Genomic DNA, 56,614 nt, shown 5'->3' with positions numbered 1-56,614 from the left:
CTACCGGGGTCAATACACCGGCATCGAGCCCGACAAGACCGTCCCGGCCCCGTGGCGCGACGACCTCGAGGCGTTCCTGACCTCGACCTCGGCGGATACTTGGTTGTAGTGCGCCTTCGGCGCCTGTGCGTGCGTAGTGACAACCTGGACCAACTACGCACGCACGGGTGCGTCAGCGCAATTCGGTCTTGAGAACCTTCCCGCTGGCATTGCGCGGCAACGACTCTCGGAACGTGACGACTCTCGGGACCTTGAAGTTCGCCATCTGTTCCCGGCAGTAGGCGACGACGTCGTCCGCCGTCAGCGTCGATCCCTCTCGCGGCACGACGAACGCGTGACCGACCTCGCCGAGCCGATCGTCGGGGATTCCGACCACAGCGGACTCCGCGACGCCCGGCAGCCTCGCCAAGGACTGCTCGATCTCCGCCGGATACACGTTGAAACCACCAGCGATGTACATGTCCTTGAGGCGATCGGTGATCGTGAGATACCCACGGCCGTCGAGGATTCCGATGTCGCCGGTGTGCAGCCACCCGTCGTCGTCGATCGCTTCCGATGTGGCTGCATGGTCGTCGAGGTAGCCGAGCATGACGTTCGGACCACGGAGAAGAATCTCGCCCGACGACGCGATCTTCACCTCCATGTCGGCCGTCGCGCGACCGGATGTCGTCGCGACGGTCCGCGCGTCGTCGCCTGGGCGGCACATCGTTGCCACGACGGCTTCGGTGAGTCCGTACGCGGTGAGGACGACGTCGAGCTTCAGGTCGTTCTGCATGCGTTCGACGAGCGCGACGGGGACGACGGCGGCTCCGGTCACGGCGACTCGGAGCGTCGACAGGTCGTGGCGAGGCCGCGACGGGTGATCGAGGATGGTCGAGAAGATCGTCGGCGCGCCGGGGAGGACCGTGATGCGTTCGCGTTCGACGATCCCCATCGCTGTCTCGGCGTCGTACACCGAGTGCGGCACGATGCAGGCGCCCGTGAGAAGCGCCGCGACCATCCCGGCCTTGTACCCGAAACTGTGGAAGAACGGGTTGATGACGAGATAACGGTCGTCGGAGTTCAGCGTCGCGCAGTCGGCCCACGCCCGTGCGACGCCGATGAGCTGCCGATGCGCACTGAGAACGCCCTTGCTTCGGCCCGTCGTCCCCGATGTGAACAGGATGTCCGAGACGTCGTCCGCGCCGACACCGTCCGCCCGCGTCTCGACGGCGTCCTCGGTCGCTGCTGCCCCGAGGAACCGCAGATCCGACCACGGAATGGCGGTGTCGTTCTGTGGAACCTGCCCGCCCAGCCGGATGACGGTCAGCAAGCCGACGGGAAGTCCGACGGCTTTCAGTTCGGCGAATCTGTCGACGCCGAGGAATTCCCCCGCCACGAACAATGCGACGGCTCGGCTACGTGTCAGGATGTCGTGTGCCTCGGTGGCCTTGTAACGGGTGTTGATCGGAACGACGATGGCGCCCGCATAGTGAACAGCCAGCGCCGACGCGACCCAGTGGTGTGTGTTGGGCGCCCAGATCGCGACGCGGTCCCCAGCCGCGACGCCACGCGCGACGAGGGCTCGGGCGACGATCGCGACCTGTCGATGGAGATCGCGAAAAGTCCATCGGACGTCGTCGTCCACTACTGCGTCGAGGTCGCCGAACTGCTCGACGGCGCGGCGTAGCGCGGCCGGGCTGGTGTGCATTTCGATACTCACTGTGTCCCCTGCCTCCACTGTGTCTGCCTCCACTGTGTCCCCCCGGTGCGTGCGGCAAGCAAATGCTTGGTGAATGGTACCGGCGAGGTAGGCGCTCGGGGGTGTCTTTGCGGGGCTCGAACTTGTCGGTGGGTCGTGCGAACATATGTTCGTGCCCGACTTCGACGAACTACCGCAGGCCAGCATCATGCATGCCGACCTCGATTCGTTCTACGCGTCGGTCGAGCAGCGGGACGATCCCCGGTTGCGTGGCAAGCCGGTGCTGGTCGGCGGGGGAGTCGTGCTCGCCGCCAGCTACGAGGCCAAGGCGTACGGGGTGCGGACACCGATGAGTGGAGGTCAGGCACGCGCGCTGTGTCCACACGCCATCGTCGTGCCACCTCGCATGGACGCGTACATCGACGCCAGCAGGGCAGTGTTCGACATCTTCAGGGAAACGACGCCGCTGGTGGAAGGCATCTCGGTCGACGAGGCATTTCTCGAGGTCGGTGGGCTCGGCAAGATCGCAGGTACGCCGGTGCAGATCGCCGAGCGGCTGCGCAGAGACGTCCGTGAGCAGGTCGGGCTACCGATCACCGTCGGCATCGCGTGCACCAAGTTCCTCGCGAAGGTCGCCAGTGCCGTCGGCAAGCCCAACGGATTGCTGCTCGTCGAGCCCGGCAAGGAGCTCGAGTTCCTGCATCCGTTGAAGATCGAGCGACTGTGGGGCGTCGGCAAGGTCACCGCGGAGAAGCTGCATGCATTCGACATCACCACCATCGGGGACATCGCCGCGCACAGCGAGGCGTCGATCGTGTCGATTCTCGGCAGGGGCGCCGGTCGTCACCTGCATGCGCTCGCCAACAATCGGGATCCACGTCAGGTCAAGACCTACCGCGGACGCGGTTCCATCGGTGCGCAGCATGCGTTGGGGCGCGGTCCGACGTCCCCGCAGGACGTGGAAGCGTCGCTCATCGCGTTGATCGACCGCGTGACGCAGCGCATGCGGGCGGCGGATCGAACCGGGCGCACCGTGGTGCTGCGGCTGCGGTTCGCCGACTTCACTCGCGTCACCCGCTCGCACACGCTCCCACGAGCGACGGCCGACACCCGCGACATCGAGGACGCGGCGTTGACCTTGCTGCGCGACGCGGTGACCCTCATCGCCGAGCGCGGGATCACTCTCGTCGGCGTCACGGTGTCGAACATCGAGCGCAGTGGGGCCGAGCAGTTGGAGTTGCAGTTCGACAAGGCGCAGGACGCACCCAGCGCCTCGGCGCTGGACGTGGCCCTCGACGGCGTACACAACAAATTCGGAAAGAAGGCCCTGACGAGAGGAGTGCTGCTGGGTCGAAATACAGGGATATCCGTTCCGCTACTGCCGGACTGAGATAGTCAGTTCGAAGTCCTTCGGCATCAGCGTCAGGCGTTCTTCGATCTTCAGGCGATAGTCGGGATCGGCACGAATGTCGAACTGCTGCAAGATCGTTCCCAGAACGAGTACGGCTTCGTGAATGGCGAACTGCCGGCCGATGCACGCGCGCTCACCGGTCCCGAATGGTTTGTAGACATGCCCCGGCCGTGACCGGACACCGGCGGACAGGAAGCGATCCGGATCGAACCGCTCCGGATCGTCGCCCCACACCGGGTCGCGGTGGAGACCGGGAATCAGGACGAGAGCCCAATCGCCTTTCTGCATCGGGTACGTACCGCCGATCACGGTGTCCCGACGCGCTTCTCGTGCGAACGCGGGAGCCGTCGGCCACAGGCGGAGCGTTTCGTCGAGGATGCGCCTGACCAGCCGCAGTTTTGGAACCTGCTCGAACGCCGGCGCGTCGTTGCCTGACACGGTGCGGCCCCACACTTCGTCCACCTCGGCACGAGCTGCGGCGAAGATCTCGGGATGCCGGGACAGGTAGTAGAGCGCGAAAGACAGAGCGCCGGAGGTGGTTTCGTGTCCGGCGATGAGGAACGTGACGATCTGCTGCCGGATGTTGACCTCGTCCAACGCATTGGGATTGTCGGCGTCGCGGGCTGCGTCGAGCATGATGTCGAGCAGATCGGGCCGGTCCGAGGAGATGCCGCTGTCTCTCCGCTTCCGGATGATGTCGTCGAGCAGATCGGCCATGTACTGCTTGTCCTTCTCGTTCTGCCGATCGCGCCGACGAAACCACACGTCGCTGACGATCGGTAGCTGCAGCACTTCGCGTCGCTGATTGTGGGTCAGGGTGCGCACCATCGCATCGACGAAAGGATGTCGCTCGTCGCGGGTGAACGAGTCGAACGTGTAGCTGAAGCCGGTGCGGCCGATGGTGTCGAGCGTCAGCTTCGTCATGTCGGACGAGACGTCGACCCTGGTGTGCTCGCGCCAGCGCCGCGACAGGTCGGAGGCGACGTCGACCATGATGTCGTGGTAGCTGCGCATGGCGCTCTGCGCGAAGGCCGGACGCAGGAGGTCGTGTGCCTTCTGCCAGTTCGGTTCGTGCGAGTACGCGGTGAACAGCGCGTCGCCGCCGATGGAGCGCAGGCCCTCCACCGCGGGTGCGACGTGTTTGACGAATCGGTTCTCGTCGCACAGATCCTCGACCAGGTCGGCGCCGGACACGATGACGAACCGCCGGCCCAGGACCACCCGTTCGAAGATCGGCCCGAGCGACTTGGCGAGAGCCATCGAATCCTGCACGGGAGTGGACACATGCGCACCGAGGACGTCGCCGATGACCGGCACGCGCTTGGGTGGATGGGGGAGTGCCGATGCGCGGAATGCGACGTCGGTGGACATGGGCAGTACCTCTCGCTCGTTACTGAACTCGGATACAACAACGAACGTACTCGCTACTGAACCGGTGTCAAGTAGCATTCGGGGCGCCATGAGGAAACGTCTGTCTCCCGCCGAGCGGAGAACGCAACTGCTCGACATCGGGTCGCGGCTCTTCGCCGACCGGCCGTACGACGACGTGTGGATCGAGGAAGTCGCAGACCTCGCGGGCGTCTCACGTGGCCTGATGTACCACTACTTCCCGTCGAAGCGGGACTTCTTCACCGAGATCATTCGCGTCGAATCCTCGCGCATCCTCGACATCACGGCGCCGGACACAGCCCTGCCGGTCGTCGAACAGGTCGCGGCCGGACTCGACGCCTACATCCGATACGCCGTCGAACACGAACACGGTGTCAGGGCGGTCAATCGTGGATCGATGCTGGGCGACAACGAGATTCAGTCGATCCTGACGGCCGAGTTCGAGGCGCAACAGGAACGCATTCTCGCCGCGCTCCCCGCGGACATGCGGAACGAGGTCACCAAGGCAGCGCTGCGGGGATGGGTGTCGTTCGTCCGCGCCGTGTGTATCGATTGGATCGACCGCAAGACCATCTCCGAGGACGACGTCAAAGCGCTGTGCATGCGTGCGCTCGAAGGGCTGCTGGGGAGCTAGAGCAGGGCTATCGTGGCGGGCATGTGCCGAAACATCACCACACTGCGTGGGCTGGAACCGCATGCGACGGACGACGAGATCGAGGCCGCGGCGCGTCAGTATGTCCGCAAGATCAGCGGCGTGCAAAAGACGTCCGACGCGACGCGCGACGCATTCGAGAAGGCCGTCGCCGAAGTGACCGCGACGACTCATCGGCTGCTCGACGCGCTTCCCGAGCGACGCCAGCCGCCACCCACGCTCCCGCCTCTGCGTCGTCCCGAGGTGCAGGCGCGGATCGCAGCCAAGGCCGCGAGCAGCTAGCGTCGCAGTCAGCGAGTGCTGTCCGGTGGGACTTCGGGCAGACCCTCGCTGACGCGGAGCTTCTCGGCCACCGAGCTCAGTAGGTTCTGAGAGTCCTCGGACAGGTCGAACGCGCGCGACGACAGCCGACGCAGCCCGTACCCCTGTATCTGCGTGATGAGGTCGAGATCGTTGTCGACCTTCATGGCATAGATGTCGTTGAAGAAATAGTCGGATTTGACCTTGAAGAACCGGGCGAGCGCGGCGACGGTGTCGTCCGACGGGTTGGTGCGTTGCCCGGAGCGTAGCTGCGAGATGTACGGCTTGGAGATCTGGTGACCACCGTCGGCCAATGCGTCGGCGACCTCGGCGTTGGTATGTGGTTTACGACCTGGCGGATGCACCGTGTTGAAGAGCGTGTTCAGTCTGGCCGCGAAATCTGCGGACATCGGAATTCTTCTTTCGACCTACCGTCATGGCCGCATGCGTGGTGCATGCGGCACCCTCGATGATAGCCGGTGAATAACCGCTGTGCAGAGACGAAAACTGCTATCGGAACGTACTTTTCGGTCGCTTTTCACACTCGTTCGATGATCGTTCCGGTCGACAACGCGCCGCCGGCGCACATCGTGATCAGTGCCGTCGAGCCGTCGCGCCGCTCCAATTCGTGCAAGGCGGTGGTGAGAAGCCGCGCCCCCGTACTTCCGACAGGATGGCCCAACGCAAGTGCGCCGCCATTGACGTTCACCTTGTCCATGTCCGGGCCATGCACCGACGCCCACGACAGGGGAACCGACGCGAAAGCCTCGTTCACCTCGAACAGATCGAGATCGCCGATCTTCATCCCGCTCTGTTCCAGAACGCGTGCGGTGGCCTGAACCGGCCCGTCGAGATGGAACTCGGTTTCGGCTCCGACCAGGCATTGTGTGACGATCCGAGCGCGCGGCGTCAGGCCCAGCTCCGCCGCTCGCGAGGCGTCCATCAGGATCAGCGCCGCCGCCCCGTCGGAAATCTGCGACGACGTGCCTGCCGTGTGTAGGCCGTCCTGCATCACCGGTTTCAAGCCTGCCAGCGAATCGGCTGTCGTCTCGCGTAGGCCTTGATCTCGCGTGACGGTGTCGTCGCCGACGCGTACCGGCAGCACCTCGCGATCGAATCGACCCTCGTCCCACGCGCGTTTCGCGAACGCTTGCGAACGCACACCGAGCGCGTCGAGATCGGCGCGAGCGAGGCCACGGCGTCGAGCAATGCGTTCGGCGGCCTCGAATTGATTGGGCAGATCGATGTCCCATGACTCGGGCCGTCGTGGACCAGCGTTGTCACCTACGTTGGCGCCCAACGGAACTCGGCTCATCGACTCCACGCCGCACGCCATGCCGGTCTCGATCGCGCCGGTAGCGATCAATCCCGCGACGAGGTGCGTCGCCTGCTGTGCGGAACCGCATTGGGCGTCGACCGTCGTGCATCCGGTCTGCCAGGGGAGGCCTGCGTGCAGCCACGCGGTGCGGGTGACGTTGTTCGACTGCTCGCCTGCCTGCGTGACGCAGCCGCCGACGACTTGCTGGACGGTGTCGATACCCAGCCTGTCAAGTGCGCCGCGCTGCGCGAATCCGAGCAGTTCGGCGGCGTGGAGGCCCGACAGCCACCCGCCTCTCTTGCCGATCGGTGTGCGGACGGCCTCGACGATGACTGGTTCACCCACGGCGTTTCCTCCCTGTTCTTTCTCAAAAGTAGAACACGTTCTCTATCTGAATGGAACGTATTCTTCCGCCGAATCGATCCCTGTGTTTGAATAAACCTAGAACGTGTTGCAGATGTCAGGAGAGCCAGTGACAGTACGACCGGACCTCACGCGTCCCGATCTTCCGGAGGGTTTCGACCCCACCGATCCCGGAATCTACGAAAGCCACATACCGGTGAAGGAATTCGCCGAGCTGCGGAAGACGGCGCCCATCTGGTGGTGCCCACAAGCTCCGACAGTCGGCGGATTTCACGACGACGGCTACTGGGTCGTCACCAAGCATGCTGACGTCAAGGAGATCTCGAAACGCAGCGACATATTCTCGAGTCGAGAGAACACCGCGCTACCCCGTTTCAACGACGACATCACACGCGAGCAGATCGAGCTGCAACGGTTCGTGATGCTGAATCAGGATGCGCCGCAACACACCAAGACGCGCAAACTCGTGTCGAAGGGATTCACGCCGAAGGCGATCAACGGACTGCGTGCCGAACTCGAACGCCGGGCAGACATCATCGTCAAGAACGCGGCGAAGAACCCGAACGGCGACTTCGTCACCGAAATCGCGTCGGAACTGCCGTTGCAGGCGATCGCCGACCTGATCGGAATTCCGCAGGAGGACCGGAAGAAAATCTTCGATTGGTCCAACGAGATGACGTCGTACGACGACCCGGATTTCGACATCGACCCGGTCGAGGCGTCGACCCAGATTTTGAGCTACGCCTATCAGATGGCCGACGAGCGGCGGAAATGTCCGAAGGACGACATCATCACCACGCTCATCAACGCCGACATCGACGGCGATCACATGGCCCCCGAGGAGTTCGGGTTCTTCGTCATCATCCTCGCGGTCGCAGGCAACGAGACGACCCGCAACGCGATCACGCACGGCATGGCCGCGTTCATGGCGAACCCGGACCAATGGGAGCTGTACAAGAAGGAGCGTCCAGCCACCACGGCAGACGAAATCGTCCGCTACGCAAGCCCGATCACCGCATTCCAGCGCACGGCTCTCGAAGATTTCGAGCTCAGCGGGACGACGATCAAAGCAGGCCAACGTGTCGCGATGTTCTACGGATCGGCCAACTTCGACGAGGACGTGTTCGACGATCCGCACCGGTTCGACATCACCCGAAACCCCAACCCGCACGTCGGGTTCGGTGGCCACGGCGCGCACTACTGCATCGGCGCCAACCTGGCGCGCATGGAGATCGGCCTGATGTTCGACGCCATCGCCGACAACATCCCGGACATCACGAAGGTCGCCGACCCGAGGCGTCTGCGGTCCGGATGGCTCAACGGGGTCAAGGAGTTTCGCGTCGATTACACGGGTGGTTGTCCCGTCAGGCACTAGCGCTCATGTGCACGAAAATACATAACCCGCTATGTATTTTCGTGCACATGAGCATCAGCGAACCGTCGCAACGAATCCTGCTTCGCCTCCAGAGGCCCGTCGAACCCGATGCCGTCGAACACCCAGGGCACAGTGATGATGTCGGTGACCCCGGCCTCCTCGAGCTCCGCGAATCCGTCCTTGCCGAAGCGGTCGATGCACACTGTCTGGATCTCGAACGGCTCGTCGGCCTTTCCGTATTCGACGCGCAACGCACGCAGCCGGGCGATGACGGACACCAGGTCGTCGAACTTGATCATCGCCGACGTCCAGCCGTCTCCGACGCGGGCAGCCCGTCGCAGCGCCACGTCGGTATGACCACCGACGTAGAACGGCACCGGTTTCGTCGGCGTCGGGCTCATCTGCAACTTGTCGAAGTCGTAGAACTCACCGTGATGTTCGACCATGCCGCCGCCTAGGATCAGCTTGATGACGTCGATCATCTCGTCGACGCGTTTGCCTCGCCGCTCGTAGGGAACCCCGCACCACTCGAATTCCTCGGGTGCCCAGCCGATTCCGACGCCGAAGCCGAATCGGTTGCCGGTCATCGCGGCTACCGAACCGACCTGGCGTGCCAGAAGAACCGGGTTGCGTGAACCCAGTTTCAGTACCTGCGTGTAGAACTCGATGCGCGACGTCACTGCACCCATCGCGGCCGCACCGATCAGCGGGTCGACCCACGGCGTCTCTGCGGTCCACATGCGCGAACCGTCGGGCGTGTAGGGATAGTCCGCGGCCTGGCTCTCCATGTAGAACAACGAATCCGGTAGTGCGATCGACGAGAAGCCGCATTCCTCGGCGGTTTTGGCCAAGGTGGTCAGTTCGTCCAACGGCGTCATCGCAATTCCGACGGTGTACTTCACGGCTGCTCGCTCCCTACGACCCACATCGAAAAGTATTGTGATCCACCGCCGTACGCGTGGGCAAGCGCTTTCCTTGCGCCGTCGACCTGGTGGTCGCCCGCTCTGTGCATCACTTGCATCGCGGCTTCCGCGAACCGGATCAGCCCCGACGCCCCGATCGGATTCGACGACAGTACGCCGCCGGAACAGTTGACCGGCAACGTTCCTCCCATCGCGGTGTCACCGGCCTCGGTCAGCTTCCAGCCCTCACCTTCGCCCACGAACCCGAGGTTCTCCAGCCACATCGGCTCGAACCACGAGAACGGAACGTAGATCTCAGCAGCGTCGATCTCGGTCAGTGGATCGGTGATTCCGGCTGCTTTCCACAGTGCCGCGGCGGCATCCTTGCCCGCCTGCGGGCTGACCTGGTCACGGCCTGCGAACGTCGTCGGCTCGGTGCGCATCGCCGTCGCGTGAATCCACGCCACATTCTTGCCGTCGGATTCCCGTGCGCGCGCGGAGGTCTCGTCCCCGATGACGACGGCACACGCCCCATCGGACGACGGACAGGTCTCGTCGTACCGTATGGGATCCCACAGCATTTGCGACGCCTGTACCGATTCCAGCGTTATGTTCGGTTGTCGCAGGTGGGCATACGGATTTTTCGCGCCATTCAGACGGTCCTTGACGGCGACCATCGCGCCGATGTGTTCCGGTGCATGCGAGCGTCGAATGTACGACCGCACGTGCGGCGCGAAGTAACCTCCCGCGCCCGCGCCGACAGGCATGTTGAACGGAATCGGAATCGACAACGCCCACATGGCATTGCTCTCCGACTGCTTCTCCCATGCCACCGCCAGCACTCGCCTGTGCACCCCCGACTGCACGAGCGACGACGCCACGACCCCGGTCGAGCCGCCGACGGACCCGGCGGTGTGGACGCGGAGCAGCGGCTTCCCCGTGGCACCGATGGCGTCGGCCATGAACAACTCGGGCATCATGACGCCCTCGAACAGATCGGGAGCTTTCCCGACGACGACGGCATCGATGTCGTCCCACGTCACCTCGGCGTCGGTCATCGCACGGTCGATCGCCTCGCGCAGCAGGCCGGACATCGAGACGTCGTGCCGCTTGGCGACGTAGTGCGTCTGGCCGGTGCCGAGAACAGCGGCGGGTTGCTTGCTCATCTATCTCCCCTCCATGACTGCGACCAGATTCTGTTGCAGCAGTGGACCGCTCGTCGCATGTGCGAGCACGCGGTCGTCGATGCCGTCGAAGATGCGCGTCGCGGCGTGGCCGATGCGTTCGAGGCCGGCGGAGAACATCGCGTTCCCGACGAGTGTTCCGCCGGAGCGATTCACGACGGTGTCACTCGAAAGCCACTGCGACAGAATCAATTCCTGATGTGTGAACGGCGCGTGCAACTCGGCCGACGCAATGCTTGCCAGGTCCCCTCCCGACGCCTTCAGTGCCGCGTTGTGAGCCGATGGCGCCGTCGTCAGATCTCGGGCTCCGATCTCGGGTGAGTCGACGAGATGCTCGATCCCACTGACCCATGCCGGGTTCTCGCGGAGCTCACGCGCCCGATCGCCCGAAGCCAACACGATCGCCGACGCCCCGTCCGTCACCGGTGCGCAGTCGTGGGCGCGTAGGGGATCGGCGATGTAGTCCGTGCGCAGGAGGGTCTCGACGTCCAGAGGCTCGGTCAGCTGGGCCAGCGGATGCGCGTTTGCCCTGTTTCGGACGGCGACCTCCGCCATCGCACGCTCGTCCCACTTACCGGCGTCGATACCCAGGCGGGCCTGAATACCGGCCAGCGACAACGAATCCGGCCACAGGGGCGCGGCGAGATACGGATCCAACTGCATCGCAAGGATCTTGGGGAGCAATCCTGCCGAGGACTTACCGAACCCGTAGACGAGCGCTGTCTCGACCTCGCCCGTCATCAACTTGACCCATGCCTCGTAGAAGGCCCAGGCCGCGTCCATCTCGACATGCGACTCGTTGATCGGCGGGACCGCGCCGATGGCGTCGATCGCCGAGATGAACGAGAAGGCGCGCCCCGCAAGGTAATCGGACGAACCGGAACACCAGAATCCTATGTCGGACTTGGTGATTCCGAGCTCGGCGTACAGCTGCTGGAAGCACGGCACCAACATCTCGACGCCGTTCGTGGTGCCTGCCGTCTCGGCCACGTTCGGTGCCTGAGCGAATCCCACCACTGCGATATCCGTCATTGCCGCCCCTCAGAGGTGGTGCTTGTAGGTGTCGTACTCGGCGTCCGGCTCACCCGTCGGACGGAAGTAGTCGATGTTCTCCAGCGTGTAGCCCCACGCCTCGCGAGGTTTCCACTTCGCCTCGACGCGCATGCCCATCCGCACATCAGCGGGATCACACTCGAGGATCAGATGGAGGAACGCGATGTCGGCGCCGTCGAGCAGCACGTACGCGGCGATGTACGGCGGCGTGATCCGCTGCCCGAGGAACGGAACGTTGACGACGCAGAACGTCGTCACGATGCCGCGATCCGGTAGTTCGACCTGCTCGGTCGTCGGGCGTCCATCGGTCGGGTTCGCGCCGCGCGGTGGCACGTACACCTTGCCCTCCGAGTCGGTCCGCCCGCCGAGAATGCGCCCTTCCTTCAGGCCGCGAAGGTAGTAGCTCTCCTCGGCCGACGCGGAATGCATGTACTCCAGCCGCACCGGCGTCGTGATCATCTCGACGGGGTCGGCCTCCCCCGATTCGACGGGTCGTTCCGCAGGCTGCTCTCCCGGTAAGAAGCACACGATGTCGTGAATATCGCCGACGCGATCCTCTGCCCACCGGGCATGCACGCGCATGCCCGTCGCCATGGCGTCCGACGAACCTGCGTCGACGGCATGAAGCAGCGATGTATCGGCCCCGTCGAGCCGGATCAGCGCGAAGGCGAACGGGCGATCGAGCGGCTGACCGTCGTACGGCGTCTGTGCCCACGCCCACGAGACGACCGTGCCCGTGGATCCGACGTCGACGAAATCGGTGATGGGTTGCTGTGTCGCAGAGTCGTATTCGGGTGGCGGGACGTGGACACGCCCGTCGCTCCCGCGGCCGCCGCGGATCTGCCCCCGACGCAACCCCGTCAGGAATTCTCCGATGGTCGGCCCGACCGATCGCGTGTAGTCGAAAGCATTGTTCAGTGGGGCAGAGAGAGGTGCGCTGAGTGGTGCGTTCACCGAAGTCACATTTTTCAGTAGAACAGGTTCTTATTATGGTGGCAAGACCGGACGATGGGAAGGCGACGCGATGAAGCTCGGATTGCAACTCGGATACTGGGGGGCTCAGCCACCTGCGGGGACGGGAGAGCTCGTCGACGCGGCGGAGGCGGCCGGTTTCGATGCAGTCTTCGCGGCGGAATCGTGGGGGTCCGACGCCTTCACGCCACTCGCCTGGTGGGGCTCCCGCACGTCGCGCGTCGCCCTCGGAACCTCCGTCGCGCAGCTGTCTGCACGTACTCCGACCAGCTGCGCGATGCATGCCCTGACGCTCGACCACCTCAGCGGCGGGCGGGCGATCCTGGGTCTCGGCGTGTCCGGACCTCAGGTGGTCGAGGGCTGGTACGGGCAGCCGTTTCCGAAACCGCTCGCCCGCACGCGCGAGTACGTCGACATCGTGCGGCAGGTTCTCGCTCGCGAAAGCCCAGTGACCAGCGCGGGGCCACACTATCCTCTGCCTGCTGGTGGAACCGGACTCGGGAAGCCGCTCAAGCCGATCACGCACCCTCTCCGCGCTGACCTGCCGATCTGGCTCGGCGCCGAAGGGCCCAAGAACGTCGCGCTGACGGCCGAGATCGCCGACGGGTGGCTCGCGATCTACTACTCGCCGCGGCTCGCGCCGATGTACAACGCGTGGCTCGACGAGGGATTCGGCCGGCCAGGTGCGCGTCGGACGCGAGAAGATTTCGAGATTGCAGCGACGTGCCAGGTGGTGTTGACCGACGACCGTGCGTCGGCGATTGCCCAGCTCAAGCCTACGATCGCGCTGTACGTCGGTGGAATGGGCGCGCCCGAATTGAACTTCCATGCCCAGGTCTACCGCCGGATGGGGTACGACGCCGAGGTCGAGAAGATCTCGGCTCTCTTTCGTGAAGGCCGTAAGGGCGAGGCTGCCGCGGTGGTGCCGGACGAGATGGTCGCGGAGACGATGATCATCGGAAACGCCGACCACGTGCGCGGTGAAGTGAAGCGATGGGAGGACGCGGGCGTCACGATGCTTCTGGTGACAGCGCCGACGCCGGCGCGGGTGCGGGAGCTCGGGGCCTTGCTGAAGCAGTAGAACACGTTCTAGATTGTTTGCCATGACGACAGTGACGCGCAGGGGTGGACTGTGGAACATCGCCGCCGAGGAGCCGGATCGAGTGGCCGTCGTCGATCCCGCAGGGGGCTCGCACACGTACGGCGAGTTGGTGTCCGACGCGAATCGATACGGCCGCGGCTTGCAGGACCTGGGACTGAGGCCGGGCGACAGCGTCGTCATGATGCTCCACAACAGCGCCGATCTCGTCGCGTTCTACTTCGCGGCATTCCAGACCGGGCTCTACATCGTTGCCGTCAACTGGCATCTGACGGGACCCGAGGTGGCGTACATCCTGAAGGACAGTGAGGCGAAAGCCTTTGTGGCGTCGGAGCGTTTCGCCGATGAGGCACGTCGGGCCGCGGAAGAATCGGCCGTGCCTCATACGTTTTCGGTCGGCACGATCGACGGCTTCACGCCACTGAAAGACCTCGGTGATTCCGACGCCCGACCCGAAATCCGCACTGCGGGTGGGCCTATGCTCTACACGTCGGGAACGACGGGAAAGCCCAAAGGTGTGCGACGGCCGCTGACCGGGGCCGATCCGGATCAGGTGCCCCTGGCGTCGAGCGGATTCTTTTCGATCTTCGGAATCGCGCCGTTCGACGACCACGTGCACATCTGCGGTTCGCCGCTGTATCACACTGCGGTCCTGAACTTCGTTGCCATCTCGATTCAGCTGGGACACAAGGTGATTCTGATGGATCGATGGGATCCCGAGGAGATGCTGGCGCTGATCGAACGTCACCGCGTGACGCACAGTCACATGGTTCCGACGCAGTTCCATCGGTTGCTGGCGCTACCGGAGAGCGTCCGGGAAAAGTACGACGTGTCGTCGTTGCGTGTCATGATCCACGGCGCCGCACCGTGTCCGCTCGAAGTGAAGCGAAAGATGTTGCAGTGGTGGGGCCCTGTCGTCACCGAGTACTACGCGGCGACCGAGGGTGGGGGAACGGTCATTTCGGGTGAACAATGGCTGCGCAAGCCCGGATCGGTCGGCCTGCCGTGGCCCAACTCGGTGGTCAAGGTCCTCGGCGACGACGGAAACGAGCTTGCGCCGGGCGAACCCGGCCAGGTGTACATGCGCATGGGCGCTTCGACATTCGAGTATCACCACGACAAGAAGAAGACCGAGGACTCACGCGTCGGCGATCTGTTCACGCTCGGCGACATCGGCTACCTCGACGAGGACGGCTACCTGTTCCTCTGTGATCGCAAGTCCGACATGATCATCTCCGGCGGGGTCAACATCTATCCGGCCGAGATCGAGGGCGAGCTTATTGCCCATCTGAAGGTCGCCGACGTCGCGGTGTTCGGTGTGCCGCACGAGGATTGGGGTGAAGAGATCAAGGCGGTCGTGCAGCCGGAGGAGGGCGTGGACCCGTCCGATGAGCTGACAGCCGCCATTCTCGATTTCGCCCGTAGCAGGCTCGCAAAGTACAAGCTCCCGAAGTCGATCGACTACACCGACGAGCTACCCCGCGATCCCAACGGCAAGCTGTACAAGCGGCGTCTCCGGGATCCGTACTGGGATGGTCGGGGGAAGATCTAAAAGCCCATGTGCACGAAAATGCATAGCGGGCTATGTATTTTCGTGCACATGCAGCGAAGCTGCCTACAGCGGATCGTGCTGCACATGCTCCATCGGCGTACCCACTTTGCGGAGGGCATACAGCGTCGTACGAACCATCGACGGCGAACCGCAGATCTGGATCTGGCGGTCCGCCCACGAACCGAACTGCGTGACGACCTTGCCGATCGGCCCGTGCAGCCGATGATGCATGCCCGACGGCAACTCCGCGGACAGGGTGGAATGCCACCACGGGTCCTCGTACTCCTCGGTGACGGGCACGACGGTGAGCCACGGGTTGGACAGCGAGAGCTGCCAGAGCGTCTGCGCGTCGTACAGGTCGCGTGGGTAGGTGCCGCTCATGAACAAGTGGACGCGCGGATTGCGGCTCATGCGCGCCATGTCCATGATCTGCGCGCGCAGTGGAGCGAGGCCCGTGCCGCCTGCGATCATCAGGACGTCCTCGGCGATGGAGCGGTCCACGTGCAGCCCACCCAGAGGCGGGCTGACGGCCCAACGATCGCCGACGACGGTCTCACCGACGATCGCCGGACTCACCCAGCCGCCGGATACGCGTCGGACATGGAATTCGATCTCGCCCTGCGAGTTGCTCGGAATCGCGGGCGACAGATAACGCCATAGTTTGGGGCGTTGCGGAATCTGCACGCTGACGTATTGGCCCGCGTAGTACGGAATGCTCTCGTCGAGCTGAAGACGGACGACGGCCAGGTCGTCGAGAATGCGTCGGTGGTCGACGACCGTCGCACCCCAATAGGGCGGCATCTCGTCGGAATCCGCGGCGACGGCCATGTTGTCGGTGACCAATGCAAGAGTGTCGTGCCATGCGACCTCGACCTCGTCCGTCCACACCTCGTTTCCGACGAACGTGCGAAACGCTGTGATCAGCGCGGAGCCGCCGGCGCGGAAGTGGGATCCGTCGACCCCGTGCTTGCGATGGTCACGGCCCAGCTGTTCCAGAAAAGGTACGACGCGATCGTCCCGGTCGAGATTGTCGAACACCCACGCGAGAGCCTTGACGAAGTGCTCGCGTTGCTCGTCCATCGACGCGGGGAAGAAGTTTCGGAACTCGGGATGCTCGGCGAAGAGCTGCGCGTAGAACGATCGGGCAAGTTGCTCGGGCCCCTCGTCTGCGGCCAGCACGGCCTTGAAACCGGCGCGAACCAGGGAGATCGTTCGCTCATCGAGCATCGAGCAACCTCCGTCTCAGGTAGACGGTTCCGAAGTAGACCGGTCGAGGGTATCCCGTTCGAGCCACACGGGCCACAAAAGTTTCTTCAGAATGTCGAAGTTGAGCGGAACAGACTCAACCTTTGTATCGTTGTACACACCGACACGAGTTCTCTTTCACAGAAAGCAGGTGACCGGTGGACAGTTTCACCCCCACCACGAAGACGCAGGCCGCGCTCAGCGCCGCCCTGCAGGCCGCATCCGCGGCGGGTAACCCGGACATCCGTCCGGCGCATTTGTTGGTGGCGTTGCTGGATCAGACAGACGGCATCGCCTCGCCATTGTTGAAGGCTGTCGGCGTCGACCCGGTGACCGTACGGGGTGAAGCCCAGAAGTTCGTCGATCGTCTGCCGTCGGCAACCGGTTCCACGACAACACCGCAGCTCGGGCGTGAAGCGCTCGCTGCCATCACCACGGCACAGAACCTCGCGACCGAACTGGACGACGAGTACGTCTCCACCGAGCACCTCATGGTCGGGCTCGCGACGGGCGACAGTGACGTCGCCAAGCTCCTGACCGGCCACGGGGCAGGCCCCAACGAGCTGCGCGACGCGTTCCAGACGGTCCGCGGCAGCGCGCGTGTCACCAACGCCGACCCCGAGAGCACCTACCAGGCGCTCGAAAAGTACAGCACCGATCTGACGGCACGTGCTCGCGAGGGCAAACTCGACCCGGTCATCGGTCGCGACACCGAGATCCGACGCGTCGTGCAGGTCCTGTCCCGTCGTACCAAGAACAACCCGGTGCTCATCGGTGAGCCCGGCGTCGGCAAGACCGCCATCGTCGAGGGGCTCGCGCAGCGCATCATCGACGGCGACGTGCCGGAGAGCCTGCGCGGCAAGACCGTCGTCTCACTCGACCTCGGTTCGATGGTCGCCGGTGCGAAATACCGCGGCGAGTTCGAGGAACGCCTCAAGGCCGTGCTCGACGACATCAAGAACTCCGCAGGCCAGGTCATCACGTTCATCGACGAGCTGCACACCATCGTCGGTGCAGGCGCGACGGGTGAGTCCGCGATGGACGCGGGCAACATGATCAAGCCGATGCTCGCCCGCGGTGAGCTGCGGCTGGTCGGCGCGACGACGCTCGAGGAGTACCGCAAGTACATCGAGAAGGACGCCGCTCTCGAACGGCGCTTCCAACAGGTCTACGTCGGTGAGCCCTCGGTGGAGGACACGGTCGGCATCCTGCGCGGACTCAAGGAGCGGTACGAGGTCCACCACGGTGTCCGAATCACCGACTCTGCGCTGGTCTCCGCCGCCACCTTGAGCGATCGGTACATCACCGCGCGCTTCCTGCCGGACAAGGCAATCGACCTGGTCGACGAGGCCGCATCCCGACTGCGCATGGAGATCGACTCGCGTCCGGTCGAGATCGACGAGGTCGAGCGTGCCGTGCGTCGTCTCGAAATCGAGGAGATGGCACTCGAGAAGGAGACCGACGACGCGTCGAAGGCTCGTCTCGAAAAACTGCGTGCCGAACTCGCCGACGGCCGGGAGAAGCTCGCGCAGCTGAGCACTCGGTGGCAGAACGAGAAGAACGCCATCGACTCGGTTCGTGTGCTGAAGGAAGAGCTGGAGAACCTTCGCGGCGAATCCGAGCGCGCAGAGCGAGACGGTGATCTGGGCAAAGCCGCCGAACTTCGCTACGGACGGATTCCGGCGCTCGAGAAGGAACTCGCCCAGAAGACCGAGGACACTCCTGCGCAGGACGACGTCATGCTGAAGGAGGAGGTCGGGCCGGACGATGTCGCCGACGTCGTCGCAGCGTGGACCGGCATCCCGGCAGGGCGGATGCTCGAGGGTGAGACAGCCAAGCTCCTTCGCATGGAAGACGAGTTGGGCACGCGCGTCGTCGGGCAGAAGGACGCCGTTCAAGCGGTGTCCGACGCCGTCCGCCGCGCTCGCGCCGGCGTCGCCGATCCGAACCGTCCGACAGGGTCGTTCCTGTTCCTCGGACCGACCGGTGTCGGTAAGACCGAACTCGCGAAGGCTCTCGCGGACTTCCTGTTCGACGACGAGCGGGCGATGGTCCGCATCGACATGAGCGAGTACAGCGAGAAGCACGCGGTGGCGAGGCTTGTCGGTGCACCTCCCGGCTACGTCGGCTACGAGGCAGGTGGTCAGCTCACCGAGGCGGTGCGCAGGCGGCCGTACAGCGTGATCTTGTTCGACGAAGTCGAGAAAGCGCACCCGGACGTCTTCGACATCCTGCTCGCGGTGCTCGACGAGGGCAGGTTGACCGATGGCCAGGGCCGCACGGTCGATTTCCGCAACACCATCCTGATCCTGACGTCCAACCTCGGTGCAGGCGGATCGAAGGACCAGGTGATGGATGCGGTGCGTCGAGCGTTCAAGCCGGAGTTCGTCAACCGTCTCGACGACGTCGTGGTGTTCGACGCGTTGTCCGAGGACCAGTTGGAGTCGATCGTCGACATCCAACTCGGGCAGCTCGCGACGCGTCTGGCTGCGCGCAGGCTGACGCTGGACGTCTCGTCGCCGGCGAAGTTGTGGCTCGCGGTGCGTGGCTACGATCCGCTGTACGGTGCTCGGCCGCTGCGCAGGCTGATCCAGCAGGCGATCGGCGACCAGCTCGCGAAGCTCCTTCTGGCAGGCACCGTGCGCGACGGCGACGTCGTTCCGGTGAACGTCTCGCCGGACGGGGACACGCTGGTCCTGGGCTGATCCGAACCCCGCCGAGATCCGAACCCCGCCGAGATCGAAGTTGTGCCGTGTTGTCGACCGAAATGCGTGCATAACCTCGATCTCGGCGGGGTGGGGGATGCACGCGACGTACTCTCGAGTAATGACGAACCCGGATGATCCGCGCGACCGGCCGTGGGAGGACGGTACGGCGAACCCGCCGCCGGACCCTCAGGACCGCGACCAGCCGACCCAGGCCTGGCAGCAGTACCCGGATCAGCCGACGCAGCAATTCCAGAACTACCCACCCCAGGGGTACCAGCAGTACCCGGACTCCCAGCCCTATCCAGACTCGCAGCCCTATCCGGACCAGCCGACTCAGCAGTACGGCTATCCGCAGCAGCAGCCCAATCCCACGCAGGCGCTGCCTCCGTACGACCCGAATCAGCAGTACGGGCCAGGCCATCAGTACACCCAGTCGTACGGCCCGCCCCAGAACTACCAACCCCAGAACTACCAGCAGCAGCCCGAACATCCCGGGGAGCCGCCGCGAGGGGGCGGCTCGTCGAAGAAGTGGCTCTTCGCCCTGCTGGCGCTCGCTGCGCTGGCCGTCGTCGTGCTGGCAGGGATCTTCTTCGTCACCAACCAGCCGACGAGTTCGACCACGGCGGCCGCGCCGACGACCGTTCGGCCGCTGCCCACGACGGTCGCGCCCCTCCCGACGCCCAGTCAGCAACCGTCGCCGACTCCGTCGGTCCCGGGTGGACTGGTTCCCGGCGGCATTCCGGAGATTCTCGGAAACTCCGGGGCGGCGATCGGCGCGATCACGGCCATCGACGGTACGACGATCCAACTGCAGGGCATCGACGGTGCCCCGGTCACCGTGCTGACGACACCGCAGACGCAGGTGCTGTCTCTGTCGGGATTCGACCTGTCGGCGTTGAAGGTCGGGTCGAATGTCGTCGTGAACGGCACACCCGCCGAGGGCGGCGCCATCACGGCCGACATCATCATCGAAACGCCGTAACTCCGCGAATGACGTGTCCGTGAGAGGCGATAGGCTGACGAGCGATGACGGCTATGTGGTTCGGACTTGCAGCGATCGCCCTCGTGGGTGCGGTCGCACTTCTCTATATCGACAGGTCGCGGCGCGACCAACTCGGACGTGTGCGCCAGATGTGGGCCAAGGCTCAGGGCTACACGTACGAGTCGACCAGCGACGACCTGGTTCGCCAGTTCCGTCGAGCCGCACTGGCGAAGCCGGAGCACGACGTTGCCGTCGACGTCGTGCGCGGCGTACGTCGAGGTGAGAACTTCGTACTGTTCGACGTCGAGGAAGAAACCACGATCGTCGCGGTACAGCGGCCCGTCGGATCCGACGTCGACATCGATCTGAGGGCAAAGTCGACGCCACCGCCCAAGGACGGTGACCTCGAACTTCTGGGCTCGATCGGCCCGCGTGTTGTGTTCGCAACCGACGTCGACGTCGCACGGCGCGTCTGTGACCAGCGGATGGCGGCCTTCACCGAATCCGTACCCCCGCATGTGTCGCTGCTGTGGAGCGAGAACGACTGGACGCTCGGATCGATGCCACTGGGAAGCTCCGGCCGCGAATGGGACGCCGCCATCGACGCCGTCGCCAGGCTGTCCGGCATGCTCCACGTGTTGCCGCCGGTGGCTCGCAGGACCGGCCCGAACCCACGCGTCGGGGCACCGTCGCCCAGGCAGCGTCCTGCCCCCGACGTCGAACGGCCCCAGGCGCCGCCGCAGGGACGGCCCGGGCCAGCCCCGCGTGTCCAGGGACCGAGACGCCCGGAAGGCGCACCGAGGCCGACGCCGATCAACCGGGCAGCGAATGCCCGTCGCACGGAGTCTCGAGAAGGACGTCCCACCGACTCGTGAAGACGCTATAGCCTTCTCGCATGACCGCTGATCCGATCGAACCGGAGATCCCTCGGAAGCTTCGTCCCGTCGCCCTCGTCACGGGCCCGACGTCGGGCTTGGGCGCCGGATATGCGAGACATCTCGCGGCGCGCGGCTACGACCTCGTCTTGGTGGCACGCAACGAATTGAAGCTGCGGTCCCTGGCCGACGAACTGCGCATCGGATTCGGTACCGATTCGGAGATCGTCGCGGCCGACCTCGCCACTCAGCAGGGACGAGACCAGGTGATCGCACGTCTCGAACGTGGCGTCGAATTCCTCGTCAACAACGCAGGTTTCGGAACGTCGGGTGAATTCTGGACCGCGCCGCCCGAGTTGCTGCAGGCGCAGTTGGACGTCAACGTCACCGCGGTCATGCAGTTGACGCGCGCCGCGTTGCCGTCGATGGTCACGGCAGCGAAGGGGACGGTCGTCAACGTTGCCAGTGTGGCCGGGTTGCTGTCGGGACGAGGATCGACCTATTCGGCGTCGAAGGCCTACGTCATCTCGTTCTCCGAGGGGTTGTCCGGCGGACTCGCGGGGACCGGCGTGCAGGTGCAGGCGCTGTGCCCCGGCTTCATCAAGACCGAATTCCACGAACGGGCAGGCATCGAGATGTCGACGATCCCTCGATTCATGTGGCTGAACGTGGACCAGGTCGTCCAGGCATCGATCGACGATCTCGACAAAGGCAAGGTCATCAGCGTCCCAGGCGCGCAGTACAAGGTGCTCACCGCGATCGGGACGAAGGTGCCGAAAGGTGCCGTGCGCAAGTTGACGAACGTCGTCGGACGCGGCCGCGGGCGAACATAGCCGTCCTCGTCCGGGCGTGCCTACGGGCGTGTCGCGACGAACCCCGTTAAATTCGTACCTCGTGACTGTTTTCGTGATCGTGGCGATCCTCGTAGTCCTGGTTCTTGCCTACGTGGCGAGCGTCGAACGGAGGATTCGCCGCTATCGGTCGAACACTGCGGCCAGCCGCCAACTGGTCACGGTCGAGCTCGACCGCCGGTACGTGCAGTTGGAACCGCTCATCGCCTCGATCGAGTCGTCGGGGATGGACCAGGATGCGGTTCGCCAGCTCGTCGGAGCGAGGTCGTGGTCCAAGGCCGTCCGTGAGCGTGGGCTCGGCCTGACGTCGCAGGCTGCCGCCGAGAACGCGCTGTCCGTCGCCGTCCACGCGGTTCTCGCGGAATCGGACCGGCATCCGAAACTCAAGTCCAACTGGGCTTTTCAAGGGCCGGCCGGTGATCTCGAGACCACCGAGAAGCGCATCGCGGGAGCTGTTCGCGTGTACAACGACAATGCGTATCGACTGTCGTTGCTGCGCACGTCGTTCCCGTCCAAGTACGTCGCCAAGGCGCTCAAGGTCACCACACCCGAGCCGTTCGTCGAGCACGTCGATCTCGCCGACGACGAGACGCCGGAGAACATCGCCGCGTAGGTCGCCAGTGTCGGCGTCGATCGTTGTCGGTAGATTCTCGGGGCAGGAATCGATCGAAGGGATCTCTCATGGCCAGCAGTGCCGAGCGCGCCGAATTGGCCGAGCTCGTTCGTGAACTCGCCGTCGTACACGGCAAGGTGACGCTGTCGTCGGGTAAGGAAGCCGACTACTACGTCGACCTGCGCCGCGCGACGCTGCACCACCGCGCCGGTGCACTCATCGGATCTCAGATGCGCGAACTGGTCGCGGACTGGGACTTCGACTCCGTCGGTGGACTGACGATGGGTGCCGATCCGGTAGCGCTGTCGATCATGCATGCCGCCGGTCGTCCCATCGACTCGTTCGTCGTCCGCAAGGCCGCGAAGGCGCACGGGATGCAGCGTCAGATCGAAGGGCCCGACGTCGTCGGGAAGCGTGTTCTGGTCGTCGAGGACACCACCACGACCGGTAACTCCCCGCTCACCGCGGTGAAGGCGTTGCGTGACGTCGGGGCCATCGTCGTGGGTGTCGCGACCGTCGTCGACCGGGCAACCGGGGCCGACGGCATCATCGCCGCCGAGGGTCTCGAATACCGTTCGCTGCTGGGCCTCGCGGATCTGGGTCTATAGGCATGTGTCCGGAAATGCATAGAGGGCTATGTATTTCCGGACACATGGCGCAGCGCCCTACGTCAACTGCGCCACGACGATGAAATTGTCGTTCGTCGGTTCCCCGCCCCGGACGTCGCAGTTCGCCAGGATCAACCTGCCCGGCACCTGAGCGCGTAAGTCGTTGTCGCCCAACAGAGACCCCTTCGGAAGTGGTCCGACGGTCTCGACGGTGTAGTCGAGCGTGCCGTTCGATGTGCTCAGTACGACTCGGTCTCCGGGCTGCACGACGCTGAGCGCCCTGAAGGGCGCTTCTCTTTTCGAGTAGTTGTGGCCCGCGACCACTACCGTCTCCTGCGTGTCAGTCCCGGGCAATCCGCTCTCGGCCCACCAGGCAGGAAGCTCGTCGACCGGGTTCAGGACCTGATCACTGTTGCGGTACAACCCTTCTGGATTGATCGGGCTGCTCATGTAGGTCACCGCATCCGCGGAGCGCAACTCGATCCAGTCGGGCTGCGCGGCGGCCACCGGGACCGGTGGAGCCACGGAAATCCGTGACTCCACCGCGGATCTGTCCGGTGACGCGGGCGCGACTTCGCTACTCGCGCAGCCTGTCAGCACCAGGACCAGAGCGACAGCGGCACTACACCGACGCATCGGTGGAGTTGCGACGACGCAGGTAGACGGCGCCTCCCACGGCCGCGATCGCGACGACACCGACGCCCGCCAGAATCGCCGGGGTAGCGGAGGATCCCTCGGAATCCGCACTGGCCTCGGCGGAATCTCCGAGCGCGAGATCCACTGCCGGCAGTTCACCCGCGACAACCGTCACACCGTCCTCGTTGGTCGTGAAGTAGTCGACCACCGTGAACGAACCGTCCTCGTTGGATACGCCGACCAGCGACACGCCGGTGTCGTCCACCGCGACCGTGGTGTCGTCGACCTCGGTCACTGCAACATCCTCACGCGTGACGTCGCCGAGGTTGATCGTCAGGCTCAGCTTGGGTCCGCTCGCAGCCAGCGCCGCGGCGTCGGCCTTCAAGTCGGCCTCCGTCTTGGCTGCGGCATCGGCAGCGGTCTTGGCTGTTTCGGCGGCAGCCTTGGCATCGGCGACGGCCGAATCTGCCGCGTCGGCAGCCTCTTTCGCCGTCGCGGCTGCAGCGGCGAGTTCGTCGGCTTTCGCTGTGGCGGCGGCTGCAGCCGTGGTTGCTGCCTCGGCTGCGGCAGCGGCCTCGTCTGCCTTCGCTTGCAGATCCGCCGACGCTTCACCTGCGGCGGATGCCTCCGCCGCGGCTGCGGCAGCGGCGTCTGCTTTGGCGGTGGCATCGGCGGCAGCCGAATTGGCTTCTGCTCGAGCATCTTCCGCGGCCTTGGTCGCGGCGACAGCTGCCTCGGTCGATGTTGCTGCCTCGGCTTCGAGCTCTCCGGCCCGAGCATCCGCCGCAGCGGCGATGTCAGCGGCAGTTCGTGCGTCCACTGCTGCCGAGAGCGCACGTGCTGCCGTCGAGGCCGCTGCGCGAACGGCTGCATTGATCTTCGCCAGGTTCAGCGTCTCGAACGCCGCGGGAAGTGCGGTGGCCGCATCTCGTGCTGCCAGGGTCGCTGCGTCGAAATCAGCCTGGGCGGTCGCTGCGAGCTCGGCCTTGGCCGTCGCGTCGGCGCGGGCTTCGGTAGCTGCCTGCGTCGCTTCCACCGATCTTGCGGCGACGGCATCGGCCTCGAGCTGGGTGGCGTTCTCGTCGGCTGCGGCTGCTGCAGTCGCGGCGGCGTCGGCAGCCTCCTGCGCGGTGGCGGCTGCAGCGTCGGCGGCAGCGGCGTCTTCCTTTGCTTTGGTGGCGAGCCCGGCTGCGGTGATGGCATCGAGCTTCGCTGCCTCGGCGGCCTGTGCTGCCTTGGTCGCGTCGAGTGCTGCGGCCGCGGATTCCACTTCTGCCTCGGCCGCCGCGTCGCGCGATTCTGCGGCCGTGGCGACGGCAGCGTCATAGCGAGCTTGGGCAGCGGTTGCCGCGTCGGTGGCCACCTTCGTCGCTTGTTCGGCTGCAGCCAACGCGGCCTTCTCGGCGTCCGACAGCTGCGGTACGACGTCGACGTTGAACGTCACCGTTCCGTCCGCGTTGACGACGATTCCGCCGGTGATCTGCGGGAACGGCCGTTCGGCGGACGGAGTCTCGACGACGGGTCCGGTCGGGGGAACCGTCGCGCTCGGCGCGACGATGTCCGTGGCCGGGGGAGTCTCGGCCGGCGCGGAGGTGTCCGGCGCGGGCGTCGGTTCGGTAGCCGGGGTCGTCTCCTCGACGACGCTTTCCTCCGGTGTCTGCTCCTGAGCAGCCGCCAGCGTTGGGCTTGCCACGGCGAACGACAGAGCGAGTACGGCTCCGGCGGCGGCGAGGCGGGTGCGTCGGGATCGAGCAATCGACTTCTGCGACATGGATCTACTGGCCCTTCGGTCGGTGGCGGCCATGGGAAGACCACCCACATCCCCGCCCCCGACGCAGGGAAATGTTGTTAGTGAGGCACACGTACTAGTGCCCCGACGAACCATAACGGACCGAAAGGTTTGTGAACCTTTACCGAGAGATTGGTTACCGAAGTGTTACCAATGGGACTGAAGTGAACAATGTGGTGCAGCCGCTGTCAGTCACCCACTGTCACTGCCTGTGCCTCGTCGACGCTGTGGGGAGCGGGGTCGTGCTCGTCGACGTGAGCCAGAACCTTTCGGCCCGTGGACAACACGACGATGGCGAGCACTGTGCACACGGCGCCGACCCAGAACGGCACGTGCGCGTTGCTCTCGCCGAGCTTGCCTGCGAGGTACGGAGCTGCTGCGCCGCCGACGAAACGAACGAAGCTGTATGCAGCCGACGCAGTGGAACGCTCGACGGGTGCCGAGATCATCACGGTCTCGGTGATGAGGGTGTTGTTGACGCCGAGGAACAGTCCGGCAACGACGGTGCCGACGATCAGCACGGTCTTGTTCTCGGTGAACAGTGCCATGACACCGAGGTCGATCGCGAACAGCAACAACGATGCCATCATCATGTTGAGCGTTCCGTACGCACGCTGAAGTCGAGGCGCGAGAAACACCGACGCGATCGCGAGGCACAGTCCCCAGCCGAAGAAGATGAATCCGATGCTGTACGTACCCATGTCGAGCGGGAACGGTGTGTAGGCCAGCAACGTGAAGAAGCCGTAGTTGTACAGCAGTGCAGTGATGCCGACGGTCAGCAGTCCGCGGTGGCGCAGTGCGCGGAACGGATCGAGGATCGACGTGGTGTGCGCGGGCTTCGGTGTGTCGGGGAGCATGACGACGAGCAGGATGAACGCAACGGCCATCAGTGCCGCGACGCCGAAGAACGGTCCGCGCCAGGAGATTCCACCGAGGACGCCGCCGACCAACGGACCCGTCGCGATGCCGATGCCGAGTGCGGCCTCGTACAGGATGATCGCGCGTGCGACGCCACCCGATGCTGCGCCGACGATCGTCGAGAGCGCGGTCGCGATGAACAGAGCGTTACCGAGTCCCCAGCCTGCGCGGAATCCGATGATCTGGCCGACGGTTCCGGAAAGGCCTGCGAGAGCGGCGAATACGACGATGACGGCCAATCCCGCCAGGAGTGTCTTCTTCGGGCCGAACCTGCTCGAGACCACTCCCGTGATGAGCATCGCCACGCCGGTGACGAGCATGTAGCTCGTGAACAGCAACGACACCTGCGACGGCGACGCGTGGAGCTGCTCACCGATCGGTTTCAGGATCGGATCGACGAGTCCGATTCCCATGAATGCGATGACACTCGCGAAGGCAACGGCCCACACGGCTTTCGGCTGTTTCAGCAAGCTTTCCGAGGATGTGTTCACTGGTGTTCTCCTTGCGAAATAACGCTTCTATTCGGAGATCGACGTCTTGAGCATCGTGCGTAGTTCACTCAAGCCGGCGGTCAGCTTCTTCAATTGATCCGGCTCGAAGTCGGAAAGGTAGGGGAGTAACCCGTCGCCTATGTAGGTGCGCCCCGCTCGAAGCCACTCGACACCGTCGTCGGTCATCTCGACGAGAACCGCACGTGAGTCCGACGGGTCGGTCGTGCGTTCGACGAGTCCGCGCTCGGCGAGTTTTCCGAGCAATGCCGTCGCCGACGGTTGTGAGCATCGATCGAGTCGAGCGAATTCGCTGATGCGCAGCGGTTGGTACTCCTCGAGCAGGGACAGGGCGCGCATCCAGGCTCGTGGGTGGTCGTCGCTTCCGAGTCGGGCCGCCAAGCGGGCGAACCGAGACGAGGTGGTCACCAGTTCGACGAGTAGGTCACGAGACAAGGCGTCGGGTTCCAGCACTCGAATAATGTTACATAAGCTAATTATGTATGTCGAATCGTGCAGCTGCGGCCGGTTCAACTCAGGGCCCCTCCACGCAAACTCATATGCGTGAAGGGGGGAGCGCCTAGCTCAGGCTGTTCTCGTCCATGAAGTTCCTGATCGCCTGATCCCACTGCGCGTCCCGCTGCTGGTCGAGGCGGTAACGAACGGCGGAATAGATCCCGGACAGGATCATGGCGACGAAGAAGAGGCTGCCGAATCCGGCGAACAGGGCGGCAGCGACGGCGTCGGCACCGGAGATCGGCTGAGAGCTGCGGTCACCGTTGTCGTCGACCCAGATCTGCAATTCCGTCCCGGCGGGGGAGCTCAACGTGACCGACACGGGTCCGCTGTGCGCGGTGCCTTGGTAGGTCCAGCTGGCGTCCACGGACGCGGTAGTCGTTGTGCCACCGTCACCGGAGGCGAGCGGCATGGCTTCCGCTTCTGCAGAGGTGGTCGCGGTGACCTGGTGAAGCGACGTGCGCTGCTCGACGACCATGGCCTGCTGCGTGGCAAGAGTGGACGTTCCGAGCAAGGCTGCGACGGGAACCATCAGAATCATGAGGGTGACGACGACGCTCTTGATGCGAGACTGAATGCGATCGGACCGTCTGAACAGGGGATTGTGCGACGGGAGGTAGCCGACACCGGAGGTGCGGGCGTGTTCTGTATGTTTCCGGCGCATCGTAGTCCCAACGTGTCATTCCTCGTGTTTACCTTTCAACGATGACAAGCTGAGCGGTTCCGATCAAGCGATAGGGGCCAGCATCACACAACTAATTAGTTTTGCGAAGCACGAGGGGTGTCGATGAATCGAACGACGGTAGCCAGGATGTTCTTCGCCGGAACGGCGGCCGCGACGGTGATCGGAGCGGCCACCGGACGCGACCGACTGCACCGAGTCGCCAAGCCGCTGATGATGCCTGCTCTCGCCGCCGGGCTGTCGACACCGTCGCCGACGCTCGTCGCCGCGCTGGCCGCCGCGACGGCCGGGGACGTTCTGATGCTCGATCCCGACGACGACTCGCGGATCTTGCGCGGTGCGAGCGCGTTCGCCGTCATGCAGGCCTGTTATTCGGCGTTGCTCGCGGGGCGAGGGGCAAGGATCACGGCGACGGCCGCGCTTCCACGTGCGGCGGGATGGGCCGTCGCCGCGGGGTCGATGGCGAGACGATCGCCCGACGTCGCACCCGGCCTCGCCGGCTACGGCGTTCTGCTCGCGACGATGTCGACGCTGGCAGCGGACCCGCGCCTGGCACCCGACGCGACGGTCCGCGCAGGCGTCGTGGTTCCCGGTCGCGACAGCAGAACGTGGCTCGCCGCGGGTGGGATTCTGTTCACGGTGTCCGACGCGCTCATCGTGTTCCGACGCCTCACGCCCATGAGCGAGAGGGCAAGGCGGCTCGCAGAAGGCGCGGTCCTGTCGACGTACGCACTCGCTCAGTACCTATTGGTCGGGAGTCTGTCCCGGAAGTAGCAGCACCCGGTGGTGATCGGAGGGATCGACCATGATCGGCAACGTGCTTCCCGGTTCGAAGCGCGACGCCTCGTCGGGCGGGATGGAGTAGACGATGCGCCCGGCGAACGGCTTCGACCCGGGAACCGTGAACGCCAGGTGCAGTTCGGTGGAGTCGTCGTCGATCCGGCGTGAGGACTCCACCGTCGCCCAGCCCTCGACGCCTCGCTTGGCGAGCTTGCGTTGCTCGGCCGTCCGACGATTCGCCACCATCATCGCGACCCCGAGCGCGACCGCGAATCCTGCGATCAGGAACATCAGCTGGTAGGGAAGGGTGCCCGGTTCCGCTCGTGGCCTGAGCCATCCGGCCCAGATCACGAGCACGATCACATAGACCACCGCCACTGCAGCGACGGCCCGCAGTACCCGTTCGTGATTCACCCACATCTCCTCGGCGAGATCTTCAGACTAGTCCCGAAAAGTACGCGAGGGACTTACCGATAACCGGCGTAACGCTTATTCTGTCCAGATGCCTACGCAATCCGTGTTCATCACCGGCGCTGCCGCCGGTATCGGACGCTCCACCGCCGTCAAGTTCGCACGTTCGGGCTACCTCGTCGGTGCCTACGACATCGACGAGACCGGGTTGGCGTCGTTGAGCAAGGAAGTGACGTCCGCCGGAGGTCGCATCGTCGCCGGCGTACTCGACGTGACGGATCCACAGCAGTGGGAGAAGCGGCTGAAGGAGTTCGACGCCGAATCCGACGGTCGTTTGGACGTTCTGATCAACAACGCGGGCATTCTGGTCGCGGGGCCTTTCGAGGACATGCCGCTCGAGGTGCACAAGCGTCAGATCGACATCAACTTCAACGGAGTCGTCTACGGCACTCTCGCGGCGTTCCCGTACCTGAAGTCAACCCGCGGTGCTCAGGTTGTCAACCTGTGTTCGGCGTCGGCGATCTACGGGCAGCCGGAGCTTGTCACCTACGGTGCCACCAAGTTCGCGGTGCGCGGAGTCACCGAGGCGCTCGACCTCGAGTGGCGCAAGTACGACATCTCGGTCAAGGCCATGTGGCCGCTGTTCGTGCAGACGGCGATGACCAAGGACGTCTCCACCGGGACCACCGACACGCTCGGCATCAAACTCACCGCCGACGACGTCTCGCAGGCGATCTTCGACGCGACGCGGCCGGCCACGGGCTTGCGTCGGAAGCAGTTGCTGCAGAAGGTGCACTTCCCGGTCGGTCTGCAGTCGAAGGCTCTGTCGCTCGGATCGCGGTTCTCGCCCGCATGGTTGACGCGGGAAGTGAACCGCCGACTGAGTCACACGTGACCGACCTCGGGTAACTCGCACCCCGGCGGCGGTCGTCCTCGATCGCCGGTATGGTCGCTGAGCGACATGGGTCAAGCGAGAACGGGGTCGGGTTCGAACATGGTGAACAAACGTCTGGCAGTGGCCGGAATTTTCGCGGCAGGCGTTCTGCTTGCGGGATGCGGAAGCGAATCCGGTGCCGACGTCGCCGCCACCTCGGCACCTGTGCCGACGACGACCGCCTCGTCGGCAGCACCGACCACGACGACCGAAGCACCCGTCACGACGACCGAGGCGCCTGTCCCCACGACCACCGAGCCCGCTCCCGTGCCGACGCCGCAGACCACGTACGCGGCGCTCGACGGGGCGTACTACTTCAGTTCGCCGGACGGGCAGTTCCAGTGCGGCATCGTCACGCTGGCCTCGCGCACCGAAGCGGGATGCCAAGGCGTCACGGACCCGGTGCCGCCGCGTCCCGAGGACTGCATGATCAGCTGGGGCAACGGAATTCGCGTCACCAACGAGGGTGAGGCGTCGTTCATGTGCGCCGGTGGTGCGGTCTACACGTCGGGGGGTGAGGTCATCGATCCGCCGCTCGGAATCGGTCAGACCATCGCGGCCGACGGCTACACGTGCACATCGGCGGCCGACGGCATCTCCTGTGGCAACGACGAGACCGGACACGGCTTCCGTATCGCTCCCGACAGCAACGAAGTCTATTGAGCGACAACGGCTTCGGCGATGACCCCGTCGGCCCGACGGAGTGGGGTGACAATCCCAACGGCGTCGGCCCCTGGGAGGTCGAGCGTGACGGTCCACGTCCGACGGATTCTCGCTACGACCCCGATCTGCTCGACGCAGGGGACCGTCGCAATGTCGTCGACGCCTATCGGTACTGGACGCGCGAGGCGATCGTCGCCGACATCGACGGTCGTCGTCACCCGTTGCATGTCGCGATCGAGAACTTCGCCAACGACGCCAACATCGGAACCGTCGTCCGAACCGCCAATGCCTTTGCGGCACAAGCGGTTCACATCGTCGGTCGTCGTCGATGGAATCGTCGGGGCGCCATGGTGACCGATCGATATCAGCACATTCACCACCACGAGACGGTCGCCGATCTTCTCTCGTTCGCGCAGGAGCACGGCCTGACCGTCGTCGCCGTCGACAACACCCCGGGTTCCGTGCCGATCGAAACCGCGGAACTGCCTCGGGACTGCCTGCTGTTGTTCGGGCAGGAAGGGCCAGGTGTCACCGACGAGGCGCGCGGTGGCGCGTCGATGACCGTGTCGATCGCGCAGTTCGGGTCGACGCGCAGCATCAACGCGGGCGTCGCCGCGGGAATCGCGATGCACGCGTGGATCAGACGTCACGCGGACCTGTCGAATGCGTGGACGTGACACCTTCGTGACCCGCCCGCCGAGGTAATGGCAGGATCTAGACATGCAGGAGCAGTGGTCGCAGCGAGCAGATGCTGCGGAGGGGGCCGTCGTCGCACGGCATGTGCGTCGGTTGTGGGGCCTGCCGGGTACTGCGCTGGCCGTCGTCGCATGGCCGCCGGTCCGACGTGAGCGACTGTACTTTCGTTGGCATTACTGGTGGCAGGCACACCTGCTGGACTGCGCCGTCGACGCCGCCGATCGTGAACCGACGGCGAAGCGCCGACGACGGCTCGCCAAAATCGCTCGTGCACATCGTGTTCGGAACATCAGCGGGTGGACCAACAATTACTACGACGACATGGCGTGGCTCGGGCTCGCGCTCGAACGGGCGCAGCGGATGCATGCCGTCGACAATCGCGGGGGCATCCAGGCACTCGAGATGGAACTGTTCGACGCGTGGATGCCCGACTCGGGCGGCGGTATCCCGTGGCGCAAGGGCGATAGTTTCTTCAACACGCCCGCGAACGGGCCCGCGTCGATTCTTCTCGCGCGAAGCGGCAGGCTGTGGCGAGCACAGGCCATGGCGGACTGGATCGACGCGACGCTCCGCGACCCCGACACCGGGCTGATCTTCGACGGCATCCGCGCGAGTGGAGCCCGCGGAACGACCCAGATGGGCGGCGGTGACGTCGACCGAGCCGTGTACAGCTATTGCCAGGGTGTCGTGCTCGGTATCGAGACCGAACTCGCGGTGCGCCTCGGTGCTCCGCGGCACCGGGAACGCGTTCACGCGTTGGTCGCTGCCGTCGACACGCATCTGTGCCGCGACGGCGTCGTCGTCGGAAGCGGTGGGGGTGACGGCGGATTGTTCGACGGAATCCTGGCTCGATACCTGGCGCTGGTCGCGACGATGCTTCCGGGTGACACGGACGAGGACGACGGTGCTCGGGCGCTGGCGGCGAACATCGTGCTTCGGTCCGCCGAGGCCGCGTGGGAGAACCGACTCGAAGTCGAGGACCACCCACTGTTCGGTGCGTCGTGGGAGACTCAGGCTCGGCTGCCGGGGCCCGGCCACACGGTCGCCACGTTCACCGGGGGAACGGTCCGATCGTCGGTCGTTCCCGAGCGTGACCTGTCGGTGCAGCTCAGTGGATGGATGTTGATGGAAGCGGCGTACACGGTGTCGAGCGCCGGATACAGATAAGCCGGATACAGAGAAGGGGTGCATTCGCGTATGACGGCTTCCCAGCGGCCCACGTCCTGGAACCCGACGGTGTATCAGCGGTACGCCGACGAACGGTCGCGCCCCTATTTCGACCTGGTACAGCGCGTGCGGCACGACGCGCCGGCGGAGGTCGTCGACTTGGGCTGTGGCACAGGTGTTCTGACTGCATCACTGGCTCAGCGGTGGCCCACTGCTCGCATCACCGGTCTCGACTCGTCGTCGGACATGGTCGCGAAGCAGCCCTCCGACCTGCCGTCGAACGTGTCGGTGTCGCTGGGCGACATCTCGGACTTCGATGCCACGGGCGTCGACGTCGTCGTGTCGAATGCGGCGCTGCAGTGGGTGCCCGAGCACCGCGGCCTCGTCGCCGCGTGGGTGTCGCAACTGAACGCCGGTGGGACGCTGGCCTTCCAGGTTCCCGGCAACTTCGATGCGCCGTCGCACGTGCTGATGCGTGAGCTGGCAGCCACGCCGGAATGGTCGCCGATCGTCGGCGGTGTCCTGCGGGGGACCGACAGCGTGGACTCGGCCGTGCAGTACGCGTCGGCGCTGCAGGTGGCAGGCGCGCGCGTCGACGCGTGGGAGACGTCGTACGTGCACGTGCTCACCGGGGAAGATCCGGTACTGAACTGGGTGCGGGGGACAGGGCTGCGGCCGGTCCTCGACGTACTCGACGCCGACCAGCGCTCTCGCTTCGAAGAGCGCTATGCCGCGATGCTGAGGGAGGCATATCCGTCGACACCGGCGGGCACGCTCTTTCCGTTCCGACGGATATTCGTCGTCGCGCAGAAGAACTGAATTACTCGAGAACTTCCTCGACCTCGACGAATTCCTCCGGCCGTGCCATTTCTTTTCGGTACTGCCAGATGCCGAGGCCTGTCCCGACGACGAGAAGCACGATCATTCCGATCAGAACCGCAGGCAACAGCCACGGAATCTTCTCGAGGAAACTGCCGAAATAGAAGCCGACGAGCAGCAGAACCGGGGCCCAGATGATGGCCCCCAGAGTGCTCGCGATGGTGTAGCGGCGGTGATTCATCTTCGCTGCGCCCGCGACCATGGGGCACAGTGTGCGCACCCACGGGATCCATCGCGCGACCAGAACGGCCCAGAAACCGTGCTTCTCGAGCAGCAGGTTGACCTTGTGCAGGTTCTTCGTGTTGAGGTATTTGCCGTTCTTGCGGGCGACGAGTTTCGATCCCGTTCGGTGGCCGATCACGTAGCCCACCTGATTGCCGACGATGGCGGCGATCATCGCACCCACGGACAGCGCCCAGATGTGGCCCGTGCCCGACGCGTGGGTCGCCATGACGATGCCCGCGGTGACGAGCATCGAGTCGCCGGGCAGAAACAATCCGATGATGACCGCGCACTCGAGGAAGACGAACGTCACCACTACGAGCCAGACCACGAGCGGCCCTGCGGTTTCAAGGGGACCGAACTGGCCCATCGACTGAATCACTGTTGTCGCACGCGATCTAGGAGTTGGGGTTGTCCTGGGCGTCGATGGCGTCAGTGGCCTCCGACAGCGGCGTCTTGCGTGCCTTCAGCATGCGCTTGCCCACCTCGATGACGATGGGCAGGACCGACACCAGCACGATGATGATGAAGATGATGTCGACGTTGTCGCGGATGAAGGCGATCTGGCCGAGGAAGTAACCGAGCAACGTGACTCCGGCACCCCAGATGATGCCGCCGACGACGTTGTAGGTGACGAAGATCGAGTACTTCATCTTCGACGCGCCTGCGACGACCGGCGCGAACGTCCGGACGATCGGGACGAAGCGAGCCAGGATGATCGTGATCGGGCCGTGCTTCTCGAAGAATGCGTGCGATTCGTCGATGTACTTCTTCTTGAAGAACTTCGCGTCGTTGGTCTTGAACAGCCCGGCTCCGCCCTTGCGGCCGATGAAGTAGCCGACCTGATCGCCCGCGATCGCCGCGATCGGGATCAGGATGATCAGCGTCCAGATCGAGGCGAAGGGTTGGACCTCCGTGGACTTCGACGCCGCGATGAGACCTGCCGTGAACAGCAGCGAGTCACCGGGAAGGAGAGGGAACAGCAGACCCGACTCGATGAAGACCACGAGTAGTAGTCCCACGAGCACCCAGGTGCCGAACGAGTTGAGCAGGTTGACTGGATCGAGAAAGCCGGGCAACAAAGCCAGGTTCGTCGTCACGGATTCCGAGGCAGCAAGAAGACTCACCGCGCCTACCTTACCGGCCGAACCTGGGAGAACCTGAACAACAGGTGTCCATTCCCTCCGAAGCCGCTGTCCGATTCGTCCAGATCGTCGCTGGTGGCGTCGAGGTGGGTACCGCGACAGTCGCGGCCGCGGCTTGCCATACTGCAGGAGACAATCAATCTGGTTCACATTGGAGGAATGACGCCGTGCCGATCGCAACTCCCGAGGTCTACGCAGAGATGCTTGGCCGGGCGAAGGAACACCAGTTCGCATTTCCGGCGATCAACTGCGTGGGTTCCGAGTCCATCAACGCCGCAATCAAAGGTTTCGCCGACGCGGGAAGTGACGGCATCATCCAGTTCTCGACCGGTGGCGCCGAGTTCGGCTCCGGTCTCGGAGTCAAGGACATGGTCACCGGTGCGGTAGCACTGGCCGAGTTCGCGCACGTGATCGCCGCGAAGTACGACGTCACCATCGCGCTCCACACCGACCACTGCCCCAAGGACAAGCTGGACACGTACGTTCGTCCGCTGATCGCGATCTCGCAGGAACGCGTCGACGCCGGTCGTAACCCGCTGTTCCAGTCGCACATGTGGGACGGCTCCGCGGTCCCGATCGACGAGAACCTCGAGATCGCCAAGGATCTGCTCGCCAAGGCAGCCGCGGCCCGCATCATCCTCGAAATCGAGATCGGTGTCGTCGGCGGCGAAGAAGACGGCGTCGAGGCCGAGATCAACGACAAGCTGTACACCTCCAACGAGGACTTCCTGAAGACCGTCGAGGCTCTCGGTGCCGGCGACGCGGGATCGCGTTACCTGCTGGCGGCAACGTTCGGCAACGTGCACGGCGTCTACAAGCCCGGCAACGTCAAGCTCAAGCCGTCCGTGCTGGCCGACGGTCAGCGTGTGGCGTCGGAGAAGCTCGGCCTGGCAGCAGGCTCGAAGCCGTTCGACTTCGTCTTCCACGGCGGATCGGGATCGGCGAAGAGCGAGATCGAAGAGGCGCTCGAGTACGGCACGGTGAAGATGAACGTCGACACCGACACCCAGTACGCGTTCAGCCGTCCCATCGCCGGACACTTCTTCAGCAACTACGACGGTGTGCTGAAGGTCGACGGCGAGGTCGGCAACAAGAAGGCCTACGACCCGCGTAGCTACCTCAAGAAGGCCGAGGCCGGCATGACGGCTCGCGTCGTCGAGGCATGCAACGACCTGAAGTCCGCTGGTCGCAGCGTCAGCGCAGGCTAGCCCGCATGTGCACGGAAATACATAGCCCGCTATGTATTTTCGTGCACATGTGCGTCAGCACACCTTCCAGGTCTCCCCGTCGAGGCGCAGGTCGAAGGTCCGCGGTGACCGGTCCCCGGGATTGGCGGCCGTGTACGCGATGACCTGCGCTATCGCGGTGTCGTCGGTGATCTGCACGGCATCGATGGCATCGACCACCGGGACGTTGCCCTGCTCGACCGCGACGCGGTGCACATCGGCGAATTCCGCGTCGGGAATGTCCTGGTAGAACGTGGCGAGTTCGCCGCACGACGAGCTGCGCAACGTCGCGAGGTCACCCGTCGCCATGGCCTGGGTGAACGAATCGATCGAAGACCGGATCTGTGCCTCGTCCGACGCTCCCTGATCTCGGGACAGGTACGCGAATCCGACGACGCCCGCAGCGACGATCAGGACGACTGCGCCCGTGAACGCCACCGCCCACCGAAGGCCGGGTACCCGCCGCTTCGTCGGCTTCTGCTGAGTCGGTTCGATGCGCTTCGGCTTCGCCTGCGGAGGCAACGTGTCCAGTCGCGGAGGAATCTTGCGTGGCGGCACTTTCGGCGACGGCTTGGTCTGCCTGGGAATCGCTTCGGTCGCCGGCTCGTCGGCCTGCGGATCGACTTCGTCTCTATCCTTCGACACGCCTGCTCCCCATCGACCGCGACATCTGCATGTGAGAAAGACTAGCGAGCATGTCGGTGGTGGCACGGAAGCCGCGCGGGTCGATAGGGGCACAATGGACCCCATGACTTCATTCGGTGACTTGCTCGGACCGCAGCCGACGCTGCTGCCCGGGGACGACGACGCAGAATCCGCACTCCTGAATCACGAGGATCCGGCGGCCGTCGCGGCTGCCCATCCGACGGCGTCCATCGCCTGGGCGTATCTGGCGGAGGCTGCTTTCGACGGCGGTCAGACCATCGCCGCGTACGCGTACGCGCGCACCGGTTATCACCGTGGCCTCGATCAGCTGCGCCGCAACGGATGGAAGGGATTCGGGCCGGTCCCGTACAGCCATGAGCCCAACCGAGGATTCCTCCGCTGCGTCGCGACCCTCGCGAAAGCCGCTCGTGACATCGGGGAGAACGACGAGTACGCGCGATGCCTCGACCTCCTCGAAGACAGCGACCCCAAGGCGGCCGAAGCTCTCGGCCTCGGCTGACAGGCTGCGCCCGAACGCCAGGCGTGGCCGGGCGCGCATTCGGGCCGGGCGCACGCGGTTGCAGCTGTCGCTGCTTCCGGTCGTTCAGTGTGCGCTGGCCGCGGGCGTCGCCTGGTTCGTCGCGACGGAGATCGTCGGGCATGCTCATCCGTTCTTCGCGCCGATCGCGGCCGTCGTCTCGCTCGGAATCTCACTCGGCGCACGGATGCGGCGCTCGGCCGAGTTGGTCGTCGGCGTCACCGTCGGAATCGGTGTCGGTGATCTGATCATCTCGGCCATCGGCAGCGGCCCGTGGCAGATCGCTCTCGTCGTCGGGCTCGCGATGACGACGGCGGTGTTTCTCGACGGCGGCCCGATCATCGCCATGCAGGCGGGGTCGTCGGCGGTACTCGTCGCGACGCTCATCCCGCCCGGGGATTCCGGCGGCATCGACCGCATGGTCGACGCGTTGACCGGTGGTCTCGTCGGCATCGCGATCGTTGCGCTCATCCCGACCCACCCGGTCTGGCGAGCTCGTAAGGACGCGGCGAAGGTCCTGGGCATCGCAGGCGACGTGCTGCAGAAGGTCGCCGACGGTCTCGTGGCGAATGATCCGAAGCCGATCGAGGAAGCGCTCAGGAAAGCTAGAGCGACGCAGTCCGACATCGACGCATTGCGGACCAACATCAAGGGCGGCCGCGAGATCGCACGCATCTCACCGCTGTACTGGGGTCATCGCAACCGGCTGGGTGAGCTGGCGAGAACGGCCGATCCGATCGACAACGCGATTCGCAACATCAGGGTGCTCGCGCGTCGATCGTTGACGCTGGTGCGCGACGACGAGATCCTCGATCCACGGCTCGTCGACGAGGTCGAGAAGCTTGCTCACGCGGTCGACGTTCTGCGCAAGATGATTCTCGCCGATCCTGGTCAGCAGCCCGACGCGGCCGAGGCGGCGCGGGTGCTCAGAACCGTCGCCGCGGGGGCGAAGCCGGAGCTCATTCGCGACGCGGGACTGTCGGCGACCGTCGTGCTGGCTCAGTTGCGGTCCATCATCGTCGACCTGTTGCAGGTGGCCGGACTGAAACGGATTTCGGCGTTGGCGACGCTTCCGCCGACCGTCGACAAGCCCGAGGTCGAGCCGGATCCGTTCTGATCCGAAGCTATTGCACATATGCGCATGCACGCATATGGTGAGCCCGGCAGCATTTTCGAGCAAGGGGAGACATGGGCGCCGGACACGGGCACAGTCATGGCATTCCGGGGGCGGGCGAATCGGCAGCGCCGTCGTCGAAGCGCATTCGGAACATGGTGATCGCGCTTGCGATCCTCGTGGTGTTCCTCGTGCTCGAAGCGACTGTCGCACTGCTGATCAATTCCCTAGGCCTCCTGGCCGACGCCGGGCACATGTTGACCGACGTGCTGGGAATGTCGATGGGTCTCGTCGCGCTTCTGCTCGCCCGAAAGGGCAGTGCCGTCGCGGCTCGCACGTTCGGCTGGCATCGCGCCGAGGTTCTGACGGCCATCGCCAATGCCGTTCTGCTGCTGGGCGTCGCCGCGTTCATCATGTACGAGGCCATCGACCGCATCGGCGACGCGCCGGACATCCCCGGCCTCGCGATGATCCTCACCGCTGCCGCGGGGCTGCTGGCGAACCTCGTCGTCATGCTGCTGATCCGGGGCGACGCGAAGGACAGCATCGCGGTGCGCGGTGCCTACATGGAAGTTCTCGCCGACGCGGTCGGCAGTGTCGGCGTGCTCGTCGCCGGCTTCCTGCTTCTGGTGTTCGGGTGGACGTGGGCGGACATCGTCGTCGGTGTACTGATCTCGTTGTGGGTCATTCCTCGCGCACTGAAGCTTGCCGGCTCGGCGCTGCGCATCCTGACGCAGACGAGCCCCGGCCATGTCGACGTCGAAGCCGTCGAGGCCGATCTCGCGGCTCTGCCTGGCGTCGTCGGTGTGCACGACCTGCATGTCTGGACACTCACGACCGGGATGGACGTCGCCACCGTGCACCTCGAATGCGACGGGTCCGGCTCGGTGCTGCTGCAGCGTGCGAAGACCGTGCTCGCGACGTACGGCCTCGACCACGCGACCGTTCAGGTCGAACCCACCGCGCACGGTTCGTCGTGCAAGGACGAACTCACTTGGTGAACGTCTTCACCCCGGCGCCGGGTCGCCACAGATCGATCTGCATGTGATCGTCCACGAGCGAGGTCAGCACCACTTCGGTGATGTCCAGATCGAACACGTTGTACGGCACCAACTCCGGCGGCGCGGCGTCGAAGATCTTCTGCAATTCGTCGGCGTCGGTCAGTTCGACGGCCGTGCCGGAAATCTTCGCGTCGCCACCGTCCATCGAGTGGTGGCCGGGATTGCTGTGGATCGCGTAGCGCGAATCACGGCGCAGGTCTTGCACTTTCAGCGCGTTCGGCATCGATCCGAGGCGCAGCGAGCCGCGTTCGACGAATTCCACCTCGGTCCCGCTGACGCGCGGTGATCCGTCCTTTCTGAGCGTCGCGAGCACGTGATGCTTGTGGGCGGTCAGGCGCGCGGCCACCGCCTTCGCCAGGTCGGGTGCGTCGGTCTCGAACTCTGTCCAGGTAGCCATGACAGCAGTATGAGCGCATATCACTGACATCCTGTGTCAGGGAATTCTCCTAGAATGTTCGTGTGCGCTCGTCACGTCTCCTTCGGTTGATGTTGGCGCTCCAACACGGCAGGTCGACGACGGCTCAGGCACTCGCCGACGACGCGGGCGTGTCCGTCCGGACGATCTACCGCGACATCGCGGCGCTGGGTGCGGCAGGTGTGCCGTTGTGGACGGAATCGGGACCGAAGGGCGGCATCCGCCTGCTCGACGGCTGGCAGTCCAAGCTCACGGGGATGACGGGTGTCGAGACGTCGGCGCTGATGCTGTTGGGGGTGCCGTCGATCGCGGCGGATCTCGGGCTCGCCGACGCCACCGCGGCGGCCGAGAACAAGCTCCTCGGCGCGTTGCCGATGCCGCTGCGGACGGGCGCCCAGGTGTGGCGCGAGCGTCTGCACGTCGACGCCCCCGGTTGGTTCACCGAGCCCGCGTCGAACGAACACCTGCCGACGATCAGCACCGCAGTGCTCGCGGGACGCCGGATCGAACTCGGCTATCGCGGGTCGACGCGCGTGCTCGACCCGCTGGGACTCGTCGCGAAGGCCGGTGTCTGGTACCTCGTGGCGGCCAGGACGTCGACCGTTCTGTCCTACCGGGTCGATCGCGTCGAGGGTGTCGAGCTGCTCGACGCGCCGGTGGTGAGGCCGGAGAACTTCGAGCTCGCGACGTGGTGGGCGGAGTCGACGGCGACGTTCGACCGCGCCCTGCTGCGATTCGACTGTCGCGTCCGGCTTTCACCGGCGGCCACGCGAATGCTGCGCGGGGTGATCGGCCGCGAAGCGACACCAGATCCGATGCCGACTCCAGAAGACGACGGCTGGACGACGACCGATCTGCGCCTCGAGACGTTCGACGTCGCGCTGGGGCAGCTGACGTCCATGGGTGCGGGCGTCGAAGTGCTCGCTCCTCCCGAATTACGACGGGCTCTCCATGCCGTCGCACAGGAGATGGCCCGTCGCAACGCGTGATCTACAGCCAGAACCTCATCAGGAAGTTGCCGTACTGCGCGTAGATCTCGGGAACGCCGGACAAGCCGAACAGCCAGTAGATCGCGCCGAAGAATGCCGAGTTGACCTGCGGCACGAACAGGAATGCCACGAGGATCAGGATTCCGTAACCCTTGAAGTTCGCCAACGCACGCCTGGTGTCGCACGACAGCGACGGTTCGAGCGCGGCGTACCCGTCGAGGCCGGGGACCGGCAGCAGGTTCAACACTGTTGCCATGACCTGCAGAAACGCGAGGAAGCTCAGCCCCCACCAGAAGACGAGGTGGTCACCGTCCATCCCGAACAGACGGATGACTACGAGCAGGACGATCGCCACGATCAGGTTGGCGGCAGGACCGGCCAGCGAGATTCGACGCTGCACTTTCGGTGCGAACATGCCCTGCCTCAGATATACAGCGCCGCCCGGCAGGCCGATTCCGCCGAGCGCGATGAACACGACCGGCAGCACGACCGACAGCAGAGGGTGGCTGTACTTCAGCGGGTTCAGCGTCAGATATCCGCGTAGCTCGACTTCACGATCACCGGCCCGGTACGCGGTGTAGGCGTGGCCGAACTCGTGCAGACAGACGGTCACGATCCAGCCCGCGAGAACGAGCACGAACACACCGATTCTCGCGGAGACATCCGTCGGCGACCCGGCAGTCCATGCGACGACGCCGCCCGCGACGGCTGCCGCGACGACGCCCAGGAAGACCGGGCTCGGGCGGACCGGACGTCGGATCGGCGAAATACTCACCGGACCAGCAACCACTCCTGGTCGTGCCGATAGAACGTCGACCTCTTGACCTCGCGGTCGCCCGGGACACCGTCGCGAATCAGGTTCGCCGCCATCGCGCCCAGTTGCATCGCGCGTCCTGCCACCCAGCGATGCCCGAAGAGCCGACGGCGTCCCGTCACGCGAGCTTTGAGCCCCGGCATCTCGGGTGTCGGCACCACTTCGACGCCGGGAGCGCTGCCGGAGAACAACTGTGTGTCGTCGACGTACGCCTCGCCTTCGAGACGATCACCCGAACCGAGTACGACGGCCCGGCCCACGACGGCCTTGCCCGCGTCGTCGCGGATGAGAGGCGTCGGCGTCGCCGTTCCGGTCATCGCGACCTTGGCTGCGCGCGAGCCAGTACCGAGTCGGTAGATGTGGCATGCCGCCGTTGCGGAATCGGGAACGTAGGCAAGCTCGACGTGCAGGCGCTCGGTGCGCATCAGGCGAGTGAGAACCGCGGCGAGCGAGGCGTCGTCGCCGAGAACGATGACTCGGGCGTCGGTCGCGGTGCCGACGGCGGAGAACAACGCGTCGCATTCCTCGACGGTCGGAACGCGCGAGGCGGGGGTGAGTGGAACGTCGGTCAGAGAGATCGGTAGCGGCGGATTCCCGCACTGAAGGACGAACGGCGTCACCGTGCCTGCCCTACCGACGGTGCCCGCCCGCTCGGACGAGAACCTGCGCGCATGTATCTCACTGTGCTCCCCATATAGGCCGTTGTTCGAAGTCCACCGTAGCGGCAACTCGGTTCGGTGCCGGTGCCGAGCCGAAACGTCACACCGGCTCGGCTAGACTGACGCCCCGGCCTGCCTTGCGTACCTGGCAGCAACCAGCGTTACTACCTTGCACGCGAGAATCACAGGAGAGCACATGCCGGCGATCGTCCTGATCGGCGCCCAGTGGGGCGACGAGGGCAAAGGCAAAGCCACCGACCTGTTCGGAGAGCGACTGCAATGGGTCGTTCGTTACCAGGGTGGCAACAATGCAGGCCACACCGTGGTGCTCCCGAACGGTGACAAGTTCGCCCTGCACCTCATCCCGTCGGGAATTCTGACGCCGGGAGTCAAGAACATCATCGGCAACGGCGTCGTCGTCGATCCGGGTGTGCTGCTCGAAGAGCTGGCCGGTCTAGAGGCCCGTGACGTCGACACCTCCGGGCTACTGCTCAGCGCCGATGCGCACCTGATCATGCCGTACCACGTCGCCATCGACAAAGTGACCGAGCGATTCCTCGGCGCGAAGAAGATCGGCACGACGGGCCGCGGCATCGGCCCCTGCTACCAGGACAAACTCGCGCGCGTCGGTGTTCGAGCCGCAGACGTTCTCGACGAGAAGATCCTCACGCAGAAGGTCGAGGCTGCCCTCGAGTTCAAGAACCAGGTGCTGTCGAAGATCTACAACCGTAAGGCTCTCGACCCGCAGCAGGTCGTCGAGGAAGTGCTCGAGCAGGCGGAGAGTTTCAAGCATCGCATCTCGGACACTCGCCTCGAGCTCAACCTGGCGCTCGAGCGCGGCGAGACGGTCCTGCTCGAGGGATCGCAGGGCACGTTGCTCGACGTCGACCACGGCACCTACCCGTACGTCACGTCGTCCAACCCGACGTCGGGTGGCGCGGCCGTCGGCTCCGGCATCGGCCCGAACAAGATCTCGACCGTGCTGGGCATCCTCAAGGCCTACACGACGCGTGTCGGCTCCGGTCCGTTCCCGACCGAACTGTTCGACAACCACGGCGAGTACCTGGCGAAGCAGGGCGGCGAGGTCGGCGTGACGACCGGGCGTGCGCGTCGTACAGGGTGGTTCGACGCGGTCATCGCTCGCTACGCGACCCGCGTCAACGGAATCACCGACTATTTCTTGACGAAACTGGATGTTCTGTCCAGCCTCGATACCATTCCGATTTGTGTCGCGTACGACGTCGACGGAGTGCGTCACGACGAGATGCCGATGACACAAACCGGTTTCCATCACGCCAAGCCGATCTACGAAGAGATGCCCGGTTGGTGGGAGGACATCTCCGGCGCGCGTACGTTCGAGGACCTTCCGAAGAACGCGCAGAACTACGTGCTGCGTCTGGAAGAGCTTTCGCACGCGCACATTTCGTGCATCGGAGTGGGTCCAGGGCGCGATCAAACTATCGTGCGTCGGGATATTCTCGGCTGAAAGAGACCTGCAGTACGAATAAACTGGCTTTAACGAAACGGCACTCTACTTCTGAAAGTAGAGTGCCGTTTTAGTGTGACCGAATGGTGAATCAGGCGGATAATAGGTGTCGGAATCACAAGGGGAGGTCATTCGATGTCTGCGTCGTACAACGGTTTGGATGTATTCGGGTATCAATTCGATCGCTTTGCTTACGAACACCCGTGGATCGGTGAGCAGGTAGGTGAATTCATGCTCGGGCCCGCAGGAGGGGGCGTGCTCGAGTATCGGAACGCGACGGTGTTCGCGCTGCCGGCCGGGGGAGCTCACGAGGTTCACGGCGAGATCCTCGAGTGGTACACAGCGCACGGCGGACCGTACGGCCCCCTGGGATATCCGATCAGCGACGAGAAACCCACTCCGACCGGATACGGCCGCTACAACCTCTTCGAGAACGGGGCGGTGGGCTGGCTGCCGGAGAGCGGCGCATTTCCGATCGGTGGGACGCCGTCGTCGTCTTCCGACGGACCTACCGACACCGCAGAGGTCGTTTCCGTGATCGTGGAGCCCGAGCCTCGGCTGTCCGCTTGAAAACTGGACGGTTGGTTTTCCGTCGATTTACGTGATGTCACCCTTTTTCGGGGTCCTTTCCGGAATGGGGCGCTGTCGAAACGTGCTCTGTATTCGCATTCTGCTGGAAATGACGAAATTTCCGTTCCGACGAGATTGATTGCTTTATAACATTCTGGATTCCCCGCGAACCATTAGTAATGCTTTCGAATTAGGCTTCGATGGTCGGTGCAGTCGAATCGAAATGATGCCGACTTCCTTCCATCGAAAAGAGCCGGGGATGACAGATCAGCAGGTGTCCACGAGAAAACGAAAGATACGGGCGCTACTTGCCGGAGGATTGGTCCTCGGTGTCGGGGCGGCGATCACATTGGCGGCGTGGACCGACAACGTGTTCGGGAACTCCGACTTCGCGACGGGCGACGACACCTGGAACATCCAGGCCAGTTTCAGCGGGACGGCCACACCGACGTGGGTCGAATCCGATGTCAGTCCCGGGCAGACATTCGGATTCCCAGCACCCCGACTGAATCTCACGCCGAGCGACACCGTCTACGCGCCGATCGCACTGCGCCTGGAGCCGGGCCAGACGCTCGGCGCCGCGGTGACACTGAACGGAGCAACCGGAGGATCGCCGGCAGGAGCAGCGCTCACGAGCGCACTGCGGTACTCGGTCACGTCGGGAGGAACGGCCGCGGGATGCGCTGCAGGTACGCCGGGCGGCACTACCGTCGTGGCAGCTGCATCGACGTTGACGACGGGTAGTGCCGCCGATGCGATCACGTTGGCAGCGGACGGTACTCCGGTCCAACTGTGCTTCGCCGTGACGCTCCCCGCCGGTACCCCGAACACCATTTCCGGCCTCAACACGGGTCAGCTGATCTGGCAGTTCGTGGGCACGTCCATCGCGTAGCCACGTGGCATCGGTACGTCAGCGACAGCGACGGGTACTGGCCGCAGCGGGAATCGTCCTCGGAATCGGGGCGGTCCTCGTTGCGGCCAGCTGGACGGACAAGGTTCTCGGGAGCACGGATTTCGCGTCGGGCACGCGCTTCGGTATCGAGTCGAGTGTCGACGGCGGCACGACGTGGGCGTCGCATCCGGTAGGCGGTCCGAACCCGTTGTCGTTCAGTGCTTCTGCCACCGGACTGGTTCCAGGTTCGGTGGTGTACGCGCCGGTTCGTCTGCGGACCGAGGTCGGTTCGGGCGCTGCTTCGGTGACGCTCGGCGCAGCGGGGTTCTCGGGGACGGGCAACGGGACGCTGTCGACGGCGTTGCACTATCGCGTCGTGCGGGGTGCTGCTGTCTGCGACGCGTCGGTGTTCGGCTCGGGCGCCGTGTTCGTCGCCGGGAGCAGTACGGCGTCGATACCCGTCGGTTCACCCGGTTCCAGCGCATTCCCCCTTGCCGCCGGGGCAACTCCGACCGCACCCGGATCCGCAGTCCTGCTGTGCTTCGAGGTCGGTCTGCCTGCGACGACCGCCAATTGGACCAACGCTGCGCTGCAGAACAAGACGCTCGTCCTCAACTGGCCCTTCGTCGGAACCAGTCCATAGAAATGAGCACCATGACAGAAGTATCCTCTCGGTCGAAGCGCTCGCCGTGGACCATCGTCGGAGACGTCGTGCTGAACGTGCTGGCGCTCGGCGGGATCGTCTGTATCGCGCTCGTGGCGTGCGCGTTCTTCTTCAACATCACGCTGATCATGTTCAAGACCGGCTCGATGTCACCGCAGATTCCGGCTGGTTCGCTCGCCGTCGTGCGGCAGGTGCCTGCCGATTCGGTCGGGGTGGGAGACGTCGTCACGGTCGATCGTGAAGGCAAGCTGCCCGTCACTCACAGAATCGTTGCGGCGGAGACGAATTCGCAGTCGGGCATCACCGTTCTCGAGCTCAAGGGCGACGCGAACGCCGACGCCGACCCCGGTCTGTACCAGGTCACCGAGGTGCGCAAGGTGCTCTCGTCGGTACCCGGGCTCGCGCACGTCGTCGTGTACTTCTCCAATCCCTATGTGCTGGGCCTGATCACGTTGTCGATGGCGACGCTGGTCGTGGTGGTGTTCTGGCCGCGGGAGAGGAAGAGCGAGCAGACCGGATGACTCCACGTTGGCCGAAACTGGTGCTGGCGCTGACTGTCGTCGGGGCGCTGGTGGTCGGCAGGCCGCTGGTGACGGACACGGAAGCAGCGTGGACCGATTCCGAATACGTCTCGGCGACCGTCGGTTCCGGGTCATGGACGACGAGTGGATTCGGGCTCGGTGTCGCTGCGCGCGTGAACAGTGCAGGCGGAGTGTCCGTGCTCCCGGTGAATCCGACGCCACTGCCATGGAACGGAGCGCGGTCGGGTCACGACGCGACGACCCCTGGAACGTCGACGGTGTCGGGGTCGGGACCGTTCGCGTCGTCGGCCGCGGCAGGGGTGAACAGACTCGCGATGTCGAGTGCGGCGTCGAACACCGCGGCCGTCGGGGCGAGTGCGTGCGGTTCGTACACGGTCGGGGTGACCGGCGTGCCCACGTACTGCACGACGGGAACGCCCATCGCCAGTGCAACGGCGTCGGTCACGTCCATGCGGCTGCTGGGCAGCGTGCTGAGTCTTCTCGAAGCGATCGGACTCGTCAACACGAACATCGTCGCGATCAGCAACGCCGGACAAGCGATCAGCACGTCCGTCAGCTGCAATTTGACCACCGGAACCAACACGGTCGTTCAGCCCAAGGCGGGCACGGGGACCGGGAACGGCACGGTGCTCGTCGGGAACCGGGCACTCGCGATTCCCGACGCGAACGCCACGCCCACGTCCGTCGCGAGCTTCGCCGACGGGCTCGTCGGCTACACGAACGTCCGTCTCGCCAGCACTGCGTCGGCGTCCACGGCGGCGAACGGGTTCACTCGGCTGAACCTGACCGGCACGGTGAGCTTGCTCAGCCTCGGACTGCTGCCCCTGACGTTCGACGTCGACCTCGTCGCCGCCCAATGCGGGCCGGGGGCGACGCCGGCCTCGGCGACCCTGGACCAGCCGATGGCGCGGGTGGCGACCGAAGAACCTACGGCGGAACCGACGACTGAACCCACGCCGGAACCCACGACTGAACCAACCCCTGCTCCGTCGACCACTGTGGCTCCGACGACCACTGCCGGCCCGACGACCACTGCCGGCCCGACGACCACTGCCGGCCCGACCACTACCAGCCCGTCGACCACTGCGGGCACGTCGACCACCGTCAGCCCGACCACTACCGGCCCGTCGACCACAGTCAGCCCGTCGACCACCGCCGGCCCGTCGACCCTGTTCACCGGCCCTGCCGACGGGAACGTACGCGCCTTGACGTTCGGTGACGGCGTCACGTGCAGCGCAGTCGAGGGTGCCGATTACGCGGAGAACGTCGAATTGTCCTGCGAGGATGGGACATTCGTCGAACTGGAGGGCTCGACTCTGACTCCGGACGGCGTGGCGTCGGCGATGGTCGGTGGTGTGTGGACGTTGACGTCGGCTGAATCGGATCGGGTGGTCGTGTCCGCGGTGCGAAGCTAGGCCGGTTCGCACACGCCAGGCTGCCGGTCAGAAAAGGGTGGGCTCCCCGAAGCCGGCCACGCCCTCGATGGCCAGGATCTTCTCCTTCGTCGACGCCCCACCCGGCGCCGAGAATCCGCCGACCTCACGCCCGGCGCCCAACACTCGGTGGCACGGGATGATGATCGGGACCGGATTGCGCCCGAGCGCACCGCCGACGGCCTGCGCTGCCCCCGGTTGTCCGAGTTGCCTGGCCACCGCGCCGTAGGTGAGGGTGGCTCCGCGCGGAATTGCGCGGGTGGCGTCGTACACCGCTTTGTCGAACGGAGAGACGTCGAGCACGACGGGAATCGACGACATGTCGGGGTCCGAACCACCCAGCAGCGCTCCGATTAGGGCGACTGCATCCGCCGCCAGGGCGTCGAGCTCTCCCACACCAGGTGCGAAGCCGCGCAGGTAGCGGACGAGATCGTCCTCCGGTTCCGGAAGCGCGACGGCCGTGATGCCGACATCCGACCATGCGAGGCCGCAGCGGCCGATGGAGGTGTCGAACAGTACGTAAGGCACCCGCCCAGTATGAACCCGAAGTCCGACATACGGTCCACTGCGAAGAAAGTGGAGTTGATTCGTCATACCGGTTGGGCGAATACTGGCAGCTATGGCCACCCGAGTACTGAATGCAACGTCACTGGCCCGCGATCTGGGGCGATGGCGGACGGACAACGACGGTGCGCCGGGGCGTCGTCGCACATCCCGGCCCACCTATCGCGCGCTGGCCGACGGCATCCGGTTGCTCGTGCACGACGGACGCATTCCTCTTGGCGTCGGCTTGCCGAGTGAGCGGGACCTGTCCGCGGCGCTGGATCTCAGCCGGACGACCATCACGTCGTCCTACGCAGTTCTGCGCGAAGAGGGCTACCTGGTCAGCAAGCAGGGTGCGCGCAGCACGGTGACGCTGCCGGACATGGCTCGGCCGAACGGATTGCTGGTCCAGTCGCGGGATGCGGTGGGGCCCGTCGTCGACATGAGTCACGCGGCGATGGCCGCACCCACCGAGGCGATGACCGCAGCGTACAGTTCTGCGCTGCAAGCACTTCCGACCTACCTGACGACGCACGGCATGGAGCCGATCGGGCTCGCGGTGCTGCGTGAGTCGATTGCGCGACGGTTCGTCGAGCGCGGGTTGCCCACGACACCCGATCAGATCATGGTGACTTCCGGTGCGCAGCAAGCGGTTCGGCTGCTTCTGGGAACGTTGACCTCGCCGGGGGATCGGGTGTTGATCGACCACCCGACGTATCCCAATGCGTTGGAGGCGATTCGACGTATCGGTGCGCGGGCGGTTCCGGTACCGATCGGGCCCGACGGTGACGGCTGGGATCTGGACGGAATACGCAGCGCTGCACGGCAAACGGCGTCGAAAGTCGCGTACATGATCCCGGACTTCCACAATCCGACGGGGCGGTCCATGAGTTCGGACAGTCGCGCCGAGCTGGCCCGTATCGCGCGGGAAGTGTCGATGACGTTGATCGTGGACGAGACGATGGTCGACCTGTGGCTCGACGCGCCGCCCCCGCCTCCGGTTGCGTCGTTCGGACGGGTGTCGGGGACGGATATCGTGACGATCGGGTCGGCGTCGAAGTCGTACTGGGGCGGTCTGCGCATCGGCTGGATCAGGGCGCACCCGTCGTTGATCAGTCGCCTCGCCGGGTCGCGCGCCGCGCACGATCTCGGCACGTCCGTCATGGACCAGCTCGCCGCCGGCTTCCTGCTCGACGATGCCGACAGCATCCTCGCGACCCGTCGAGACCAACTGCGTGAGCGGCGGGAGACGCTCGAAACGGCTCTTGCAGAACATCTTCCGGATTGGCGCTATCGGCGTTCGACCGGTGGGATGTCGCTGTGGCTGGAGTTGCCGACGCCTGTGTCCAGTGCGTTGGCAGCTACGGCACCGTCGTTCGGTGCGGTGCTTGCCGCGGGGCCGCGTTTCGGCGTCGAGGGTGCGTTCGAGCGGTTCATCCGCTTGCCCTACACGCGTGAGCCGGCGGAGCTGGCGGCCGCGGTGACCGCGACCGCCGCTGCGTACCGGGCGCTCGCGCCGAGTACCGAGGCGCGGGAGCCGGCTTTGGTCTTCTGACCATGTGCACGAAAATACATAGCCCGCTATGTATTTTCGTGCACATGCACGCTAGCGCCACACGGTATCCGCATCCGTCGCAACCGCCGGTGGAGCCGTCGGAATCCCGTTGGGAGTGCGGGAGAACCGCGGCGCCGGACGGTGCTGGGTGACACCGTCGACCTCGATGAGTGTCTCGCGAGCCTTCAGGTGAGGCTGTTCCGACGCTTCGCCGAACGTCAGGATCGGTGACACGCATGCGTCGGTGCCGTCGAAGATCGCCGCCCACTCGTCACGCGTCTTGGATTTGAATGTGGCCGTGAAGATTTCACGCATCTCGGGCCAGCGTTCGCGGTCGCCCTGCCCGGGCGTCGTCGCCGGATCGAGTTCGAGCAACCGCAACAGTTCCGCGAAGAACTGCGGCTCCAGAGCGCCGACGGCCATGTGCTTGCCGTCGGAGGTCTCGTAGGTGTCGTAGTAGGGCCAGCCGGTGTCGAGCATGTTCACGCCGCGCTCGTCCGACCATGCACCGACGCCACGCATGCCCCAGATCATGTGGGACAGGGCTGCGGTTCCGTCGACCATCGCCGCATCGACGACCTGGCCCTCGCCGGATGTCTGACGTTCGAAGAGGGCGGCAAGGATTCCGAAGATCAGGAACATCGATCCGCCACCGAAGTCGCCGACCATGTTGAGCGGCGGAACCGGTCGCTCACCCTGTCTGCCGATCGCGTGCAGTACACCGGTGACGGAGATGTAGTTGATGTCGTGGCCTGCCGCCGACGCCCATGGCCCATCCTGACCCCAGCCCGTCATACGTCCGTAGACGAGGCGCGGATTACGCGCCAACGCAACGTCCGGGCCGAGGCCCAACCTTTCCGTCACCCCGGGCCGGAAACCTTCGATGAGCACGTCGGCGCGTTCGATCAGGCCGAGCACCTTCTCGATGTCGGCGGGGTCCTTGAGGTTCGCCTCGACGAGCGTGCGACTGCGGAGCTGTTGATCGTGTTCGGCGATCTGGCCGCCTCGCTGCACGCGTACGACGTCGGCGCCCAGATCTGCCAGCAGAAGCGCTGCGTGGGGGCCCGGGCCGATCCCGGCGAGCTCGACTACACGGAGTCCGGAGAGCGGACCTTTCCTGGGTGAATCCTGTTGCGACACACGTCCTCGTTCCAGTGAAGGGGAGCAGGGTGAATCGAGGTTAACTTATGATTGGACGTCAAAGCGATAGCGGTATGGATAATGGGCGGGTGAGCGAACGAGACGCAGCTGCCCGAATCGGTACCCCTCTTACCCCCGGCGCCACCCGGGTGATGCTGCTGGGCTCGGGTGAACTCGGCAAGGAAGTGATCATCGCGTTCCAGCGGTTGGGCGTCGAGGTCATCGCCGTCGACCGCTACGACAACGCTCCCGGGCATCAGGTCGCGCACCATGCGTTCACGATCGACATGAGCGACCCGGCAGAATTGGTGAAGCTCATCGACGCCCAGCAGCCCGACTTCGTCGTCCCCGAGATCGAGGCCATCGCGACCGACGCGCTCGCCGACGTGGAACAGCGAGGCCGGACCGTCGTCATCCCCACCGCTCGCGCGACCCAGTTGACGATGAACCGCGAAGGCATCCGACGGCTCGCTGCCGAGGAACTGGGACTGCCGACGTCGCCGTACGCCTTCGCGGAGTCGTTGGCCGAGGTGCAGAGCGCGCTCGAGAACATCGGCTTCCCTGCCGTCGTCAAGCCGGTGATGTCGTCGTCGGGCAAGGGGCAGTCCGTCGTTCGCGGACCGGACGACGTGGCGGCGGCGTGGGACTACGCGTTGGCAGGCAGTCGCGTCGACCTCGGGCGAGTGATCGTCGAAGGATTCGTCGATTTCGATTACGAGATAACGCTTCTCACGGTTCGTTCGGCGTCGGGCACCGACTTCTGCGAGCCGATCGGTCACTTGCAGGAGTCGGGTGACTACATCGAGTCGTGGCAACCGCAGCCGATGAGCGACGACGCGATCGCCGCAGCCAAGGATGTCGCAGAGAAGATCACGACGGCGCTCGGCGGTCGTGGATTGTTCGGTGTCGAGTTGTTCGTCAAGGGCGACGACGTGTATTTCTCGGAGGTCAGCCCCCGCCCTCACGACACCGGTCTGGTGACCCTTTGGACACAACGATTCTCGGAGTTCGAGCTGCATGCCCGCGCGATTCTCGGTCTGCCGGTGGACGTTTCGTTGGTCTCGCCGGGTGCGTCCGCAGTGATCTACGGAGGTGTCGACGCCGAAGGCATCGCCTTCGAAGGCGTCGCCGACGCGTTGGCCGTGCCCGAGACCGATCTTCGCCTGTTCGGCAAGCCGGAAAGCTTCGTGCGTCGACGCATGGGCGTCGCGGTGTCGACGGCAGGTGACATCATCACTGCGCGAGCACGCGCCACCGAGGCAGCGGGCAAGGTCCGACCCGTCACGTGAGCGCTCTCGGTGAAGTCCTTGTCGGCCTGGCGATTCTGGTCGGTCTCATCGGGATCGTCGTACCGATTCTGCCCGGCACGATCCTGATCTTCGCCGCAATTGCGGTGTGGGCCTTCGTGACCGGTGGTTCGGTGGCGTGGACGACGTTCGCCGTCGCGACGCTGTTGCTCGTGGCAAGCGGCGTCGTCAAGTACACGTGGCCCGGCCGCCGCATGAAGGACGCCGGTATCCCGACGCGATCGTTGATCGTCGGCGGGCTCGTCGGCATCGTCGGGTTCTTCGTGATTCCGGTGGTCGGCCTGTTCATCGGTTTCGTCCTGGGAACCTATCTCTCGGAACTGGCCCGAATTCGCAGTGGCGCATGGCAATCGACGATTCACGCGACGAAAGCCGCGGGTCTGTCGATACTCGTCGAACTGTTCGGTGCCCTCGTCGCGAGCGGAGTCTGGCTGGCTGCCGTCCTCGTTACCTGACCCGGTACCAGGCTCGGGCGTTGCCGCCGAGAACCGCGGGCAGGTCCCCGCCGACCGCCTCGGCGATCAGATCGAGATCGCTTTCGCAGAACCGTCGTGGTGCACGGGCTCCCGGGAGGTCGGTGCCGAACATCAACGCCGACGGGTTGACGGCGTGAATCTGCTTCATCGTGTCGACGATGTCCATGTCGACGCGGCCGAATCCCGATGCCTTGACGCGCACTCCGCGGTCGACGAGATCGAGCAGGTACGACAGTCCCTGCGTCGACATGCCGAGGTGGTCGATGCTGACGGCAGGTAGCTTCGACAGAATCGGTTCGAGGGACAGCAACATCGTTGCCTCGACGTACAACTCCGCATGCCACCCGACGAGATCGTGAGCCCGACGCGCCTGCGAGGTCAATGTCTGCACATCCGTCGCGCCGCGCTTGAGGTTCAGTCGGATGGCCCGGACGCCTGCCTCGTCCAGCGCCAAAATGTCCTCGTCGGTGGCGTCGGGGCGCAGTGTCGTGACGCCGACCCAGCCGTATCCGAGGGTCTTCAGCGATTCGACGAGGAATCTCTGGTCGGTGCCGTGGAACGAGGCGCTGATGACCGCGCCGCCGGTGATACCGAGGCCGTCGGTGTCCCGTTCGTAATCGGCGATGGTGTACGGGTCCGCGTGTGCACCCTGATTCTCGACCAGCGGAAACCGGGGATCGAGGATGTAGCGGTGGGCGTCGAACACCCCATCAGCATGCCAGCTCGGTCATTTCCACTTTCGAGGGCCTGTTCCGGTGTTTGAATGCGAATCATGAAACCCGACTTCACCGTAGTTCTCGAGGGATACACCTATTTCGAGTGCCCGCGTTGGCACGAGGGCCGCGTCTGGGTCTCCGATTTCTACAGCTATCGGGTTCTCTCGGCCGAGGCCGACGGGTCCGATGTGCGCGTGGAAGCGGAGGTGCCGCAGCAGCCTTCCGGCCTCGGTTGGCTTCCGGATGGGCGTCTGCTCGTCGTGTCGATGAAGGATCACACGATCCTGCGACGCGAGGACGACGGCTCGCTCGTCGTCCATGCCGATCTGTCGTCGCACGTCGCTGCGAATCTCAACGACATGCTCGTCGACGACCGAGGTCGTGCGTACGTCGGCAATTTCGGGTTCGATCTGATGAATCTGGCGACGCCCGACACGGCCGATCTGCTCCGGGTCGATCCCGACGGGTCGGCGACCGTCGTCGCGAAGGATCTGTATTTCCCCAACGGGATGGCGCTGACTCCCGACGGCGAACTTCTCGTCGACGAAACCGTCGGCAATCGGGTCAGTGTGTTCTCGGTGCATCCGGACGGCTCGTTGGGGGAGCGTCGTGACTGGGCCAAGTTCGCGGAACTACCCGACATGAACGACATGACGACGGCTCTCGGCCAGCTGGTCGTCGCGGCGGACGGGTGCGCGATCGACACCGACGGGTCGCTGTGGGCGGCGGACGCTCTCGGGCAGCGGATCGTGCACATCGAGCCGGGTAAGGGCATCGTCGATCAGCTCGAATTCGACACGGGCGTGTTTGCGTGCGGTCTCGGCGGCGACGACGGGCGCACGCTGTTCGTCTGTGCGGCACCGGATTTCAACGAGCACCAGCGCAAGGTGGAGACGGAAGGAAAACTCCTGGCCGTGCGCGTGTAGGCGCTGGCGCGCATGTGCATAGAAATACATAGCGGGCTATGTATTTCTATGCACATGCGGTTACGCCTTATCGGGCTCGGACGCCTTCAGCATGTCGTGACGCTCGACGACCTTGACGCGTTCGCGGCCTTCGGGTTCGCCGAGGGAGCGTTCGTGGGCGTCGAGGCGGTACCAGCCGTCCCAGGTGGTGAAGGGGACTTGCTTGCCTTCGAGGAAGTCGACGACGGCTTGTTCGGCGGGCTCGGTCGCGCCGTCGAAGGTGGGTGCGTCTTCGAGCAGGCAGGCGACGGTTTCGTTGGCGTCGCCCTTGGTGTGGCCGATGAGGCCGACGGGTCCGCGTTTGATCCAGCCGGTGACGTAGGTTCCGGGCACGTGGGCGCCGTTCTCCTGGACGCGTCCGGCTTCGTTGGGGATGGTGCCTGCCTGCTCGTCGAACGGCAGGGATTTGATGTTCTGGCTGAGGTAGCCGACGGCGCGGTAGACGGCTTGGACGTCCCAGTCGTTGTAGGTGCCGGTGCCGCGGACGTTGCCGGTGCCGTCGAGTTCGGTGCGTTCGGTGCGCAGGCCGACGACCTTGCCGTCGTCGCCGAGGATCTCGGTGGGGGATTCGAAGAAGTGCAGGAACAGCTTGTGGGGGCGGTTGCCGACGTCGCGGATGGCCCAGTCCTGAAGGGTGTTGGCGACCATGTCGACCTGCTTGGAGCCGCGGCGGGCGGCTTCGGAGCCTTCGTCGTAGTCGATGTCCTCGGGGGCGACGATGACTTCGATGGTCGGGGAGTGGTCGAGCTCGCGCAGTTCCAGTGGCGTGAACTTGGCTTGTGCGGGTCCGCGGCGGCCGAAGACGTGGACTTCGACGGCTTTGTTGGCTTTGAGTCCTTCGTAGACGTTGGCGGGGATCTCGGTGGGGAGCAGTTCGTCGCCGGTCTTGGCGAGGACGCGTGCGACGTCGAGGGCGACGTTGCCGACGCCGAGGACGGCAACCTTCTCGGCGTCGAGGGGCCAGGTGCGGGGGACGTCGGGGTGGCCGTCGTACCAGGAGACGAAGTCGGCGGCGCCGTAGCTGCCGTCGAGGTCGATGCCGGGGATCTTCAGGTCGCGGTCGGCGTTGGCGCCGGTGGAGAAGATGACGGCGTCGTAGAAACGGCGGAGGTCTTCGAGGGTGATGTCGGTGCCGTAGTCGATGTTGCCGAGGAGGCGGACCTGGGGCTTGTCGAGGACTTTGTGCAGGGCGGTGATGATGCCCTTGATGCGGGGGTGGTCGGGTGCGACGCCGTATCGGATGAGGCCGAAGGGTGCGGGCATGCGTTCGAACAGGTCGATACTGACATCTGTGTCGGACTTCATGAGTGCGTCGGCGGCGTAGATGCCGGCTGGTCCTGCGCCGACGATAGCGACGCGGAGTGGACGAGTCTGATCAGTCATGTGCAGCGAACTACCTTCGTCGACGAAAAGTACGGACACCCCAGCATAAATTAAGCATTACCTGATCTGGGCTGGTGGTCTTGGTTCCAGGCTACGTCGGACCTTCCGCAGTCTCCACAGCCTCCGGGACTTGAGCTATTCCCCTTAATCAGGTAGGAATTGCATCGTGCATACGACATTCCTGGTCCGGCGACTCGCCGTCGACTTCTGCCGTACCTGCACCACCACGTGTTGTCGGTGACCACACCCGAGGCACTTCCGGCCTGATTCAAGGCCCGTTCTCCTTCTCCACAGTCCCGCCGCGCCGTGCGCCGGGCTGCATCCATCGCCCGCGAGAGTGACGCCATGTCCACTGCCGTCGAGATCGTTCCCGACGATCCCGTTCGTTCCAAGCCTCCTCGAGCATCTGCTCGCCGAGGCAA

Annotated in this window: 60 protein-coding genes (2 of these 60 running past the window's edge); 35 read left to right on the top strand and 25 right to left on the bottom strand. The window is 65.0% G+C overall.

The genetic code is table 11. From position 1 onward, the window contains the following. Positions 1–109, top strand: the 3' portion of a protein-coding gene (gene hsaB, locus CHB96_RS09085; protein ID WP_371828996.1) for a 3-hydroxy-9,10-secoandrosta-1,3,5(10)-triene-9,17-dione monooxygenase reductase subunit. It extends 476 nt beyond the left edge of the window; 109 of the gene's 585 nt are visible here — the last part of the coding sequence; its start codon lies beyond the left edge, outside the window; its stop codon occupies positions 107–109. 63 nt (positions 110–172) lie between these two features. Here the strand turns inward: hsaB and CHB96_RS09080 are convergent, their stop codons facing one another. Then, entirely contained in the window at positions 173–1,702 is a 1,530-nt protein-coding gene (locus CHB96_RS09080) for a FadD3 family acyl-CoA ligase (protein WP_176444218.1), read from the bottom strand. Between the two features lie 145 nt (positions 1,703–1,847). Between CHB96_RS09080 and dinB the strand changes: the two genes are divergently transcribed. Beyond that, a complete protein-coding gene (dinB, locus tag CHB96_RS09075) occupies positions 1,848–3,071 on the top strand; it encodes a DNA polymerase IV (protein ID WP_089245235.1) in 1,224 nt (407 codons plus the stop codon). Here dinB and CHB96_RS09070 read toward each other — a convergent pair. Next, on the bottom strand, positions 3,057–4,463 hold the full coding sequence (locus tag CHB96_RS09070; protein WP_217899936.1) for a cytochrome P450: 1,407 nt from the start codon (positions 4,461–4,463) through the stop codon (positions 3,057–3,059). The genes dinB and CHB96_RS09070 overlap by 15 nt on opposite strands. An 88-nt stretch (positions 4,464–4,551) precedes the next feature. On the opposite strand from CHB96_RS09070, the gene CHB96_RS09065 reads away from it, so the two are divergent. Together CHB96_RS09065 and CHB96_RS09060 are read left to right on the top strand one after the other, a co-directional pair. Further along, a complete protein-coding gene (locus tag CHB96_RS09065; protein ID WP_089245231.1) occupies positions 4,552–5,115 on the top strand; it encodes a TetR/AcrR family transcriptional regulator in 564 nt (187 codons plus the stop codon). Between the two features lie 21 nt (positions 5,116–5,136). Next, positions 5,137–5,415, top strand: a complete 279-nt coding sequence (locus CHB96_RS09060; RefSeq protein WP_089245491.1) for a DUF2277 domain-containing protein — start codon at positions 5,137–5,139, stop codon at positions 5,413–5,415. 8 nt (positions 5,416–5,423) lie between these two features. Here CHB96_RS09060 and CHB96_RS09055 read toward each other — a convergent pair whose 3' ends face one another. Continuing rightward, entirely contained in the window at positions 5,424–5,843 is a 420-nt protein-coding gene (locus tag CHB96_RS09055) for a helix-turn-helix domain-containing protein (protein ID WP_089245229.1), read from the bottom strand. Positions 5,844–5,971: 128 nt separating this feature from the next. Then, positions 5,972–7,096, bottom strand: coding sequence for a steroid 3-ketoacyl-CoA thiolase (locus tag CHB96_RS09050; protein ID WP_089245227.1), 1,125 nt, complete (start codon positions 7,094–7,096; stop codon positions 5,972–5,974). A 127-nt stretch (positions 7,097–7,223) separates the two neighbouring features. Between CHB96_RS09050 and CHB96_RS09045 the strand changes: the two genes are divergently transcribed. Beyond that, positions 7,224–8,489: a cytochrome P450 gene (locus tag CHB96_RS09045; protein ID WP_245865377.1), complete on the top strand. Its 1,266-nt coding sequence runs from the start codon at positions 7,224–7,226 to the stop codon at positions 8,487–8,489. Positions 8,490–8,518: 29 nt separating this feature from the next. Here CHB96_RS09045 and CHB96_RS09040 read toward each other — a convergent pair whose 3' ends face one another. From CHB96_RS09040 to CHB96_RS09025, 4 genes are read right to left on the bottom strand one after another with little or no spacing between them, the layout of a single operon-like run. Beyond that, positions 8,519–9,391 carry a TIGR03619 family F420-dependent LLM class oxidoreductase gene (locus CHB96_RS09040; protein ID WP_089245225.1) on the bottom strand — a complete coding sequence of 291 codons (873 nt, stop codon included), beginning with the start codon at positions 9,389–9,391 and terminating at the stop codon, positions 8,519–8,521. Then, complete coding sequence (locus tag CHB96_RS09035) at positions 9,388–10,557, bottom strand: thiolase family protein (protein ID WP_089245223.1); 1,170 nt, start codon at positions 10,555–10,557, stop codon at positions 9,388–9,390. Before CHB96_RS09035 ends, CHB96_RS09040 begins: the two co-directional genes overlap by 4 nt. After that, on the bottom strand, positions 10,558–11,607 hold the full coding sequence (locus CHB96_RS09030; RefSeq protein ID WP_089245221.1) for a thiolase family protein: 1,050 nt from the start codon (positions 11,605–11,607) through the stop codon (positions 10,558–10,560). Between the two features lie 9 nt (positions 11,608–11,616). Then, positions 11,617–12,582 carry a Zn-ribbon domain-containing OB-fold protein gene (locus CHB96_RS09025; protein WP_245865375.1) on the bottom strand — a complete coding sequence of 322 codons (966 nt, stop codon included), beginning with the start codon at positions 12,580–12,582 and terminating at the stop codon, positions 11,617–11,619. Between the two features lie 70 nt (positions 12,583–12,652). Here CHB96_RS09025 and CHB96_RS09020 point away from each other — a divergent pair, with 70 nt between their 5' ends. Together CHB96_RS09020 and CHB96_RS09015 are read left to right on the top strand one after the other, a co-directional pair. Then, positions 12,653–13,681 (top strand): LLM class F420-dependent oxidoreductase, encoded by a 1,029-nt coding sequence (locus CHB96_RS09020; protein WP_089245217.1) that lies wholly within the window; start codon positions 12,653–12,655, stop codon positions 13,679–13,681. 22 nt (positions 13,682–13,703) lie between these two features. Continuing rightward, the gene (locus tag CHB96_RS09015; RefSeq protein WP_089245215.1) at positions 13,704–15,251 is read left to right on the top strand and encodes an acyl-CoA synthetase; all 1,548 of its coding nucleotides are present in this window, start codon (positions 13,704–13,706) and stop codon (positions 15,249–15,251) included. 63 nt (positions 15,252–15,314) lie between these two features. Here CHB96_RS09015 and CHB96_RS09010 read toward each other — a convergent pair whose 3' ends face one another. After that, a complete protein-coding gene (locus CHB96_RS09010) occupies positions 15,315–16,478 on the bottom strand; it encodes an FAD-binding oxidoreductase (protein ID WP_089245213.1) in 1,164 nt (387 codons plus the stop codon). 176 nt (positions 16,479–16,654) lie between these two features. Here CHB96_RS09010 and clpB point away from each other — a divergent pair, with 176 nt between their 5' ends. The 6 genes from clpB (at position 16,655) to pyrE (ending at position 23,133) form a co-directional block, all read left to right on the top strand. Then, entirely contained in the window at positions 16,655–19,201 is a 2,547-nt protein-coding gene (clpB, locus tag CHB96_RS09005; protein WP_089245211.1) for an ATP-dependent chaperone ClpB, read from the top strand. Positions 19,202–19,322: 121 nt separating this feature from the next. Then, positions 19,323–20,186, top strand: a complete 864-nt coding sequence (locus CHB96_RS09000) for a DUF5666 domain-containing protein (protein ID WP_176444217.1) — start codon at positions 19,323–19,325, stop codon at positions 20,184–20,186. A gap of 53 nt (positions 20,187–20,239) precedes the next feature. Further along, positions 20,240–21,061 carry a TtfA family protein gene (locus CHB96_RS08995; protein ID WP_089245209.1) on the top strand — a complete coding sequence of 274 codons (822 nt, stop codon included), beginning with the start codon at positions 20,240–20,242 and terminating at the stop codon, positions 21,059–21,061. Between the two features lie 20 nt (positions 21,062–21,081). Further along, positions 21,082–21,894 (top strand): SDR family NAD(P)-dependent oxidoreductase, encoded by an 813-nt coding sequence (locus CHB96_RS08990; RefSeq protein WP_089245207.1) that lies wholly within the window; start codon positions 21,082–21,084, stop codon positions 21,892–21,894. 61 nt (positions 21,895–21,955) lie between these two features. Next, positions 21,956–22,525 carry a LemA family protein gene (locus CHB96_RS08985; protein WP_089245205.1) on the top strand — a complete coding sequence of 190 codons (570 nt, stop codon included), beginning with the start codon at positions 21,956–21,958 and terminating at the stop codon, positions 22,523–22,525. Positions 22,526–22,593: 68 nt separating this feature from the next. Further along, the gene (gene pyrE, locus CHB96_RS08980) at positions 22,594–23,133 is read left to right on the top strand and encodes an orotate phosphoribosyltransferase (RefSeq protein WP_089245203.1); all 540 of its coding nucleotides are present in this window, start codon (positions 22,594–22,596) and stop codon (positions 23,131–23,133) included. A gap of 57 nt (positions 23,134–23,190) precedes the next feature. Here pyrE and CHB96_RS08975 read toward each other — a convergent pair whose 3' ends face one another. The 5 genes from CHB96_RS08975 to CHB96_RS08955 all read right to left on the bottom strand — a co-directional run bounded on the left by CHB96_RS08975 (position 23,191) and on the right by CHB96_RS08955 (position 28,144). Beyond that, positions 23,191–23,658, bottom strand: a complete 468-nt coding sequence (locus tag CHB96_RS08975; protein ID WP_245865373.1) for a class F sortase — start codon at positions 23,656–23,658, stop codon at positions 23,191–23,193. 97 nt (positions 23,659–23,755) lie between these two features. Further along, positions 23,756–25,540 carry a superantigen-like protein SSL4 gene (locus tag CHB96_RS08970; protein ID WP_089245199.1) on the bottom strand — a complete coding sequence of 595 codons (1,785 nt, stop codon included), beginning with the start codon at positions 25,538–25,540 and terminating at the stop codon, positions 23,756–23,758. A 206-nt stretch (positions 25,541–25,746) separates the two neighbouring features. Next, the gene (locus tag CHB96_RS08965) at positions 25,747–26,967 is read right to left on the bottom strand and encodes an MFS transporter (RefSeq protein ID WP_089245197.1); all 1,221 of its coding nucleotides are present in this window, start codon (positions 26,965–26,967) and stop codon (positions 25,747–25,749) included. Positions 26,968–26,994: 27 nt separating this feature from the next. Beyond that, complete coding sequence (locus tag CHB96_RS08960) at positions 26,995–27,435, bottom strand: MarR family winged helix-turn-helix transcriptional regulator (protein ID WP_371829000.1); 441 nt, start codon at positions 27,433–27,435, stop codon at positions 26,995–26,997. Positions 27,436–27,544: 109 nt separating this feature from the next. Beyond that, positions 27,545–28,144, bottom strand: a complete 600-nt coding sequence (locus CHB96_RS08955) for an Rv1733c family protein (RefSeq protein WP_089245195.1) — start codon at positions 28,142–28,144, stop codon at positions 27,545–27,547. 123 nt (positions 28,145–28,267) lie between these two features. Between CHB96_RS08955 and CHB96_RS08950 the strand changes: the two genes are divergently transcribed. Then, complete coding sequence (locus tag CHB96_RS08950) at positions 28,268–28,936, top strand: lysoplasmalogenase family protein (protein WP_089245193.1); 669 nt, start codon at positions 28,268–28,270, stop codon at positions 28,934–28,936. Here CHB96_RS08950 and CHB96_RS08945 read toward each other — a convergent pair. Then, positions 28,907–29,356 carry a DUF3592 domain-containing protein gene (locus tag CHB96_RS08945; RefSeq protein WP_245865370.1) on the bottom strand — a complete coding sequence of 150 codons (450 nt, stop codon included), beginning with the start codon at positions 29,354–29,356 and terminating at the stop codon, positions 28,907–28,909. The two genes, CHB96_RS08950 and CHB96_RS08945, sit on opposite strands and share 30 nt — an antisense overlap. 88 nt (positions 29,357–29,444) lie before the next feature. On the opposite strand from CHB96_RS08945, the gene CHB96_RS08940 reads away from it, so the two are divergent. The 5 genes from CHB96_RS08940 (at position 29,445) to CHB96_RS08920 (ending at position 33,632) form a co-directional block, all read left to right on the top strand. Beyond that, positions 29,445–30,248 (top strand): SDR family oxidoreductase, encoded by an 804-nt coding sequence (locus CHB96_RS08940; RefSeq protein WP_176444216.1) that lies wholly within the window; start codon positions 29,445–29,447, stop codon positions 30,246–30,248. A 99-nt stretch (positions 30,249–30,347) separates the two neighbouring features. Continuing rightward, positions 30,348–30,950, top strand: coding sequence for a DUF6636 domain-containing protein (locus CHB96_RS08935; protein WP_176444215.1), 603 nt, complete (start codon positions 30,348–30,350; stop codon positions 30,948–30,950). Continuing rightward, positions 30,947–31,627, top strand: a complete 681-nt coding sequence (locus CHB96_RS08930; RefSeq protein ID WP_089245191.1) for a TrmH family RNA methyltransferase — start codon at positions 30,947–30,949, stop codon at positions 31,625–31,627. Before CHB96_RS08935 ends, CHB96_RS08930 begins: the two co-directional genes overlap by 4 nt. A 43-nt stretch (positions 31,628–31,670) precedes the next feature. Next, positions 31,671–32,813 carry a glycoside hydrolase family 76 protein gene (locus CHB96_RS08925; protein ID WP_089245189.1) on the top strand — a complete coding sequence of 381 codons (1,143 nt, stop codon included), beginning with the start codon at positions 31,671–31,673 and terminating at the stop codon, positions 32,811–32,813. A 30-nt stretch (positions 32,814–32,843) separates the two neighbouring features. Further along, positions 32,844–33,632, top strand: coding sequence for a trans-aconitate 2-methyltransferase (locus tag CHB96_RS08920; protein WP_089245479.1), 789 nt, complete (start codon positions 32,844–32,846; stop codon positions 33,630–33,632). A 1-nt stretch (position 33,633) separates the two neighbouring features. On the opposite strand, the gene CHB96_RS08915 is transcribed toward CHB96_RS08920, so the two are convergent. Next, positions 33,634–34,284 carry a DedA family protein gene (locus CHB96_RS08915; protein WP_089245477.1) on the bottom strand — a complete coding sequence of 217 codons (651 nt, stop codon included), beginning with the start codon at positions 34,282–34,284 and terminating at the stop codon, positions 33,634–33,636. A gap of 28 nt (positions 34,285–34,312) precedes the next feature. After that, a complete protein-coding gene (locus CHB96_RS08910; RefSeq protein WP_176444214.1) occupies positions 34,313–35,041 on the bottom strand; it encodes a VTT domain-containing protein in 729 nt (242 codons plus the stop codon). Positions 35,042–35,226: 185 nt separating this feature from the next. Here CHB96_RS08910 and fbaA point away from each other — a divergent pair, with 185 nt between their 5' ends. Beyond that, positions 35,227–36,267: a class II fructose-bisphosphate aldolase gene (gene fbaA / locus CHB96_RS08905; protein WP_089245473.1), complete on the top strand. Its 1,041-nt coding sequence runs from the start codon at positions 35,227–35,229 to the stop codon at positions 36,265–36,267. Between the two features lie 54 nt (positions 36,268–36,321). Here the strand turns inward: fbaA and CHB96_RS30065 are convergent, their stop codons facing one another. Then, complete coding sequence (locus CHB96_RS30065; RefSeq protein ID WP_245865368.1) at positions 36,322–36,930, bottom strand: Rv0361 family membrane protein; 609 nt, start codon at positions 36,928–36,930, stop codon at positions 36,322–36,324. Positions 36,931–37,033: 103 nt separating this feature from the next. Between CHB96_RS30065 and CHB96_RS08895 the strand changes: the two genes are divergently transcribed. The 3 genes from CHB96_RS08895 to CHB96_RS08885 all read left to right on the top strand — a co-directional run bounded on the left by CHB96_RS08895 (position 37,034) and on the right by CHB96_RS08885 (position 39,583). Beyond that, the gene (locus tag CHB96_RS08895; RefSeq protein ID WP_089245469.1) at positions 37,034–37,450 is read left to right on the top strand and encodes a DUF3151 domain-containing protein; all 417 of its coding nucleotides are present in this window, start codon (positions 37,034–37,036) and stop codon (positions 37,448–37,450) included. A gap of 64 nt (positions 37,451–37,514) precedes the next feature. After that, entirely contained in the window at positions 37,515–38,585 is a 1,071-nt protein-coding gene (locus CHB96_RS08890) for an FUSC family protein (protein ID WP_176444223.1), read from the top strand. A gap of 71 nt (positions 38,586–38,656) precedes the next feature. Beyond that, entirely contained in the window at positions 38,657–39,583 is a 927-nt protein-coding gene (locus CHB96_RS08885) for a cation diffusion facilitator family transporter (protein ID WP_089245187.1), read from the top strand. Here CHB96_RS08885 and CHB96_RS08880 read toward each other — a convergent pair. Further along, complete coding sequence (locus CHB96_RS08880; RefSeq protein ID WP_176444213.1) at positions 39,573–40,040, bottom strand: pyridoxamine 5'-phosphate oxidase family protein; 468 nt, start codon at positions 40,038–40,040, stop codon at positions 39,573–39,575. The genes CHB96_RS08885 and CHB96_RS08880 overlap by 11 nt on opposite strands. Before the next feature lie 62 nt (positions 40,041–40,102). Here CHB96_RS08880 and CHB96_RS08875 point away from each other — a divergent pair, with 62 nt between their 5' ends. After that, the gene (locus CHB96_RS08875) at positions 40,103–41,047 is read left to right on the top strand and encodes a helix-turn-helix transcriptional regulator (protein ID WP_089245185.1); all 945 of its coding nucleotides are present in this window, start codon (positions 40,103–40,105) and stop codon (positions 41,045–41,047) included. A gap of 1 nt (position 41,048) precedes the next feature. Here CHB96_RS08875 and CHB96_RS08870 read toward each other — a convergent pair whose 3' ends face one another. Together CHB96_RS08870 and CHB96_RS08865 are read right to left on the bottom strand one after the other, a co-directional pair. Further along, positions 41,049–41,822 carry a site-2 protease family protein gene (locus CHB96_RS08870; RefSeq protein WP_245865366.1) on the bottom strand — a complete coding sequence of 258 codons (774 nt, stop codon included), beginning with the start codon at positions 41,820–41,822 and terminating at the stop codon, positions 41,049–41,051. Then, complete coding sequence (locus CHB96_RS08865) at positions 41,819–42,481, bottom strand: hypothetical protein (protein ID WP_176444212.1); 663 nt, start codon at positions 42,479–42,481, stop codon at positions 41,819–41,821. The genes CHB96_RS08870 and CHB96_RS08865 overlap by 4 nt, the downstream gene beginning before the upstream one ends. Positions 42,482–42,716: 235 nt before the next feature. Between CHB96_RS08865 and CHB96_RS08860 the strand changes: the two genes are divergently transcribed. The 6 genes from CHB96_RS08860 (at position 42,717) to CHB96_RS29375 (ending at position 48,089) form a co-directional block, all read left to right on the top strand. Further along, positions 42,717–44,006, top strand: a complete 1,290-nt coding sequence (locus CHB96_RS08860) for an adenylosuccinate synthase (RefSeq protein ID WP_089245181.1) — start codon at positions 42,717–42,719, stop codon at positions 44,004–44,006. Positions 44,007–44,141: 135 nt separating this feature from the next. Continuing rightward, positions 44,142–44,576: an LGFP repeat-containing protein gene (locus tag CHB96_RS08855; RefSeq protein WP_089245179.1), complete on the top strand. Its 435-nt coding sequence runs from the start codon at positions 44,142–44,144 to the stop codon at positions 44,574–44,576. Between the two features lie 259 nt (positions 44,577–44,835). Next, positions 44,836–45,468: a SipW-dependent-type signal peptide-containing protein gene (locus tag CHB96_RS08850; protein WP_089245177.1), complete on the top strand. Its 633-nt coding sequence runs from the start codon at positions 44,836–44,838 to the stop codon at positions 45,466–45,468. A 4-nt stretch (positions 45,469–45,472) separates the two neighbouring features. Continuing rightward, the gene (locus CHB96_RS08845) at positions 45,473–46,111 is read left to right on the top strand and encodes a hypothetical protein (RefSeq protein ID WP_245865364.1); all 639 of its coding nucleotides are present in this window, start codon (positions 45,473–45,475) and stop codon (positions 46,109–46,111) included. Positions 46,112–46,122: 11 nt separating this feature from the next. After that, positions 46,123–46,653 carry a signal peptidase I gene (locus CHB96_RS08840; RefSeq protein ID WP_245865362.1) on the top strand — a complete coding sequence of 177 codons (531 nt, stop codon included), beginning with the start codon at positions 46,123–46,125 and terminating at the stop codon, positions 46,651–46,653. Next, a complete protein-coding gene (locus CHB96_RS29375) occupies positions 46,650–48,089 on the top strand; it encodes a hypothetical protein (protein WP_141136465.1) in 1,440 nt (479 codons plus the stop codon). Before CHB96_RS08840 ends, CHB96_RS29375 begins: the two co-directional genes overlap by 4 nt. Before the next feature lie 27 nt (positions 48,090–48,116). On the opposite strand, the gene CHB96_RS08835 is transcribed toward CHB96_RS29375, so the two are convergent. Beyond that, positions 48,117–48,635 carry a methylated-DNA--[protein]-cysteine S-methyltransferase gene (locus tag CHB96_RS08835; protein ID WP_089245175.1) on the bottom strand — a complete coding sequence of 173 codons (519 nt, stop codon included), beginning with the start codon at positions 48,633–48,635 and terminating at the stop codon, positions 48,117–48,119. Between the two features lie 91 nt (positions 48,636–48,726). On the opposite strand from CHB96_RS08835, the gene yczR reads away from it, so the two are divergent. Continuing rightward, positions 48,727–50,205 (top strand): MocR-like transcription factor YczR, encoded by a 1,479-nt coding sequence (gene yczR / locus CHB96_RS08830; protein WP_089245173.1) that lies wholly within the window; start codon positions 48,727–48,729, stop codon positions 50,203–50,205. A 51-nt stretch (positions 50,206–50,256) separates the two neighbouring features. On the opposite strand, the gene CHB96_RS08825 is transcribed toward yczR, so the two are convergent. Further along, positions 50,257–51,345, bottom strand: a complete 1,089-nt coding sequence (locus CHB96_RS08825) for a CaiB/BaiF CoA transferase family protein (protein ID WP_089245171.1) — start codon at positions 51,343–51,345, stop codon at positions 50,257–50,259. An 89-nt stretch (positions 51,346–51,434) separates the two neighbouring features. On the opposite strand from CHB96_RS08825, the gene purT reads away from it, so the two are divergent. Both purT and CHB96_RS08815 read left to right on the top strand, forming a co-directional pair. Further along, the gene (gene purT, locus CHB96_RS08820; RefSeq protein WP_281254404.1) at positions 51,435–52,634 is read left to right on the top strand and encodes a formate-dependent phosphoribosylglycinamide formyltransferase; all 1,200 of its coding nucleotides are present in this window, start codon (positions 51,435–51,437) and stop codon (positions 52,632–52,634) included. Continuing rightward, the gene (locus CHB96_RS08815; protein ID WP_089245167.1) at positions 52,631–53,107 is read left to right on the top strand and encodes a DUF456 domain-containing protein; all 477 of its coding nucleotides are present in this window, start codon (positions 52,631–52,633) and stop codon (positions 53,105–53,107) included. Before purT ends, CHB96_RS08815 begins: the two co-directional genes overlap by 4 nt. Here CHB96_RS08815 and CHB96_RS08810 read toward each other — a convergent pair. Continuing rightward, the gene (locus tag CHB96_RS08810) at positions 53,100–53,834 is read right to left on the bottom strand and encodes an amidohydrolase family protein (RefSeq protein WP_089245165.1); all 735 of its coding nucleotides are present in this window, start codon (positions 53,832–53,834) and stop codon (positions 53,100–53,102) included. The two genes, CHB96_RS08815 and CHB96_RS08810, sit on opposite strands and share 8 nt — an antisense overlap. Positions 53,835–53,900: 66 nt before the next feature. On the opposite strand from CHB96_RS08810, the gene CHB96_RS08805 reads away from it, so the two are divergent. Further along, complete coding sequence (locus CHB96_RS08805) at positions 53,901–54,770, top strand: SMP-30/gluconolactonase/LRE family protein (RefSeq protein WP_371828995.1); 870 nt, start codon at positions 53,901–53,903, stop codon at positions 54,768–54,770. Between the two features lie 60 nt (positions 54,771–54,830). Here CHB96_RS08805 and CHB96_RS08800 read toward each other — a convergent pair whose 3' ends face one another. Beyond that, positions 54,831–56,192, bottom strand: a complete 1,362-nt coding sequence (locus tag CHB96_RS08800) for an FAD-dependent oxidoreductase (RefSeq protein ID WP_089245161.1) — start codon at positions 56,190–56,192, stop codon at positions 54,831–54,833. 345 nt (positions 56,193–56,537) lie between these two features. Between CHB96_RS08800 and CHB96_RS08795 the strand changes: the two genes are divergently transcribed. Further along, on the top strand, positions 56,538–56,614 hold the 5' portion of the coding sequence (locus CHB96_RS08795) for an ABC transporter permease (protein WP_089245159.1). It continues 784 nt past the right edge of the window; the window shows 77 of its 861 coding nt (coding positions 1–77); the start codon lies at positions 56,538–56,540; its stop codon lies off the right edge, out of view.

This window comes from Rhodococcoides kyotonense (assembly GCF_900188125.1).
Taxonomy (GTDB): Bacteria; Actinomycetota; Actinomycetes; order Mycobacteriales; family Mycobacteriaceae; genus Rhodococcoides; species Rhodococcoides kyotonense.
This window is presented reverse-complemented; position numbering and strand designations above follow the sequence as displayed.

Bases quoted from the DNA above. Each gene is read 5' to 3' on its own strand.
- CHB96_RS08895 (WP_089245469.1), top strand. From the start codon at position 37,034: ATGACTTCATTCGGTGACTTGCTCGGACCGCAGCCGACGCTGCTGCCC.
- CHB96_RS08955 (WP_089245195.1), bottom strand. From the start codon at position 28,144: ATGCGCCGGAAACATACAGAACACGCCCGCACCTCCGGTGTCGGCTAC.
- CHB96_RS09015 (WP_089245215.1), top strand. From the start codon at position 13,704: ATGACGACAGTGACGCGCAGGGGTGGACTGTGGAACATCGCCGCCGAG.
- CHB96_RS09065 (WP_089245231.1), top strand. From the start codon at position 4,552: ATGAGGAAACGTCTGTCTCCCGCCGAGCGGAGAACGCAACTGCTCGAC.
- CHB96_RS08800 (WP_089245161.1), bottom strand. From the start codon at position 56,192: ATGACTGATCAGACTCGTCCACTCCGCGTCGCTATCGTCGGCGCAGGA.
- CHB96_RS08840 (WP_245865362.1), top strand. From the start codon at position 46,123: ATGACAGAAGTATCCTCTCGGTCGAAGCGCTCGCCGTGGACCATCGTC.
- CHB96_RS08935 (WP_176444215.1), top strand. From the start codon at position 30,348: ATGGTGAACAAACGTCTGGCAGTGGCCGGAATTTTCGCGGCAGGCGTT.
- CHB96_RS08925 (WP_089245189.1), top strand. From the start codon at position 31,671: ATGCAGGAGCAGTGGTCGCAGCGAGCAGATGCTGCGGAGGGGGCCGTC.
- CHB96_RS08990 (WP_089245207.1), top strand. From the start codon at position 21,082: ATGACCGCTGATCCGATCGAACCGGAGATCCCTCGGAAGCTTCGTCCC.
- CHB96_RS08805 (WP_371828995.1), top strand. From the start codon at position 53,901: ATGAAACCCGACTTCACCGTAGTTCTCGAGGGATACACCTATTTCGAG.
- CHB96_RS08885 (WP_089245187.1), top strand. From the start codon at position 38,657: ATGGGCGCCGGACACGGGCACAGTCATGGCATTCCGGGGGCGGGCGAA.
- yczR (WP_089245173.1), top strand. From the start codon at position 48,727: ATGGCCACCCGAGTACTGAATGCAACGTCACTGGCCCGCGATCTGGGG.
- CHB96_RS09035 (WP_089245223.1), bottom strand. From the start codon at position 10,557: ATGAGCAAGCAACCCGCCGCTGTTCTCGGCACCGGCCAGACGCACTAC.
- CHB96_RS29375 (WP_141136465.1), top strand. From the start codon at position 46,650: ATGACTCCACGTTGGCCGAAACTGGTGCTGGCGCTGACTGTCGTCGGG.
- CHB96_RS08970 (WP_089245199.1), bottom strand. From the start codon at position 25,540: ATGTCGCAGAAGTCGATTGCTCGATCCCGACGCACCCGCCTCGCCGCC.
- CHB96_RS08950 (WP_089245193.1), top strand. From the start codon at position 28,268: ATGAATCGAACGACGGTAGCCAGGATGTTCTTCGCCGGAACGGCGGCC.
- CHB96_RS09000 (WP_176444217.1), top strand. From the start codon at position 19,323: ATGACGAACCCGGATGATCCGCGCGACCGGCCGTGGGAGGACGGTACG.
- CHB96_RS08920 (WP_089245479.1), top strand. From the start codon at position 32,844: ATGACGGCTTCCCAGCGGCCCACGTCCTGGAACCCGACGGTGTATCAG.
- CHB96_RS08995 (WP_089245209.1), top strand. From the start codon at position 20,240: ATGTGGTTCGGACTTGCAGCGATCGCCCTCGTGGGTGCGGTCGCACTT.
- CHB96_RS08850 (WP_089245177.1), top strand. From the start codon at position 44,836: ATGACAGATCAGCAGGTGTCCACGAGAAAACGAAAGATACGGGCGCTA.
- dinB (WP_089245235.1), top strand. From the start codon at position 1,848: ATGTTCGTGCCCGACTTCGACGAACTACCGCAGGCCAGCATCATGCAT.
- CHB96_RS09030 (WP_089245221.1), bottom strand. From the start codon at position 11,607: ATGACGGATATCGCAGTGGTGGGATTCGCTCAGGCACCGAACGTGGCC.
- CHB96_RS08940 (WP_176444216.1), top strand. From the start codon at position 29,445: ATGCCTACGCAATCCGTGTTCATCACCGGCGCTGCCGCCGGTATCGGA.
- CHB96_RS09070 (WP_217899936.1), bottom strand. From the start codon at position 4,463: ATGTCCACCGACGTCGCATTCCGCGCATCGGCACTCCCCCATCCACCC.
- CHB96_RS08880 (WP_176444213.1), bottom strand. From the start codon at position 40,040: ATGGCTACCTGGACAGAGTTCGAGACCGACGCACCCGACCTGGCGAAG.
- CHB96_RS09010 (WP_089245213.1), bottom strand. From the start codon at position 16,478: ATGCTCGATGAGCGAACGATCTCCCTGGTTCGCGCCGGTTTCAAGGCC.
- CHB96_RS09055 (WP_089245229.1), bottom strand. From the start codon at position 5,843: ATGTCCGCAGATTTCGCGGCCAGACTGAACACGCTCTTCAACACGGTG.
- CHB96_RS08915 (WP_089245477.1), bottom strand. From the start codon at position 34,284: ATGGGCCAGTTCGGTCCCCTTGAAACCGCAGGGCCGCTCGTGGTCTGG.
- CHB96_RS09060 (WP_089245491.1), top strand. From the start codon at position 5,137: ATGTGCCGAAACATCACCACACTGCGTGGGCTGGAACCGCATGCGACG.
- CHB96_RS09020 (WP_089245217.1), top strand. From the start codon at position 12,653: ATGAAGCTCGGATTGCAACTCGGATACTGGGGGGCTCAGCCACCTGCG.
- pyrE (WP_089245203.1), top strand. From the start codon at position 22,594: ATGGCCAGCAGTGCCGAGCGCGCCGAATTGGCCGAGCTCGTTCGTGAA.
- CHB96_RS08860 (WP_089245181.1), top strand. From the start codon at position 42,717: ATGCCGGCGATCGTCCTGATCGGCGCCCAGTGGGGCGACGAGGGCAAA.
- CHB96_RS08855 (WP_089245179.1), top strand. From the start codon at position 44,142: ATGTCTGCGTCGTACAACGGTTTGGATGTATTCGGGTATCAATTCGAT.